A 57671-nucleotide genomic window follows, 5' to 3' on the forward strand; every position below is an offset into this window, starting at 1 on the left:
TTTTTTGCGTTTTCAGGCCAGAAAAAAATGCCTTACATCCTCTCACTATCGCCTGTTTCTACCTTTCCTCTTCTTTTTTGCCGTTTAAAGCTGAAAGATTTTCATAAATCGCATGAAGACTCGACATCATCAGGCCGCCAGGCTATTGTTGGGCATCTGGATGTCTAAACGTATATACGGTTGTAAAGAGGAAAGTCGCACATGCCAATCAGGGTTCCCGACGAATTACCGGCAGTAAATTTCTTGCGTGATGAAAATGTCTTTGTCATGACCTCATCGCGCGCCAGTGTTCAGGAAATCCGTCCGTTGAAAGTCCTGGTGCTCAATCTGATGCCGAAAAAGATTGAGACGGAAAACCAGTTCCTGCGTCTGCTTTCCAACTCGCCCTTACAGATCGATATTCAGCTGCTGCGCATCGACAGCCGCGAATCGCGTAATACGCCAACAGAACACCTCAATAACTTTTACTGCAACTTTGACGATATCCAGCACGATAACTTCGACGGGCTGATCGTCACCGGTGCGCCGCTGGGCCTGGTCGATTTCAACGACGTCGCCTACTGGCCGCAGATCCAGCGCGTGCTGCACTGGGCAAAAGAGCACGTTACCTCGACGCTCTTTGTCTGCTGGGCGGTGCAGGCGGCGCTCAATATTCTCTACGGCATCCCCAAACAGACGCGGCAAAATAAACTGTCGGGCGTCTATGAACATCAGATTTTGCATCCGCACGCGCTGCTGACGCGCGGTTTTGACGACAACTTTCTGGCGCCCCACTCGCGATACGCCGATTTCCCGACGCAGCTCATCACCGATTACACCGATCTGGAGCTGTTCGCCGAATCTGAACAGACCGGCGCCTATCTGATGGCCAGCAAAGACAAGCGTCTGGTCTTCGTCACCGGCCATCCCGAGTATGACGCATTGACCCTGTCAGGCGAATACCATCGGGACTATGAGGCGGGCCTGCAGCCGGAGGTACCGTTCAACTACTTCCCGCAGGACAACCCTGAGCTGCCGCCACGCGCCACCTGGCGCAGTCACGGCAATCTGCTGTTCTCTAACTGGCTGAATTACTATGTCTACCAGATTACGCCATTCGATCTGCGCCGTATGAATCCCACGCTCGAATAATCGTTTTCCTCGTTTGTCCTTACCGTGCCAGCTGCAAAGCTGTCACGGTTTTTTATGCCTCTTTCTTTTCGAAAACACCTCCCTTTAATTAAAAAACTTTAATCTCATTTTAATCAGCTGTTTATATGAGCTACTAAATTAAAATGGAAATAGTTTTTGATTTTGAAAATGGCGAGTATATGCTTGGATCCTGTAGCTCAAAAAATATCCTTTAACCGGATCGCTATGACAGGATCCGATCGGCGACAGGAGCGATCTCGCATGACCGACACGATAATTCATAGCGATCTTACCTTCACACAACCCTTCTTCCATGCGGAACAGCAGCTGCTCACTCCAGAGGCGCAGCAGTTTTTGCTTGAACTGGTCACGCATTTCTCCGCTGAGCGCGAAAGGCTGCTTGCACTCAGGCAGCAGCGGCAGCAGCGTTATGACGCTGGCCAGCTTCCTAACTTCGATATGGAAACTGCTTCCATTCGTGAAAGTACATGGCGTATCGGCGCCATACCTGATGACCTGCTGGACAGGCGAGTGGAAATTACCGGGCCGCCGGAACGCAAAATGGTCATTAACGCCCTGAACGCTAACGTGAAGGTCTATATGGCGGATTTTGAAGACTCGCTGACGCCGCAGTGGGACAAGCTGATGGAGGGGCAGCAAACGTTACGTGAGGCGGTGAACGGGACGCTCAGCTTTACCAGCGAAAGCGGAAAGATCTACCAGCTGCGCGCCGAGCCTGCGGTACTAATGTGCCGCGTACGCGGTCTGCATCTGGATGAAAAGCATGTGCAGTGGCAGGGTAAAGCGATCCCCGGCGGATTATTTGATTTTGCCCTCTACTTTTTCCATAACGTTTCCACTTTGCTCAGTAAAGGCAGCGGACCTTACTTCTATCTGCCGAAAAGCGAAAGCTGGCAGGAAGCTGCATGGTGGCGCGAGATCTTCAGCTTCGCTGAAGATCGCTTCCAGCTTCCGCGCGGCACCATTAAGGTCACGGTCCTGATCGAAACCCTGCCAGCGGTATTCCAGATGGATGAGATCCTGTGGAACCTGCGCGACCATATTGTTGGCCTGAACTGCGGCCGCTGGGATTACATCTTCAGCTATATCAAAACGCTGCGTCAGCATGGCGACCGCATCCTGCCCGATCGACAGTCGATCACCATGGCGCAGCCTTTCCTGGATGCTTATTCGCGACTGCTGGTGAAAACCTGCCATCGCCGCGGTGCGTTCGCGATGGGCGGTATGTCGGCCTTAATCCCGGCCAAAGAGCGCGCGCGCAATGAATGGGTACTGCAGCGCGTGCGCGAAGATAAACAGCGTGAAGCGGATAACGGTCACGACGGCACCTGGATAGCCCATCCCGGACTGGCTGATACGGCAATGGCCGTCTTCGACGCCGCGCTCGGCAAGCGGCAAAACCAGCTCGACGTGCTGCGCGAAAACGATGCGCCTGTCGACGCCGCACAGCTGCTGGCACCCTGCGCAGGCGAACGCACCGAAGCGGGTATGCGCGCGAATATCCGCGTCGCGCTGCGTTATCTGGAGGCCTGGCTGGGCGGCAACGGCTGCGTGCCGATCGACGGTCTGATGGAGGATGCCGCCACGGCGGAAATTGCTCGTACCTCTATCTGGCAGTGGATCCATCATCAGCAAACCCTGAGCGACGGCCAGCCCGTCAGCGCCGAAAGCTTTTTGCGCATGCTGGATGAAGAACGACGCCAGCTCAACGATACGCGTTACGACGATGCGGCGCGGCTGATGGCGCAAATCACCACTGAAGACGAACTGGTTTCATTTCTTACTCTGCCGGGCTATCGCCTGATCCCCTGAAAAAGGAGCCGTTGCCATGACTCGTACCCAACAGATTCAGCAACTTGAACAAGCCTGGCGCGCACCGCGCTGGGAAGGCATCACGCGTCCCTACAGCGCTGAAGAGGTCGTTAAACTGCGCGGCTCGGTTAATCCGGCCTGTACGCTGGCGCAGCGCGGCGCGGAAAAGCTCTGGACGCTGCTCAACGGCGCAGCGCGCAAAGGCTACATTAACAGCCTCGGCGCACTCACCGGCGGCCAGGCGTTGCAGCAGGCGAAAGCGGGCATTGAAGCAATCTACCTTTCCGGCTGGCAGGTGGCGGCGGATGCCAATCTTGCCGGGCAGATGTATCCCGATCAGTCGCTCTATCCCGTGAACTCGGTGCCGGAAGTGGTGCAGCGCATCAACCAGACTTTTCAGCGCGCCGATCAGATCCAGTGGGCGAACGGCGCTGAACCGGGTGATGAGGAGTACATTGACTATTTCCTGCCGATTGTCGCCGATGCCGAAGCGGGATTTGGCGGCGTGCTCAACGCTTTTGAACTGATGAAAGCGATGATTAGCGCGGGCGCCGCAGCGGTACATTTCGAAGATCAGCTGGCGGCGGTGAAAAAGTGCGGTCATATGGGCGGAAAAGTGCTGGTGCCGACGCAGGAAGCGATACAGAAACTGGTGGCGGCACGGCTGGCGGCTGACGTGATGGATGTGCCGACCATCCTGTTAGCGCGCACCGACGCCGATGCGGCCGATCTGATTACTTCCGACTGTGACGAGTATGATCGGCCGTTTATTCGCGGCGATCGCACGGCGGAAGGCTTCTTTCGCACGCACGCGGGCATCGAGCAGGCGATCAGCCGCGGGCTGGCCTATGCGCCCTACGCTGATGTGCTGTGGTGCGAAACCTCGACGCCGGATCTGGCGCTGGCGCAGCGCTTCGCCACGGCCATTCACGCACGCTATCCCGGCAAGCTGCTGGCCTATAACTGCTCGCCCTCATTTAACTGGAAAAAGAACCTCGACGACCGCGCCATCGCCGGATTCCAGCAGGCGCTGAGCGAGATGGGCTATCGCTTCCAGTTCATCACTCTGGCGGGCATTCACAGCATGTGGTTCAACATGTTCGACCTGGCGCACGCCTATGCCCAGGGAGAGGGCATGCGCCACTACGTCGAAAAGGTGCAGCAGCCGGAGTTTGCGGCGCGTGATAAAGGCTACAGCTTCTCATCCCATCAGCAGGAGGTTGGGACGGGCTATTTCGATCGGGTCACCACGCTGATCCAGGGCGGCCATTCGTCAGTGACGGCGCTGACCGGCTCGACCGAACAGCACCAGTTTTAACCCCCGTGTCAGATTGCCTGCCCAACTCGATTGGGCAGGCTTTTATTGGGAGCGGCCTGTGCCACCACGCGAATCCTTAATTGCTCATACCATTCTGCAAGGCTTTGACGCGCAGTATGGTCGCTTTCTTGATATTACCGCTGGAGCGCAGCAGCGCTTTGAACAGGCTGACTGGCAGGCGGTACAGCAGGCGATGAAAACGCGCATCCACCTTTACGATAGCCACGTCGCGCTGGTGTTGGATCAGCTGCGCATCCTCAACGACGCGGCACACTGGGACGATGCGTTCTGGCTACAGGTGAAACAGGACTACGAAGCGCTGCTGCCGGACTATCCGCGCGCGGAAATCGCCGAAAGCTTTTTCAATTCAGTCTACTGCCGTTTGCATGGACATACCCACCTGCAGCCGAAGCGGCTGTTTATCTTCTCGACCCAGCAGCGCGTCGCGCAGCCTGCACGACCGCTGGCGCGACGCTATCAGCCGCAGCGCGGCTGGCAGGCGATGCTGGAGCAGGTGCTGTGCGATACCACGCTGACGCTGCCCTGGCAGGATCGCGCGCGCGACGCCAGCTATATCCTGCGCCATCTGCAACAGCATTTCAGGCTGGATGGCGGCTGGCTGGAGGTGGCCAGCGAGCTCTTTTTCCGTAATAAAACCGCGTGGATCGTAGCGCGTTTGCACCTGCCGCATGCCATTTTTCCCTGTCTGCTACCGGTTCAGCGCACCGCGCAGGGTGAACTGTGGATCGATACCTGCCTGACGGATGCTAACGACGCCAGCATCGTGTTCGGCTTCGCCCGCGCCTACTTTATGGTATACGCGCCGGTGCCCGCTGCGCTGGTGGCGTGGCTCCAGCCGATCCTGCCAGGCAAAACGCTCTCTGAACGCTATATGGCGATTGGCTGCCAGAAGCACGGCAAAACCGAAAGCTATCGCGACTATCTGCATGCGCTGGCGCACAGCGACGCGGCATTCGAAATAGCGCCCGGCGTGCGCGGCATGGTGATGCTGGTCTTTACGCTACCGGGCTTTGATCGCGTCTTCAAAGTGATCCGCGATCGCTTTGCGCCGCAGAAAGAGGTGACGGAGGCGCAGGTGCGCGCCTGTTATCAGCAGGTCAAAGAGCACGACCGCGTCGGACGTATGGCGGACACGCTGGAGTTCGAGCAGTTTGCGCTACCGCTGGCGCGTATCCCGCCTGCGCTGATGGCGGAGTTTCAGGCCAGCATTGCCACGAAGATGCATATCGACGGCGACCGCCTGATTATCCGCCATCTGTGGCTGGAACGGCGTATGCAGCCGCTCAACCTCTATCTGGCGCAGGCGAACAGCGAAGAGCGGCGGCACGCGGTTGAGGAGTATGGCCACGCCATCAAACAGCTGGCGGCGGCCAATATTTTTCCGGGTGATATGCTGTTTAAAAACTTCGGCATGACGCGACACGGACGCGTGGTGTTTTACGACTACGATGAAATCCGGCCCATGGATGAGCTGCACTTCCGCGACGTGCCGCAGGCGCGCTACGACGAAGACGAACTGAGCGCCGAACCCTGGTACAGCGTCGGCCCGGACGATGTCTTTCCTGAAACCTTCCGCTACGCGCTGTGCAGCGAGGCCGCGACCGGCGCGCTGCTGCAACAGCTGCATCCTGAACTCTTCGATGCGGGCTGGTGGCGTGCACAGCAGCAGCGCATCCGCCAGGGGCATGTGGAAGAGGTAATTGCCTGGCGCCAGGCGCAGCGCTTCAGCGTGCGCTACGCTCGCGAACTGGCTTAGCGGCCGCTGTAGGCCATCGTCACCTGACGCGCCTCGCGGATCACCAGCGCGCCCAGCTCGGTAATGCGATCGTCCGTCATACGCGCGATCGGCCCGGATATCGACAGGGCGGCAAAGGGCTCGCCGTGCTCGTCGTAGATGGGCGCGGCGACGCAGCGCAGTCCCAGCGCATGCTCCTCATCGTCAAAGGCGAAACCGCCTTTGCGTACCTGCGCCAGATTGGCCTTCAGGCTCTGCGGCGACATCAGGGTATTGGGCGTGTAGTGGTGCAGTCCTTTCTGATGCAGCAGCGCGGTGACCTGCTCATCGCTCAGGTGCGCCAGAAAAGCCTTGCCCGCGCCTGAGGCGTGCATCGGCAGCTTGCCGCCAATCGGCGCCGACATGCGCATCAGCTGGGTGCACTGCACCTGATCGATAATCACCGCCTGATAATCGCTGAGATCCAGCACGGCCAGATTGACCGTTTCGCCAGAGGTTTCCATCAGCGTGCGCAGTACGGGATGAACCAGCGCCAGTAGATTTCGGCTTTGCAAAAAACTGCTGCCGACCACAAAGGCGTGCGCGCCAATCGTCCACAGGCCGAGATCGCCGGTCTGATGCACGAAGCCTTGCTGCTGCATCGTCGTCAGCAAACGGTGCGTGGTGGAGTTAGGCAATCCAGCCTGCTGCGCCAGTTCGGTCAGCGCTACGCTGCCGTGGGAGTCGGCGATTAGCTCCAGCAGATGCAGGCCGCGTTGCAGAGACTGCACCTGACCGCTGGCCGGCGGCGCGGCGGGGGTGCCGCGCGGTTTTTTGCCGCGTTTAGCGGGAACGGGCGTAACCATTGAGGTATCTCCTTGCGCAAAGTGGAAATCATTTTCAGCTTAATTGCGCAATTTGCAAACCCGCGCGTTCTGGTCCGATCTGTTACGCGCTTTGCCTGAAAATGTCTCACCTGCTGCGGCTTTCTCCCCTGCGTAAGTTATGACAGTATGAGGCGCTGGCGTTTTAGCCAGTAAATTGAGCTAAACGAGGCAAGAGTGAGCAACAGAATCGAAGCGCTGCATCAGCAGCTCGCGCAACGCATCATGGTGCTGGATGGCGGCATGGGCACGATGATCCAGAGCTACAGGCTGGACGAGCAGGATTTTCGCGGCAGCCGTTTCGGCGACTGGCCCTGCGATCTCAAAGGCAACAACGATCTGCTGGTGCTCAGCAAGCCTGACGTGATCCGCGAGATCCACCACGCCTATCTGGAAGCGGGCGCCGATATTCTGGAAACCAATACCTTTAACGCCACCACTATTGCGATGGCGGATTACCAGATGGAAGCGCTCTCGGCGGAGATCAACTTCGAGGCTGCCCGACTGGCGCGCGCCTGCTGCGACGAATGGACGGCGAAAACCCCGCATCGTCCGCGCTACGTCGCTGGCGTGCTCGGCCCGACCAACCGCACCTGCTCGATCTCGCCGGACGTCAACGATCCCGCTTACCGCAACGTTACCTTTAACCAGCTGGTAGAGGCGTATCGCGAATCGACGCGCGCGCTGGTGGAAGGCGGCGCCGATCTCATCATGATCGAAACGGTATTCGACACGCTGAACGCCAAAGCGGCGATTTTCGCGGTGCAGACCGAGATGGAGGCGCTGGGCGTTAACCTGCCGCTGATGATCTCCGGCACCATTACCGACGCCTCTGGCCGTACGCTCTCCGGCCAGACCACGGAAGCTTTCTATAATTCGCTGCGCCACGCCGAACCGCTGTCGTTCGGCCTCAACTGCGCGCTCGGGCCGGACGAGCTGCGTCAGTACGTGGCGGAGATGTCGCGCATCGCCGAATGCTATGTCACCGCGCACCCGAACGCTGGACTCCCCAACGCCTTCGGCGAATACGATCTCGATGCCGACGTCATGGCCGATCAGATCGGCGAATGGGCGCGCGCTGGTTTTCTCAACATTATTGGCGGCTGCTGCGGCACCACGCCGCAGCATATCCGGGCGATGGCGGAGATCGTCGCCGGGGTGGCGCCGCGCAAACTGCCTGAACTGCCGGTCGCCTGTCGTCTTTCCGGGCTTGAGCCGCTTAACATCAGCGGCGACACGCTGTTCGTCAACGTGGGCGAGCGCACCAACGTCACCGGCTCGGCCAAATTCAAGCGTCTGATTAAAGAAGAGAAATACAACGAAGCGCTGGAAGTGGCGCTGCAGCAGGTGCAGAGCGGCGCGCAGGTAATCGACATCAATATGGATGAGGGCATGCTTGACGCCGAAGCGGCGATGGTGCGCTTTCTTAACCTGATCGCCGGCGAGCCCGATATCGCGCGCGTGCCTGTTATGATCGACTCCTCAAAGTGGGAGGTGATTGAAAAGGGGCTGCAGTGCATCCAGGGCAAGGGCATCGTTAACTCGATCTCAATGAAAGAGGGCGAAGAGACCTTTATCCACCATGCGCGGCTGGTGCGCCGCTACGGCGCGGCGATGGTGGTCATGGCCTTCGACGAAGCGGGCCAGGCGGATACGCGCGCGCGCAAAATCGAGATCTGCCGCCGCGCCTACCAGATCCTCACCGAGCAGGTCGGCTTTCCGCCGGAAGATATTATCTTCGACCCGAATATCTTTGCCGTCGCCACCGGCATCGACGAGCACAACAACTACGCAATGGACTTTATTGGCGCCTGCGAAGATATCAAGCGCGAGCTGCCGCATGCGATGATCTCCGGCGGCGTCTCTAACGTGTCGTTCTCTTTTCGCGGCAACGATCCGGTACGCGAAGCCATCCACGCGGTGTTTCTCTATTACGCCATTCGCAACGGCATGGATATGGGCATCGTCAACGCCGGTCAGCTGGCGATTTACGACGATCTCCCCGCCGAGCTGCGCGAGGCGGTAGAGGACGTTATCCTTAACCGCCGCGACGACGGCACCGAGCGTCTGCTGGCGCTGGCGGAGAAGTATCGCGCCAGTAAAGGCGACGGCTCCGAGGACAAGCAGCAGGCGGAATGGCGCAGCTGGGACGTGGTAAAGCGGCTGGAATATTCGCTGGTAAAAGGCATCACCGAATTTATCGAGCAGGACACCGAAGAGGCGCGTCAGGCGTCGGCGCGGCCGATTGAGGTGATTGAAGGTCCGCTGATGGCGGGCATGAACGTGGTGGGCGACCTGTTCGGCGAAGGGAAGATGTTCCTGCCGCAGGTGGTGAAGTCGGCGCGCGTGATGAAGCAGGCGGTGGCTTACCTTGAACCCTATATTCAGGCCAGCAAAGAGGCGGGCCGCAGCAACGGCAAAATCGTGCTGGCGACGGTAAAAGGCGACGTGCACGACATCGGCAAGAATATCGTCGGCGTGGTGCTGCAGTGCAATAACTACGAGATTATCGACCTCGGCGTGATGGTGCCGAGCGACAAAATCCTGAAAACCGCCATCGAACAGAAGGCCGATATTATCGGGCTGTCGGGCCTGATTACGCCGTCGCTGGATGAGATGGTCAACGTCGCCAAAGAGATGGAGCGGCAGGGCTTTACGCTGCCGCTGCTGATTGGCGGCGCGACCACTTCGAAGGCGCACACCGCCGTGAAGATCGAGCAGAACTACAGCGGCCCGACGGTCTATGTGCAGAACGCCTCGCGCACCGTGGGCGTGGTGTCGTCGCTGCTCTCGTCGACGCTGAAAGAGGATTTTGTGGCGCGCACGCGCAAAGAGTACGACACCGTACGCATCCAGCACGCGCGTAAAAAACCGCGCACGCCGCCGGTTTCGCTGCAGGTTGCGCGCGATAACGCGGTCCCCATCGACTGGGAAAGCTATACGCCGCCGGTAGCGCATCGACTCGGCGTCAGCGAGATAGCGGTCGGCATCGACACGCTGCGCCACTACATCGACTGGACGCCATTCTTTATGACCTGGTCGCTGGCGGGCAAGTATCCGCGCATTCTGGAAGATGAGGTGGTAGGCGAAGAGGCGAAGCGTCTGTTTGCCGACGCCAACGCGATGCTGGACCAGTTGAGCGCGCAAAAAGCGCTGACGCCGCGCGGTGTGGTGGGCATTTTCCCGGCTAACCGCGTCGGGGACGATATTGAGGTTTACCGCGACGAGAGCCGCCGCGAGGTGGTTGCCGTCAGTCACCATCTTCGCCAGCAAACGGAGAAAACCGACTTCCCCAACTACTGTCTGGCTGATTATGTCGCGCCGAAAGGGAGCGGCAAAGCGGATTATCTGGGCGCTTTCGCCGTGACCGGCGGCCTTGAAGAGGACGCGCTGGCAGAGGCGTATGACGCGCAGCACGACGACTACAACAAAATCATGGTCAAAGCGGTGGCCGATCGGCTGGCGGAAGCCTTCGCCGAGTATCTGCACGAGCGGGTGCGCAAGGTGATCTGGGGCTTTGCCGCCCATGAGAACCTGAGCAACGAGGAGCTGATCCGCGAAAATTATCAGGGCATTCGTCCCGCGCCGGGTTATCCCGCCTGTCCGGAGCATACTGAGAAAGCGGCTATCTGGCAGCTGCTGGATGTGGAAACCCACACCGGCATGAAGCTCACCGAATCCTTCGCCATGTGGCCGGGCGCGTCGGTTTCAGGCTGGTATTTCAGTCATCCCGACAGCCGCTACTTCGCGGTGGCGCAGATCCAGCGCGATCAGGTCGAGGATTATGCGGCGCGTAAAGGCATGGCGGTGAGCGAGGTTGAGCGCTGGCTGGCGCCGAATTTAGGGTATGACGCGGATTAAAACCACGGGCAGCGTCGAAAGTTGAAAGGCAGGTGGCGCGGGCCGAACGAGCAGGAATGCCTTGAACGACGTTGCGATCGGCATTGACCAATAAAAAAGGCGGCCATCAGGCCTAATGCCAGTCAGTTAAGGCCGCTGTTTTCTCAAAATGGCGGCCTTTTCTTATACGTGTGTGAGCTGTTGGTGCGGGCCCCTGCACCTCCTCTGCTGCCGGGCCGTCCTCGCGCCGCTTCGCGGTGCCTTCGGCTGCAACGTCGTGCCGGGCGGACCGTTCGGGTACGGCCATCCAGGCCTGCCCGAACTGCCTGTCGCATCCCTGCGACCGGCTCCTGGCACAACGTTTCCGCCTCAGCGCTGCGAATAGCCCTCTACAGCAGAGGAGGTGCTGCGGCCTCAGACAGGGTGCCCTTTGTAGCTGTAAAAACGCTGCCGTCCGCTCCCTTATGCCCTTTCCAGCAGCGCACACGGAAGCTGGCCAGCAGGCTGGTGCCGCTCTGGGGCGAGCATTCCGCAGCGCTGAACAGAATGAGTCTGCCAGGAGAGCCCGCAGGGAAGCGGGCGAAAGGTGGGCTGGAACAGGGATGTTCCATCCCACCGGTCCGTCAGGCAGACGAATGACGTGAAGGGACCGCGTCAGCGGCGCGAGGACCGCCAGCCCCAGAGCGGCATCAGAGTGCGTTATCACCCCATGCTTAACTGACAGGCACCAGGCATAAAGGCCGCCTTTTTTCGTCAATTAAAGCGCGCGTCGCGGTCTGACGTCAGGTCATAAAGCTGATACTTGCGTCCCAGCATCTGCCCGCCGTCACGCGTCAGCGGCACCCAGTTCACCTGCGCGCGGCCGCGCGTCGGCGTCACGGTAAAGAGATCCATTGGAATCGACAGATAGAAACCTTTGGTGAAATCGCCTTCGCCATACTGCTCCGACGACACGTTGGTTTTGGTGGCATAGACGCCCACCATCACGCCGCTGTCGAAGCGTTTCGACACGTCGATCGTCACGCCTTTGTCTTTAGCCAGATATTGTCCGACGCTCGCCTTCACCAGCAGATCCTGCATAAACCACGGACGCCAGTATGCCGTTACATGGCCGGTCGGCGCCTTGTAGTTGGTGAACTGCATCATATTGTCCCAGTCGCGCTGGCGCACATAGTTGGCGTCGACGCCAACGGCCCAGTTGCTGTCGATGGGACGGTAGAGCATCTCGCCGCCGACGCCGCCGTACATGGTTTCGAGGTAACCGCCGTACATCTGGCCGTAGAAGCCGTTGCCGAGGTAACCCATGTAGTTGGCCTGCAGATCGTTCACGTAGACGTTGTTCTCGACATAGTCGCGAATATGGGTGCGCACGCGCGGCAGCGTCGAGTCGGCGGGCGCGCCGTTGTAGTTGAACTTGTCGTAGTTATTGGCGAGGTTGCCGAACAGGCTGCCGCCTACCAGCAGATGATCGGTAAACCAGTAGTCCAGGTTGCCCATTACGCCGACCTGGTACATGTAAAAGCTTTCAGGGCCGCCGACCGACTGGTTCAGCACCGGCGACAGGCTGTAGTTAAGCCGCTCTTTACGAATAAAGAAGCCTTGCTCAGTCTCGCCCGCATCCACCGGGTTCTCGCGCGTCTGGCGCAGCGGCTGCTCCTGACCGAGCGGGTAGCCTGCCAGCTCACTGCGCAGGCTGCTGACGTCGGTGCGCGTCGTGACCTGCGGCATATTGAAGCGCGACTCGGTCACCTCGATCGTTTCGATGCCCGCCGGCAGGTTGTTCATAATGATGCGGTTGGCGCGATCGACCCCTTCGCGCGTGTCGCGATATTTGGTCTGCTCGCCGGAGACGAACAGCGTGCTGCCTCGGGTCTGTATGCGCGGCCCGCTCAGCCCGGCGTTGTACTTCAGATCGCTCAGCTGGCTGGCGACCACGGTCGGCTCCAGCATGCTCTCCTGCGGCTGAGGGCGGTACTCGGGCTTCGCGCTGTCGATATGCGTCTGGCGCAGATCGTTGAAGTTGGTGCGCACCGTCACGCCGAACATAAAGGTGTTGCCGCGCTCGTAGCTGGCGTTGATATCGGCCCAGTCGGTGACGCGATAAATCGCGCCGACGTTAACCTTGCTGCGCTGTTCGAGCCTGCCGGCGAAGTCATCCTGATAATCGTTGCCTTCATACTCCAGCTTAAGGCGCAGCGGCTGCCACGGCGTCTGATACTCCACGCCGCCGAACAGCGCCGACGGACCGTGAAACATTTGCGAGCCGTTGATCGAGCCCGCTTCGCCGACGCCGGGGCGCTGGCAGTAGCTGTCGCTGTAGGAGCAGAAGGGGTTTTTCACCGTGCCGCTGTTGCCGAGATAGCCCCAGCCGAGTCCGAGGGTAAAGTCGAATGGTCCCCAGGCTTTGCTCGCCACCAGATATTCGCTGTCGAACAGGCCGGTGCCGCCGAGATCGCGCGAGCCTAAAGCGACCTCCGGCAGCCAGTAACTCTCTTTTAGCAGGCGCAGCTTAAGGTCGAACGCCTTGTCCTTATAGCTCTGGTTGCCGCTGAAGCTCTCTACGGCGCTGTAGCGTCGCGTGCGCACGTCGGTATAGCGCACCGTCGTCTCCAGCCAGGGCAGCAGCTGCAGCGAGGCGGAGTAGTAGCGATACTGATCGTTATCGCGGAAGTTAAGGCTGAACTCGCCCTCGCGCGCCATGCGCGCGGTCGGCACCTGCAACAGGCCAACGCCGCCGAAGTCAGACTGCGACGGCCCCACCGGATCGGGAAAGGTATCGGCCTGCGCCTGGCATGCGGCGGCCACGGAAACAGCCAGCAGGCTGAAAAGAAGTCGTTTATTCATCACTCTGGCACCCGGTGAGTCAGAACAGAAATCATGCGCTGGTTCAAATCGTCATACGCGTCAGGCAGGCTCCAGGAGGAGAAGCCCAGCCAGATAATGCTGCCGGGCGCGACTTCCCTGTGGCGCTGATTCCAGTAGGCTACCGGCACGCGCTGCGTTTCGCCGGAGGGCGCGATCACCGTGGCGTAGCTGTTCTCCGCGCCGGAAAGAGGCTGATGCTGCGCCAGATAGCCGCGCACCGTCTGGCCCGGCTGCCAGCTGACTTTGCCTGCGCCGCGCAGCGCGCCCAGCAGCCATACGCCGTCGGAGCGCGGCGTCAGCCAGAGGTCGTAGCGGCCTTCCAGCCGACGGTTGCCCTCGGGATGGAGGCGGATCTCGTCGGGATCGAGCGAGACGAACTGACGGCCAGCGACCTTGACGGCGCTGAGCTGGCGCAGCACTTCGCCGATGGCGGCGGCGCGATCGCCGCTGCTCTGCGCCTGCCAGGCGCGCAGATCGGCCAGCGTCTGCTGCTGCTGGCGCTGCGCGGCGGCGCTGGCGTTTCGCTCCGCGATAACCGCGCCGCGCCACCAGACGGCGTCCATCAGGGCAGGCTGCGTCGTCAGCTGCGCCAGATCCTGTACGTTTTCGAGCGTGGCGCTGCCCTGCGCGCTATGCACCGTAACCTGACCCGCCGCCCACGCGGCGCTGCTGCCGGCCAGCATCAGGGCGGCCAGCAAAGAGAGTGTTGTTTTCATGATTTCGCCGGCTTCAGAAGGGTAGTGGCAACAGGAAAGTCGTCCGCAGCCAGCATCTGGCGCGCCTGCACCACATCGCCGCTGCTGTTATCGATCCAGAAGGTGTTCTCCCACGCGCGGCCGGTAGCCTCGATGCGCGCCTGCTCGATCCAGACGCGGCAGGAGATGCGGCGACCCGCCAGCGTCAGCACCTCGTCAGCGCCGCGCGTAAAGCGCGAACTCACCGTCGCGGCGCGCGTCTCGCCGTGCTCGGTCCACTGCGCGATGCGCGTCCAGCTGGCGCCGTCGCGCAGATGAAGCGCATCCGCCAGCGGATCCTGCGGCAGATTGCTCACTTCTTGCAGGTTATCCGGCAGGCCGAGCGTTTTCACCAGGCGACCATGCCGGGTCACCAGCATGGCGTTGTCCTGGGTGATCCACTTCTGCTGGCCATTTTCGTTATAGCCCAGCACCACGAAAATCTGCGGGCCTTCATTAATCCGCGCGTAGAGGCTGGCGTAGGGCAAATCGGCGATCTGCTGGCTGGTTTTAATCACGTCATCGGGGCCGGAGACCGCCATCATAACGGTCTGTTCCAGCCCTTTTTGCGTCTGCGTGCAGGCCTGCAGCAGCAGGCAAGCCAGCAACAAAGGAAGTTGGCGCACTGTGTGTCCCTGTAAAAGAAGCCAAAGCAAAAAATAACCACACGGCTGTGTGGTTATGTTTAAAGGTGCTACGTCAACGAGTGGTGCTCGTTGTGGTCGTGGTTGTTGTACCGGTATTCGCGCCGTCACCACCGCCAGAAGCGGCAATGCCGACACCGACTAATGCGCCGAGCGCGCCGATACCGACAGCGGTCGAGGTGCCGGCGGAGATTGCTCCCGCCTGCGCGCCCGCTGCGGCACCCGCTTCTTCCGGAGCGGCAAAAGCCACGGAATGCGCTGCGACGTATAGTACGGCTGCTCCGGCAACCATGATTTTTTTCATACAGCTTGTCCTGCATTGAGTGAATGAAGGATGTACCCGTTTTCGGGCGCGTTCAGTATAGGGCAACAAATTACCAGAGTTCAGCGTGGGAAAAAGCGGTCGGTAAGGGCGTTTTATTTTGGCTAAAAAAGGGGATAAACAGCGATAACCTCCTTTTTATTGGTAAGATTTAACAGAGGTTAGCATTTTTTGCTGGCCAAAAATTAAATGCAAAGCGTTTTACGCTTTTTTATTAATGACTGGACCGGAAAAGAGATTATCAGAATTTGCCTGGCTGCCTGAAAATAAAATTGCTTTAAAAAACATAAGGAAGGCAGAGGCTGGTGGACGGATAAGGACCATTTAAAACGCGAGAGAGACGGAGTTTCTCTCTGCATCTTCAGAAGAATCTCACCTTAATTTAAGAATTATCCCGTCTGAATTGCGCATATTCTCTGCGCGGGGGCGGTTATTTTGTTCGCAGCGGCAAGAAAAAGGCGGCCGCGCGGCCGCCTTTACAGGATTGAGACTTTATTAACGCCAGGATTTATAGCGATTAATTAAGCCATTAGTGGAACTGTCGTGGCTGGTAATATCGGCGCTGTTTTCCAGCTCCGGTAGAATACGGTTAGCCAGCTGCTTGCCTAACTCTACGCCCCACTGGTCGAAAGTGAAGATATTCAGGATCGCGCCCTGGGTAAAGATCTTGTGCTCGTAAAGCGCAATCAGCGCGCCGAGGCTATAGGGCGTGATCTCGCGCAGCAGGATCGAGTTGGTCGGGCGGTTACCTTCAAACACCTTGAACGGCACGATATGCGCGACGGATTCGGCAGACTTGCCGGCATCGGCAAACTCTTTCTCTACCACGTCGCGCGACTTGCCGAACGCCAGCGCTTCGGTCTGGGCGAAGAAGTTAGAGAGCAGCTTCTGGTGATGATCCGCCAGCGCGTTGTGGGTAATGGCCGGCGCGATAAAGTCGCACGGCACCAGCTTGGTGCCCTGATGGATCAGCTGGTAGAACGCGTGCTGGCCGTTGGTGCCAGGCTCGCCCCAGATAATCGGGCCGGTCTGGTAATCCACCGGGTTGCCGTCGCGATCGACGTACTTGCCGTTAGACTCCATATTGCCCTGCTGGAAGTAGGCCGCGAAGCGGTGCATGTACTGATCGTAAGGCAGAATCGCTTCGGTTTCGGCGCCGAAGAAGTTGTTGTACCAGATGCCGATCAGCGCCAGCAGCACCGGCAGGTTCTGCTCGGCTGGCGTGGTGGAGAAGTGCTGGTCCATGGCATGCGCGCCGCTCAGCAGCTGCTCGAAGTTGTCGAAGCCGATAGAGAGGATAATCGACAGGCCGATGGCGGACCAGAGCGAGTAGCGGCCGCCGACCCAGTCCCAGAACTCAAACATATTGGCGGTATCGATGCCGAATTCGCCCACCGCTTTCGCATTGGTGGAGAGCGCGGCGAAGTGTTTCGCCACGTGCTGCTGATCGCCGGCGGTTTTCAGGAACCAGTCGCGCGCGCTGTGGGCGTTGGTCATGGTTTCCTGGGTGGTGAAGGTTTTCGACGCCACCAGGAACAGCGTGGTTTCCGGGCTGAGATCTTTCAGGGTTTCCGCGATATGCGTGCCGTCCACGTTGGAGACGAAGTGCATATTGAGGTGGTTCTTATAGGGGCGCAGCGCCTCTGTCACCATAAACGGACCCAGATCCGACCCGCCGATGCCGATATTCACCACGTCGGTGATCGCTTTGCCGGTATAGCCTTTCCACTCGCCGCCGATAATGCGCTCGGAGAAGTGCTTCATCTTCTCCAGCACCGCGTTCACTTCCGGCATCACATCTTTGCCGTCTACCAGAATCGGCGTATTGCTGCGGTTGCGCAGCGCGACGTGCAGCACGGCGCGATCTTCGGTGCGGTTGATCTTCTCGCCAGAGAACATCGACTTAATTGCGCCGCTCAGGTCGGTCTCTTTCGCCAGCGCCTGCAGCTTGTCCAGCGTCTCCTGGGTAATGCGGTTTTTCGAAAAATCCACCAGCATCTGGTCGTCAAAGGTGGCGGAGAATTTAGCAAAACGATCGGCATCCTGGGCGAACAGCTCGGCGATAGTCACCGATTTCATCTGTTCAAAATGCTGTTGCAGCGCTTTCCAGGCTGCGGTTTGGGTCGGATTGATATTTTTCATGGCAACACTCTTGTTGATTTAAGAACCGTCATTCCATCGTGGGCAACCACACCCGTATAGCGTTTCAGTATGACAAATAGTGTCCGCTGAAAGGAAAAATTTTGTCGGCGTCGTCACCTTTGCGGCGGGCGGCAGCGGATCGCGCGCCGGAAACCGCGCGCCGTTTTAGCCTGTCGCCGCGGGCGATTTTCAGTTCAGGCGGCGCGTATTGTGCCGCTAATGCCGTCGCCGAACCTTGTGCCGAATCAGAATAAACCGGTCTGAAGGAGGCCATTTAGCTCTGCGGGCGCAGCAAATCGCCGACAGACGTAGACAGCAACCTTATGACCCGGTATTTTTATGCGGCTACTTGCGCACCCGTGCGCAAGCCAGAAGAGGCGCGTCGCCCAGGCAGTGTGTTGGAGGAACCGTATCCGGGGATAACACATCAGGGGGAGCGACGCCGAGGTGGTCAACACACGGAGTGTTGCCTGTCGGCTGCAGGGGCTGAATCCCCTGGGTTGTCACCAGAGGCGTCCACAGTCGGTCGCTTCGCAAGGTGAAGTGCTTCTGGGTGACTCGTCTCCTGATCTTGTCTGCCCAATTCTGCTCTTCCCTTGTGCCAAGGCTGATACAATGTCTCCCGTCCCATAAACGCGGGAGAAGATAACCTGACACGAGGTCGTACATGTCTCAAACTCTGATCGTGGCGAAATTTGGCGGCACCAGCGTTGCCGATTTCGATGCTATGAACCGCAGCGCCGATGTGGTGCTGGCCAATGCCAACACGCGTCTGGTGGTGCTCTCCGCCTCGGCGGGCGTGACCAACCTGCTGGTCTCGCTGGCGGAAGGCCAGGAGCAGGCGCAGCGCGCTTACCTGCTGGACGAAATTCGCCGCATCCAGTATGCGATTGTCGAACGCCTGCAAAATCCGGCCGTTATCCGTGATGAAATCGATCGCATGATCGAAAACATCACCATGCTGTCCGACGCCGCCTCGCTGGCGACCTCCAACGCGCTTACCGACGAACTGGTCAGCCACGGCGAGCTGATGTCCACGCTGCTGTTTGTGGAGATTCTGCGCGAGCGTCAGGTCGAGGCGGAGTGGTTCGACGTGCGTAAAGTAATGCGCACCAACGACCGTTTCGGCCGCGCCGAGCCGGAAATCGCGACGCTGGCCGAACAGGCCGCCGCGCTGCTGACGCCGCGTCTGGCGCAGTCGCTGGTGATTACCCAGGGCTTTATCGGCAGCGAGCAAAAGGGCCGCACCACCACGCTGGGACGCGGCGGCAGCGACTATACCGCCGCGCTGCTGGGCGAGGCGCTGAAAGCGGCGCGCGTCGATATCTGGACCGACGTAGCAGGCATCTACACCACCGACCCGCGCGTGGTGCCGTCCGCGAAGCGTATCGACGACATCACCTTCGAAGAGGCGACTGAAATGGCGATCTTCGGCGCCAAGGTGCTGCATCCGGCGACGCTGCTGCCGGCGGTGCGCAGCGACATCCCAGTGTTTGTTGGCTCAAGCAAAGATCCCGCCGCCGGCGGCACGCGCGTGCATCGCGAAACCGCCAACCCGCCGCTGTTCCGCGCGCTGGCGCTGCGTCGTCGCCAGACGCTGCTGACGCTGCACAGCCTCAACATGCTGCACTCGCGCGGTTTCCTCGTCGAAGTGTTCACTATCCTGGCGCGCCATAATATCTCCGTGGATCTGATTACCACCTCGGAAGTGAGCGTGGCGCTGACGCTCGACACCACTGGCTCGACCTCCACCGGCGACAGCCTGTTGACCCAGGCGCTGCTGACGGAGCTGTCGTCGCTCTGCCGCGTCGAAGTGGAAGAGAACCTGGCGCTGGTGGCGATCATCGGCAATAACCTCTCCCGCGCGCGCGGCGTCGGCAAAGAGGTGTTCGGCACGCTTGAGCCGTTTAACCTGCGGCTGATCTGCTACGGCGCCAGCAGCTACAACCTCTGTTTCCTGGTGCCGGGCGAAGATGCGGAAAGCGTGGTGCGCGCGCTGCATAAAAACCTGTTCGAATAACGATCCGCCCGGCCGGATCGGATCCGGCTGGTGCGATCGACCGCTTTTTAGCGCAAAAGCCAGCGTATTTCCGGCACTATCTGGCGGATCGGCAGCAGTCGATCCCCATTTTCCCTTCTGGCCTCACCTTGCGATAACGAAATGTTATGATCCCGCTCCGCTGGCGCACCCGTTCCTGCGTCGCGTTTCTCTGTGGCAAATTCGCGAAAAAACACAACATTCAAAGAAGGAAGTCTGGCTATGCTCGCCAAATTAACTCGCCTGTTCCCGCTGTGGGCCGTGCTGCTCTCGGTGGCCGCCTACTACTCGCCCGGCACTTTTCTCGGCATCGGACCCTGGGTCTCCTGGCTGCTGATGCTGATTATGTTTGGTATGGGCGTTACGCTTAATATCGACGATTTCAAACGCGTGCTGGTGCGTCCGGCGCCGGTGATCGCCGGCACCTTTCTGCACTATCTGGTGATGCCGCTCGCCGCCTGGGCGCTGGCGAAGCTGTTCCAGATGCCGCCGGATCTCGCCGCGGGCATGATCCTGGTGGGCAGCGTGGCCAGCGGCACCGCCTCGAACGTGATGATCTATCTGGCGAAGGGCGACGTCGCGCTGTCGGTGACCATCTCCTCGGTTTCTGCGCTGGTGGGCGTTTTCGCGACGCCGCTGCTGACGCGCTTCTACGTCGATACGCATATTCAGGTGGACGTGGTGGGCATGCTGCTCAGCATCGTGAAGATCGTGGCGATCCCGATTAGCCTGGGGCTGATCGTCCACCACAGTTTTAACGGTCTGGTGCGCCGGATCGAGCCTTACCTGCCGGCTTTCTCTATGGTATGCATTCTGTTGATCATCAGCGCCGTGGTGGCGGGCAGCCAGGGCTTTATCGGATCGGTCGGCCTGATGGTGATTGCCGCCGTGGTGATGCATAACGCCATCGGCCTGCTGGGCGGCTACTGGGGCGGCAAGCTGTTCGGCTTCGACGAGTCGACCTGCCGCACGCTGGCGCTGGAGGTGGGCATGCAAAACTCCGGGCTGGCGGCGACGCTGGGCAAGCTCTACTTCTCGCCGCTGGCCGCGCTGCCGGGCGCGCTCTTTTCGGTCTGGCACAATCTCTCTGGTTCGCTGCTGGCGGGCTACTGGTCAGGCAAACCGGTCGACAAAAAGTAACAGAGCGGGGGCCGGGCGCCCCCGCTTTACTCCTCGTCTCGCTCGTCGTCCGGCTGCTCCAGCAGCGTATAGGCCACGCTGCACAGCAGCGAATTCAGGCGCTTCATATCCCCCAGCAGACCGAGATGCAGCGAGCTGGTTTCAATGCTCTGGACGTTCTTTTGATGCAGTCGCTCGACATGCGCATGCGAAAAGCGGCGAATCAGAATGCGGAAGCGATGCTTGGCGCGACGCAGCCGTTTCGCGCTGGTGACGTCGCGCGAGAGAAATACCGACAGGCTCAGGCGCAGGTTCGCCAGCAGCTGCTCATGCAGCGTCTCTAACTCCTTGATGCCCTCCGCCGAGAAGGCGCGGCGTGGCGTCAACGCCTTATCCGCCACGTCGCCGCTCATGCGTTCGATAATGTCGCCCGCCTGCTCAAGATTCAGCGACATTTCGATAATTTCACCCCAGCGGCGCGAATCCTCTTCCGACAGATCCTCTTTCGGCATGCGCGCCAGATAGAGCTTGATAGCGGTATAAAGCACGTCTACGTCGTCGTCCAGCCGCCGCACCGTGCGCTCTTCGCGCACTTCGCCGTGCACCACTTTATTGAACGCCTCCAGCATCATTTCCAGCACGTCGCCGATGCGCAGCGTCTCGCGCGCGGCATTAACCAGCGCCAGCGTCGGCGTATCCAGCGCGCTGCGGTCGAGATGGCGAGGCTTCATCGCCATATCCGCCTCGGCATCGTCGCTGATAAGGCGGTTGCAGAGCCGCGCCATCGGGTCGGCGAAGGGCACCATAATCAGGCAGCGGATCAGGTTGTAGAAGACGTGGAAGAAGATCACCAGCTCTTCGTCGTTGACCGGCATCTTATCCAGCCAGGGCGCCAGCAGGTTGATAAAGGGCAGCACCGCCAGCGAGCCGAGCAGTTTGAACAGCAGGCTGCCGAGCGCCACCCGCTTGCCGGCGGCATTGGAGCCGCTGGCGTTCAACATCGCCAGCAGGCCGCTGCCGAGGTTGGCGCCGATTACCAGGCAGAGCGCGACTTTAAACGAAATCACGCCTGCGGCGGTCAGCGTGGCGGTAATCAGCACTGCCGCCAGGCTGGAGTAGCTGATAATGGCGAAGACCGCGCCGATGAGCGCATCCAGCAGAATATCGCCGGTCAGGCTGGAGAAGAGAACCTGTACCCCAGCCGCCTGGGTAATCGGCCGGGCGGCGCTGACAATCAGCTGCAGCGCCAGCAAAATCAGCCCCAGCCCGATGCTGGCGCGGCCCATCTGACCGATGCGCGTCTGCTTGCGCGACAGGAAGAAGACCACGCCGAAAAAGATAAACAGCGGCGACAGCCAGGAGAGATCGAAGGTCAGAATACGCGCCATGATGGCGGTGCCGACGTCGGCGCCCAGTACCACCACCAGCGCAGGCGTCAGGCCCATCAGCTTCTGGGCCACAAATGAGGTCGCCAGCAGCGTGGTGGCGTTACTGCTCTGCACCAGCGTGGTGACGCCGATACCGGCCAGGAAAGCCATGGGTTTCTTTTCGATGCTGCGGCTGAGCACGCGACGCAGGTCGGCGCCGAAGACGCGCATAATGCCGGAGCGCACGATATGGGTGCCCCAGACCAGCAGGGCAACGGCGGAGAGAAGATTAAGCAGGGTTAACACGTCATGCCACTCCATAACCGTCAGGCTAAAAAGCAGCAGAGAGCCAGCCTGACGGAAAGAGCAATCTGCAAAACGAACGGCCGGACGGGCGCAATTTTTCCTGAGTTTTAAGCGACCTGCGCGCGCTGCCGACCTTTTAACTGTAGACCAGTTCGCTGATACGGGAAGGGGATCGATGCTGGATTTTTATCCGCCGCGGCGAAGGCGCGCCGGCGGTATCTTGTGATCTATATCACATTACAGCATGATGACGATCCTTTACTAAAAAGCCATTATCGAGGCAAATCATGAACGTTAAACCCACTGGCGGTCAGTACATCGCATTGGCACTGCAATGGGTGCTGAATCTGGGACTGCTGGCGCTGGCGGTTATTCTGGCGGTGTTTCTGGGCAAAGAGACGCTGCACCTTGCTAACGTGCTGCTAAACGTCGGGGAACAGGCCTCCTCTTATCTGCTGATTGAGGGGATCGTGATCTATTTCCTCTACTTCGAATTTATCGCGCTGATCGTTAAATACTTCCAGTCTGGCTACCACTTCCCGCTGCGCTATTTTGTCTATATCGGCATTACGGCGATTATTCGGCTGATTATCGTCGACCATAAAAATCCCTTCGATACGCTCTGCTACTCCGGCGCCATCCTGATTCTGGTGGTGACCCTGTGGCTGGCAAACAGCAATCGCCTGAAGCGCGAATAACGGCCGCCAGGTGTGCCCGCCGCGCCTCTGCGCTACACTGTTGCCCTCAAAATTGACGGGAGTGGTGATATGTCGCAAGAGGCGCTCAGCTTATTACGCGCGCTCAACTGGCTGCCATCTACGCATCCGACGCTGACCGCGCCGCTGCTGGACTGGCTGATGGAGGAGGACTCCATGACGCGCCGTTTCGAGCAGCATTGTCGGCAGGTGACGGTGCGGCCGATGCGCGAAGGCTTTATCAACGCCGATGAACTCACCGATGAAAGGGCGCTTCTGCCGGACGATGCGCGCTTCTGGCTGCGCGAGATCGTGCTGTGCGGCGATGACGAACCCTGGCTTATCGGCCGCACGCTGGTGCCGGAAAGCACGCTCAACGGCCCGGAACAGATGCTGCAACAGCTGGGGACGCGCCCGCTTGGCCGCTATCTTTTCTCCTCTTCGACCTTAAGCCGCGACTTTATCGAACCGGGCAGCGTCGGCGCGCTCTGGGGACGCCGCTCGCGCCTGCGGCTGTCGGGCAAGCCGCTGCTGCTGACCGAACTGTTTTTACCCGCCTCGCCGCTCTATCGCGACCTGGCCTGAGGACGATTAAACGTGGAAAAAAGCGTACAGATGAGTAAGTTTCAGGCCTATAGCCGCCTGATGCGTATTGATAAACCGATCGGCACGCTGCTGCTGCTGTGGCCGACGCTGTGGGCGCTCTGGCTGTCGGATATGGGCGTGCCGCCGCTGTCGGTGCTGGTGGTGTTTGTGCTCGGCGTGTTTGTGATGCGCGCGGCGGGCTGCGTGATTAACGACTTCGCCGACCGCAAGGTCGACGGCTTCGTGAAGCGTACCGCAGGTCGTCCGCTGCCCAGCGGCGCGGTCAGCGAGAAAGAGGCGAAAATCCTGTTTGTGCTGCTGGGCTTGCTGGCGTTCGCGCTGGTGCTCACCATGAACCTGATGACGATTCTGCTTTCGCTCGGCGGGCTGGCGCTGGCCTGGTGCTATCCCTTTATGAAGCGCTATACCCATCTGCCGCAGGTAGTGTTAGGCGCGGCGTTCGGCTGGGCGATTCCCATGGCCTGGGCAGCGGTTAGTGAGTCCTTACCATTGGAGTGCTGGCTGGTGTTCCTGGCAAATATCTGCTGGACCGTCGCCTATGATACGCAGTACGCCATGGTCGATCGCGATGACGATATCAAGATCGGCGTTAAATCGACGGCGATTCTGTTTGGTCGCTACGACAAGCTGATTATCGGCCTGCTGCAGCTCGCAACCCTGGGGCTGCTGGCGCTGGTGGGTCTGCTGATGCAGCTTAACGCCTTCTTTTACTGGTCGCTGCTCGGCGCCGCCGCGCTGTTTCTCTACCAGCAAAAGCTGATCGTTCGCCGCGAGCGCGACGCCTGCTTCCAGGGGTTTCTTAACAACAACTATGTCGGCCTGGTGGTGTTTATCGGCGTAGTGCTGAATACGCCGCCGTTTAGCCAGCTGTTTTAAACGCCGTTTTTTAACGGGCACCCATGCTGAAACAAGCGGTGGGCATGGCCCGAAGAGCAAAGCGTCCCGCGTCAGGGATGACGCGGGCCGAGCTGGCATGGATGCCGCTGTTGCGTCTTTGCGATCGGGCCATGCCCACCGCGCAGGCACCTTCCAGGGAACAAAAAAGGGCGACATCTCTGTCGCCCCTGGTTTTTGCTGCCCGCGGCAGGCTACTCGTGCGCCACCGCGCTTTCGATGGTCAGCCGCACATCGCTGGTCACCAGATCGGCCAGAATATGCCAGGTAGCCTGCGTACGCTCGACGTCGGCGTCGCCGGTGTCGCTGATATAACCCTCATCGCGCAGCGTCAGCACCAGCGTGGTAAACACCGCCTTATCGAAAAACTCCGGCGCATTAATGCCGTGCAGCACCGAAAGACGCTGCGCCAGCATACGGCTCTCTTTCTCCAGCGTGCCGCGGTTGATGGTCGGCTTCGCGCTGAGAATCGAGAAGGTGATGGCGAAACGCTGCAGAGTCTCGCGGATACCAGCGGCCAGCAGCTGCAGCGTGCGATAACGCGCGGCGGTGTGGCGCAGCTGTCCATCCTGCAGAGTAATCAGTCCCTGACGCGCCAGCTCCTGACAGAGGGCGCTCAGCAGCGCCGGCAGCGCGTCGATTTCCCAGCGCAGGAATAGCTCGCTTTTCAGCATCGGGTAAATCAGACGCACCTGGCGCAGCAGCTCGGCTTCGCTCAGGTTCGGGTGCTGCTGAATAATGGCGGCGATCAGCGACGGCATCACCAGCATATGGTGAATATTGTTGCGGTAATAGGTCATCAGCACCGCCTGCTCGCGCGGCAGAATGATGATGTCGCCGATATTGTCCTGTTCGGTTTCAAACTTATTCATGCTCATGGCATGGTTCAGCAGCGCTTCCGCTGAAAGCGGCGGCACGGTCGATTCCGGCGAATAGGGCACATTGCGCAGCAGCTCGGTATAGCACTCAAGCTGCTCGATCAGCTGCTCGCGGGTTAGCGAACGCTGACGTGAGGCGAGCAGCGCGGTCACGCACAGGTTCATGGCGTTGGCGGCGCCCGCTTCGTTGATGCGCACCATCAGACGCGCCGCGATATCGTTCACCGTTGGCGTCAGCCAGCTGGGACGCTGCGGTTCAATCGGATCGATGGCGTCGCGCCACTCCGGCACCTGCTTGTTGAGGTAGTTCACCAGCGGCAGCGGTTCGCCGAAGTTAACGTAGCCCTGACCCAGATTACGCAGCTTACGCAGGCCGCGCACCATCTGCATAAAGCCTTCTTTCTCTTTCGCCGCGCCGCGCAGCTCTTTGGCGTAAGTGCCCACTTCCATCACGTGCTCATAGCCGATGTAGATCGGCACCAGCGTAATCGGACGTTTGCCGCCGCGCAGCATCGCCTGCAGCGTCATCGCCAGCGTGCCGGTTTTCGGATCGAGCAAACGACCGGTACGTGAGCGCCCACCTTCAACAAAATACTCGACCGAGTAGCCGCGGCTGAACAGCTCGCCGAGATATTCGCGGAACACGGTGGCGTAGAGTTTGTTGCCTTTGAAGGTGCGACGAATAAAGAACGCGCCCAGGCGGCGGAAGATCGGGCCGGCTGGCCAGAAGTTCAGGTTGATGCCTGCGGCGATATGCGGCGGCACCAGACCCTGGTGATAAAGCACGTAGGAGAGCAGCAGGTAATCCATGTGGCTGCGGTGGCAGGGCACATAGACGATCTCATGGCCATCTTCCGCCAGCTGGCGCACGCGTTCGCCGCCGTTGACGTTGATGCCCTGATAGAGACGGCTCCACAGCCAGCCCATCACGCGATCGGTGACGCGGATCGCCTCATAGGAGAAGTCGGCAGCGATCTCCTCCATCATTTCGACGGCGTTCTGCTGCGCCTTCTCATGGGAAAGCTTTTTACTGCGCGCCTCTTCTTCCACCGCTTTTTCAATCGCCTTGGACTGCAGCAGCTTGTTGAAGAGATCCTGACGCGCCGGCAGACGCGGGCCGACCGCGGCTAAACGCTGGCGCGCGAAATGAATGCGCGCCACGCGCGCCAGTTTCTGCGCGATCGATTTATCGGTGCCGTGCTGCGTCGCCATCCAGCGCAGCGAAACCGTCGGGGAAAAGCGCACAAAGCTGTCGCGGCCGTGCCAGATAATAGCGAAGAACTTCTCAACCCCGTTAAGCTCGCGCAGGTGCGGCGCATCGTCGCCCTGAACCTCGCGGCCAGGCGCGCGCCCGAACATCACCGATACCGGCAGCATCTGGATATCGAGCTGAGGATTGTTGCGGTGCAGATCGAGATACTCGTGGAAAATCTTCACCGACTCCGTATTCGGCCCGAAATGGGGGAATACGCGCGGGCCGTCGTGGATAAACACGTGGCGCGGCAGCAGCGCGCCGTCGATTTCCAGCGGCGACAGCGGATCGGGCAAATTATGCTTCAGACACTGCTGGCGCAGCGTCAGCAAATCTGCCTTGGAATCGTATGGCAGCACGTACATAATCGGCCGCGTCGGATCGAGTCCATGTTCGGAAACGGGATCGCCCGGAATAGCCTTCGTTTTTACCAGAATGGAAAGTGGTAAATTCAACAATTTATAATAAAGTTTACGCCAACCTGACATAGACAACATGAAGCCTCTTGTTAGCAAAGCGCCGCAAGCATATCAGAAAGTGCTGCGAAGATCTGTGGTGGTGCCAAACGCACCTGGCCCAGACATTGACGTCAAACAACTAAAAGGGTTCCCTCGCAATGGCAAGTAATACCACCGGTTTACTCAGGATAGTGAAAGCGGCAGGCTACTCGTGGCAGGGGCTACGCGCCGCCTGGCAGCATGAAGCCGCGTTTCGTCAGGAAGCCACGGCCGCCATCGTCGCCATCGTCATCGCCTGCTGGCTGGACGTCGACACCGTCGCGCGCATCCTGATGATCGGATCGGTGGTGCTGGTGATCATCGTCGAGATCCTCAACAGCGCCATTGAGGCGGTAGTCGACCGCATCGGCCAGGAGAGGCATCCGCTGGCGGGGCGGGCGAAAGATATGGGCTCCGCCGCCGTCTTGCTCACCATCATACTGGCGCTGTTTGTCTGGATCGCGCTGCTCTGGACCCATTTGCGGTAGCCTTTCCAGAATTGCCCAAATGGCTGTTATTTCCCTGGGTTTTGGTTTTCATTTCGCCAATACCTGTATATACTCACAGCGACTGTATAAACAACCAGGGGGCGGGATGAAAGCATTAACCACCAGGCAGCAACAGGTTTATGACCTGATTCGCGACCATATCAACCAGACGGGCATGCCGCCAACGCGTGCGGAGATCGCCTCGCAGCTGGGGTTCCGTTCCCCCAACGCCGCCGAAGAACACCTCAAAGCGCTGGCGCGTAAAGGCGTTATCGAGATCGTTTCCGGCGCATCACGCGGCATTCGCCTGCTGATGGAAGAGGAAGAGTCCAACGGACTGCCGCTAATCGGCCGCGTCGCCGCCGGCGAGCCGCTGCTGGCGCAGGAACATATTGAAACGCACTACAAAGTCGATCCCGACCTGTTTAAGCCCTCTGCTGACTTCCTGCTGCGCGTCGCCGGTATGTCGATGAAAGATATCGGCATTATGGATGGCGATCTGCTGGCTGTGCATAAAACGCAGGATGTGCGTAACGGTCAGGTCGTCGTGGCGCGCATCGATGACGAAGTCACGGTAAAGCGCTGGAAAAAGCAGGGCACCGTGGTTCATCTGCTGCCGGAAAACAACGACTTCGAGCCGATTATCGTCGACACCCGCACGCAGTCGCTGACCGTTGAAGGTCTGGCGGTAGGCGTGGTGCGCAACGGCGAGTGGCTCTGACCGCTGGCTTTCAGACGCCTGCATCACTTTGTCAGGCGTCTGTACGGTAATCTTTTCATGCGCCTCCTGCGGCTAACGTCGCGCCGGGGCCGCCTCGCTTCTTTTTACGTTTTCAGGCATGGACCGGCTGATGCGTCTCTTCTCTGCTGACGACCGACAACTCTGGCGGCTGGCGCTGCCGATGATCCTCTCCAATATCACCGTACCGCTGCTTGGCCTGGTGGACACCGCCGTTATCGGCCATCTCGACAGTCCGGTTTACCTGGGCGGCGTAGCGATTGGCGCGACCGCGACCAGCTTCGTCTTTATGCTTTTACTCTTTCTGCGCATGAGCACCACCGGCATTACCGCGCAGGCCTTTGGCGCGCGTGATACGCAGGCGCTGGCGCGCGCCCTGACGCAGCCGCTCCTGATGGCGCTGCTTGCGGGCCTGCTGTTTATCCTGCTGCGCGAGCCGCTCAGCGCGCTGACGGGTCGGCTGGCGGGCGGCGATCTGCAGGTGCAGGAGCAGGCCGCGATCTTTATTCATATCCGCTGGCTCAGCGCGCCGGCGACGCTGGCGAACATGGTGATCCTCGGCTGGCTGCTGGGCGTGCAGTATGCCCGCGCGCCGGTCGTGCTGCTGGTGGTGGGCAACGCGGTCAATATTCTGCTCGATCTCTGGCTGGTGCTCGGGCTGAAGTGGGGCGTGGCAGGGGCGGCGAGCGCCACGGCGCTGGCGGAATATGTCACGCTGGCGGTTGGGCTGGCGATGGTGTGGCGCGTACTGAAGCTACGCGGCATCTCGATAGCGATGCTGAAAGAGAGCTGGCGCGGCGATATCAGCCGCCTGCTGCGTCTCAATCGCGACATTATGTTGCGCTCGCTGCTGCTGCAGCTCTGCTTTGCATCGCTGACGCTAATCGGCGCGCGACTGGGGCCGGAGATTGTCGCCGCTAACGCCGTACTGCTGATGTTTATCACCTTTACCGCCTATGCGCTCGACGGCTTCGCTTATGCAGTGGAAGCCGTCTCTGGCGAGGCCTATGGCGCGCGCGACGGAGAACGACTGCTGTCGGTGTGGCGCGCCGCCTGCCGACAGGCGGGCATGGTCGCGCTGGCCTTTGCGCTCATCTATGCGGCGAGCGGCGACGCTATCGTGTCGATGCTGACTTCGCTAGAGTCGCTGCGCCAGCTGGTGGATCGCTATCTCATCTGGCAGATCGTTCTGCCGCTGGCGGGCGTATGGTGCTATCTGCTGGACGGTCTGTTTATCGGCGCGACGCGCGGACGCGAAATGCGCAACAGTATGGCGATGGCCGCGCTTGGCTACTTCCTGACGCTGCTGACTCTTCCCTGGCTAGGCAATCACGGCTTATGGCTGGCGGTCACGATGTTTCTTGCGCTGCGCGGCGTTTCGCTTTGGCTCATCTGGCGGCGTGAATGGCGTTTAAATCGCTGGTTTCAAAGTTAATTTACGCGCACAGCGGCAGCCGTAAAACGCTGCGCCTGACGGATTATTCTGTATTTATCCGCCAGTTGCCGATTCGTCTACTATAATTATCTTACAACAGCGCGACACAGCAGCGCTTTGTATTGTCGTACTGCCAATGTGTGGTGGTATGTAAAACTAAGGATGACGTGGAGGTCTGACATGAATAAAGACGAAGCGAGCGGTAACTGGAAGCAGTTCAAAGGCAAATTCAAAGAAAAATGGGGCAAGCTGACCGACGATGACATGCAGGTTATCGAAGGCAAACGCGATCAGCTTGTCGGCAAAATTCAGGAACGCTACGGTTACGCTAAGGATGAGGCAGAGAAAGAAGTCTCAGACTGGGAAACCCAGAATAAAGATTACCGCTGGTAATCTCCTCACTCAGGATTCACCTGAGCGATCGGCACAGGGAAGTGCCGCTTACCCTCTTTTTCCGCGCTTTTTCCCTTCAGACTCATGATCGTGACTGCAGCTATCCTGATGCGTACAGGCTTCAACTTCCGCACATTGGGTACAGAGCCCATGCGCCTCAATCACGCTATGTCGTAGCGTAAAGCGCGCTTCGCCAGCCAGATCGGCAATGATATTTTCGACGCCCTGCGCCTGCTTTTCCGTTACTGCCGCGCAGCGATCGCATACCAGCATCACCGAAGTATGCGCTGGCGCCTCAAAATGATGGCAAACCACGTAGCTATTGTTTGATTCCACGCGATGGATAAAACCCTGCTCCAGCAAAAAATCGAGCGCGCGATAAACCGTCGGCGGCTTCGCCTGCGGTTCGCTGGCGCGTAGCTGATCCAGCAGGTCGTAAGCGCTAATCGACCCATGCTGCGCCGCCATCAGACGTAACACCTCAGCGCGCTGTGCGGTCAGACGCACTCCGCGTTGCAGGCAGAGCTTTTCCGCCTGAGTCATGATTTTTTCTGGCGTCATTGTCGACATGGTGATTCTCCGCTAAAAACGAGATGTTATCTTATCACAGCAGATGCGCTTGCGCTTAAGTTGCGCGCTTTCAGCGCAATCCCTGTCATGACCTATTAATATCAATGCATTAGGCTGGTATGCGCTTGATGAAGTTGTTCCTGCAATGCTAATCAGTGCCAACATCTTTGACACATAAAACAACAAAATTATAGTTTTGCTTTACAACTCACCAGGTTAAGCACTAATGTTCATGAGGCCTTAAGCAACTGCTGGCCTTAATATCCTTTTTGACTACCCCGCTAAATAATAAAAGCGCCGATTTGTAGCTAAAACATCCAATCCGGCGAATAACAGTGCTGTTACGACTGAATTCACAGCAATGAACCGTTAGCCGAGATTCACAATAGCGCTAACGACAAATTCCGATGATGAATGTTTTCCTGATCAAGGTGATGGCAGACAAATGGCGAACAAAACCACCCGGCGCTCTGCGCTTTTATATCCTGCTGTTTTAAACGCGCTCTTTATCTCTTCTTCCGCTATGGCCGCGGGGACCTGGTATGATGCGCGCAACGACGCGATGGGCGGTACAGGCGTTGCGTCCTCTACGTGGAGCTCTGCCGTGCTGGCGAACCCGGCGCTAATGACGCGCGCACAGCCGGACGATAACGTCGGCATTATTTTTCCTTCTGCCGGCCTGCAGATTACCGATAAAGACAAGATGGTCGATAAAGTCGATGACATCAGCGATACCGTCGATCGCTACCGTGGCGTGATCAACGGCCTGACTTTCCGCGACTATCTCAACGGCTATCCACAGTTAAAAACGGCGTCGCGAGACGTGGCGAACCAGCTGCGCGACCTGCGCGGCAACAAAGCCAACGGCACGGCGGGCGTCGCGCTGGCGGTGACCGTTCCCAATGAAACGCTGCCCTTCGCCTTTATCACTAAGGCGTATGGCACGGTGCACCTGCGCGCCAACGTGGCGCAGAGCGACATCGCCTATCTCGACGGCGTGGCAAACGGCACCGTTATTCCCGTTCCGGGCGACCAGAATAACCTGCGTTCCAGCGCAAACGGACTGGCGGCGCTGGTCACCGACTACGGCATCGCCGTGGCGCACGAGTTCAGCGTGGCGGGACATCCGGTTTCGATCGGCGTCACGCCGAAGATCCAGAAAACCTGGCTCTATAACTACACCGCCAGCATCTACAACTACGATAAAAACGATCTCAACGGCAGCCGCTACCGCAACGATAATACCGGCTTCAACGTTGATGCCGGCTTAGCGACGCCGCTAGGCGACAACTGGACGCTGGGCGTCACCGGACAGAACCTGGTGTCGCGCGATCTGAAAACCAAAGAGACCAACGGCTATCGCGACACCTACCAGATCCGTCCGCTGGTGACCTCGGGCCTGTCGTGGAACGGCGGACCCTTTACCGCGGCGCTGGATGTGGATCTTACCGAAACGAAACGCTTTAAATCGGAAGAGAGCAGCCAGTACGCGGGTGTCGGCGGCGAATACCGCGTGCTGGACTGGCTGGCGCTGCGCGCCGGCTACCGCGCGGATATGAAATCCAATGATGAAAATGTCTTCACCGCCGGCTTCGGCGTGTCGCCGTTCAACAACGCGGTGCATCTGGATCTGGCGGGTTCAGTAGGCGACAACAACACCTGGGGCGCGATGATGCAGCTCGGGTTTAACTTCTAATCGGCAATTTTTAGCCGTCATTATGCCGGGCGATGCAGAGTCGCCCGGCACCTTGTAAATGTGCTATCATTGCGCAGATTATCATCACCCTTAACGGATTTTCTGCGCTTCATGAGCAATTCTTTCTCCTCGCAACGTTTTTCCATCGCGCCGATGCTCGACTGGACCGACCGACACTGTCGCTATTTCCATCGTCAGCTGACCGGCGACGCGCTGCTCTACACCGAAATGGTGACCACCGGCGCCATTATTCACGGCAAGGGCGACTACCTGGCCTACAGCGAGGCGGAACATCCGGTCGCGCTGCAGCTTGGCGGCAGCGATCCGGCGGCGCTGGCGCAGTGCGCGAAGCTGGCGGAAGAGCGTGGCTACGATGAGGTAAACCTCAACGTCGGCTGTCCCTCCGATCGCGTCCAGAACGGACGTTTCGGCGCCTGCCTGATGGCGGAAGCGTCGCTGGTGGCCGAGTGCATCGACGCCATGCGTCAGGTGGTTTCGATTCCGGTAACGGTAAAAACCCGTATCGGCATCGACGAGCAGGACAGCTACGCCTTTTTGACCGATTTTGTTGGCATCGTCGCGCAGCGCGGCGGCTGCGACACCTTTATCATCCATGCGCGTAAAGCCTGGCTTTCCGGCCTGAGCCCGAAAGAGAACCGCGAAATTCCGCCGCTCGACTATCCACGCGTCTATCAGCTAAAGCGTGATTTTCCCCAGCTGACTATCGCCATTAATGGCGGCGTGAAGTCGCTGGAAGAGGCGAAAACGCATCTGCAGCATCTCGATGGCGTGATGATGGGACGCGAGGCCTACCAGAATCCTGGCCTGCTGGCGCAGGTCGATCGCGAGCTGTTCGGCCGTGACGCGCCGGTTGCGGATCCGGTAGCGGTGGTGCGCAGCATGTATCCCTATATAGAGGCGGAACTGGCGAAGGGCACCTACCTCGGCCACGTCACGCGTCATATGCTCGGCCTGTTCCAGGGCATTCCCGGCGCGCGTCAGTGGCGTCGTCATCTGAGTGAAAACGCCCATAAGCCGGGCGCAGACGTACGCGTGCTGGAAGCGGCGCTGGCGCTAGTAGCGGATAAGATCCCGCAGGAAGCCTGATCACCCGCGGCAGCGGTAAAAAAGCCAGCCTGAGCGCTGGTTTTTTTTACGCCAAAAATCGATGAAATTCGCCACTGTTAAGACGGGCTTGATAGATATTTTCTTTTTTATTCAAACAGATAAACTCTGGCACGCTTCTTGTAATAAGGCTGTAGAACTAACAAGAGGAGTAACAACGTGGAAATTCTATTTGTGCTGGGCTTTTTCCTGATGCTTCTGGTCACAGGCGTCTCGCTGTTGGGCGTGCTGGCGGCGCTGGTGGTCGCGACGGCGGTGATGTTTATCGGCGGCCTGTTTGCGCTTGTAATCAAATTGTTGCCATGGCTGGTGCTGGCACTGGTTGCCGCCTGGGTGTATCGCGCCTTTTGCGGCGATAGTCGCGAGCGGGCGCGCCGCAAGCTGCGTCGTAAAATCAGCAAGTTAGAACGCCGTCGCGGCTATTAATTGCGGGTGCGATCACAGACTGACAGATTGCTTATGCCAGTTTCGCAATTAAACATATTTTTTACTTATGTTTTCTGCCAGGATGATCGCCGTTGAGTCGACATGAATTCATCGCCGCTGTCCCTACACCAGCGCGAACGATAAAAAGAAAAGGGGCTTCCTACGGGAAGCCCCGTTTGCGTTCAGGCATCAGGGAATAAGCAGGCTGGATCCCTGGGTGCTGCGGCTTTCCAGCGTACGGTGCGCTCGCTCCGCCTCTCTCAGCGGGAACTTCTGCTGCTCCGGCACCTCAACCTTGATTGCGCCGCTGGCAAGCAGCGAGAAGAGATCGTTGCTTGCCTGCTCCAGCTCTTCGCGGTTGGTGATATAGCCGTAGAGCGAAGGGCGCGTGACGAACAGCGAGCCTTTCTGGTTGAGTATGCTCAAATCCACGCCGGTAACCGGCCCGGAAGCATTACCAAAACTCACCATCAGCCCCTGACGGCGCAGCGAATCCAGCGACGCTTCCCAGGTATCTTTGCCCACCGAGTCATACACCACCGCGACTTTTTTGCCGTCGGTCAGCTGGCTGACGCGTTCAGCGATATTCTCTTCCCGGTAGTTGATGGTCGCCCAGGCGCCCGCCGCTTTCGCCAGCTTCGCCTTTTCCGCCGACCCGACGGTGCCAATGAGATGCGCACCGAGCGCTTTCGCCCACTGGCAGGCGATCAGGCCGACGCCGCCCGCTGCCGCATGGAACAGAAAGGTCTCGTCCGGCTTCACCTGGTAGGTCTGGCGCAGCAGATAGTGCACGGTGAGCCCCTTCAGAAAGCTGGCGGCAGCCTGTTCGAAGCTGATGGCGTCCGGCAGCAGCATCAGGCGATCTTCCGCCACGTTGTGCAGCTCGCTGTAGGCGCCCAGCGTCGCCTGGCAATAGACCACGCGATCGCCCGGCTTAAAGCGCGTGACCGCGCTGCCGACGCGCTTCACCACGCCCGCCGCTTCGGTGCCGAGGCCAGAGGGCAGGGCGGGAACCGGATAAAGGCCGCCGCGCACGTAGGTATCGATATAGTTAATGCCGATGGCGCGGTTCTCTACCTGCACTTCGTGTTCAGCAGGATCGGCAGGATCGACATCTACCCATTGCAATACCTCAGGTCCGCCCTGCGCGGTGAACTGAATACGCTTTGCCATTTTTACTCCTGTGATTGTTCAACATGAGGCGTGAGAGGCGCGCCGCCATAAGGTATACTGGCGCGTCCCCTCAGAAGATCGGTATTGCATTCACTATGGCAGGAAATAAACCCACCAACAAATCGAACGACACGCCCGACCGGCAGCTGGAAGGTATTAAAATGCCGCCGCATTCGATTGAAGCGGAGCAGTCGGTGCTGGGTGGGTTGATGCTGGATAACGAACGCTGGGACAACGTCTCCGAGCGCGTCGTGGCGGAAGATTTCTTCAACCGCTCGCACCGTCTGATCTTTTCCGAGATGCAGCGTCTGCTGGAAGCGGGCCAGCCCATCGACCTGATCACGCTCTCTGAATCGCTGGAAACGCGTGGCGAGCTGGAGATGGCGGGCGGGTTCGCCTATCTGGCGGAGCTGGCGAAAAACACCCCCAGCGCGGCGAACATCGGCGCTTATGCGGATATCGTGCGCGAACGCGCAGTAGTGCGCGAAATGATCTCGGTAGCGAATCAGATCGCCGACGCCGGTTACGATCCCCAGGGACGCAACAGCGACGAACTGCTCGACTTCGCCGAGTCCAACGTCTTTAAAATCGCCGAGTCGCGCGCCAGCAAAGATGAAGGGCCGAAGAACATTCAGGAGGTGCTGGAAGCCACGGTTTCGCGTATCGAATCCCTGGTCTCGACGCCGCACGACGGCGTGACCGGCGTCGATACTGGCTATCAGGACCTGAATAAAAAGACCGCCGGTCTTCAGCCGTCGGATCTGATTATCGTCGCGGCGCGTCCGTCGATGGGTAAAACCACCTTCGCCATGAACCTGTGCGAAAACGCCGCCATGCTGCACGACAAGCCGGTGCTGATCTTCAGTCTGGAGATGCCCAGTGAGCAGATCATGATGCGTATGCTGGCGTCGCTGTCGCGCGTGGATCAGACGCGCATCCGTACCGGCCAGCTTGACGATGAAGACTGGGCGCGTATCTCCGGCACCATGGGCATCCTGCTGGAGAAGAAGAATATGTATATCGACGACTCCTCCGGCCTGACCCCGACCGAGGTGCGGTCGCGCGCGCGACGCGTCTTCCGCGAAAACGGCGGGTTGAGCATGATCATGATCGACTACCTGCAGCTGATGCGCGTGCCGTCGCTCTCCGACAACCGTACGCTGGAGATCGCCGAAATCTCTCGCTCGCTCAAGGCGCTGGCGAAAGAGCTTAACGTCCCGGTAGTGGCGCTGTCGCAGCTCAACCGCTCGCTGGAGCAGCGCGCCGATAAGCGTCCGGTCAACTCCGATCTGCGTGAATCCGGCTCTATCGAGCAGGACGCCGACCTGATTATGTTTATCTACCGCGACGAGGTTTACCATGAAAACAGCGATCTCAAAGGCATCGCCGAGATTATTCTGGGTAAACAGCGTAACGGTCCTATCGGTACGGTGCGCCTGACCTTCAACGGCCAGTGGTCGCGCTTCGACAACTATGCCGGTCCGGCGTACGACGACGAATAACTCTCTCTCCCGGCATGCACGATCTGTGCATGCCGCCTCGCATCATCAGAAAATAGTGTTGGACAACCTCGCCGTTAATCGGGTTATCTGTATCACAGCGCACGTTTACGCACTGGAAGCAGCATGACTCACGTAGATGATTACGACCTGAAAATACTGACTTTATTACAATCTAACGGCCGCCTGACCAACCAGGAGCTGAGCGATTTAGTGGGCCTGTCGGCATCGCAATGTTCGCGCCGCCGCATCAACCTTGAACAGGCGAATTTAATCCTCGGTTATCATGCGCGTCTGTCGCCTGATGCGATCGGTCTGGGCATGGTTGGTCTGATTGAGGTGCGGCTGATTAATCACACCGCCGAGTACGTTGACAGCTTTCACCGCATGGTGGAGCAGGAAGAGGCGATCGTTGACGCCTACAAAACCACTGGCGATGCCGATTATCTGCTGAAAGTCGCCGTGGCGGATCTCGCTTCGCTGAGCGCGCTGATAAGTCAGCTGGTAGCGGGCCATCAAAGCGTGTCGCATGTGAAAACCTCGGTGGTACTGGGTCGCCTGAAAGAGAACGGTCTGATGATGGCGCCTGCGCACAAGATGCGCCAAAAGAGTGCATGATGTGCTTAACTGGTGCAATAGAGCGCCAGATAATGCAAAAAATATGCGTCAGAATTCGAATTTGTGCATGAATTGACGGTTTGTCCGCAAGGCGTGCGCAAAAACAAGCAACAAAAGCGCCTTAGTTATCAACTGGATAATCACTGGCACCTGCCGAAGGCGACCATAAGCCGACGGTATGGTGCGTTTTTTGCATCTTAACGCCACGCTTTTTCCGCTTAGAGTGCAATAAGATTACCTATGGATAACGTCGTAGAACCTACCCGCATTCCTCATTCGCGCATCGAAGATGCGCTGGCGATTCTGCTCGGCACGCTGATGGTCTCTTTCGGCGTCATTATGCTAAAACAGGCGGGCGCGCTAACCGGCAGCACTGCCGGCATCGCCTTCCTGATTAGCTACCTGTCGCCGCTCTCGTTCGGCAGCGCCTTTTTCCTGATCAACCTGCCGTTTTACTGGCTGGCGGTACGCCGCATGGGATGGGAATTCACGCTGAAAACCTTCTGCGCGGTGGGGCTGGTGTCGCTCTTCACTCATCTGCATCCGCTCTTTGTCCACTTTTCCGCGCTCAATCCCTTTTATGCGACACTGTTCGGTAACGTGATCATGGGCATTGGGTTTATAGTGTTGTTTCGTCATAAAGCCAGCCTGGGCGGGATCAATATCCTGGCGCTGTGGCTGCAGGATCGCATTGGGCTGCGCGCCGGCAAACTGCAAATGGCCGTCGATACCTGCGTCGTGCTGGCGTCGCTGTTCGTCGTCAGCGGGCCGATGCTGCTGGCGTCGGTCGCGGGCGCAGTGATCCTTAACCTGATTATCGCCATGAACCATCGTCCCGGACGGTACATGGTTTAATGCTGCATACACCTCTGATTTTTACGACCACACATGGAGATCTGCACCGTGTTTCAAAACGTTGATGCCTACGCCGGCGATCCGATTCTGTCGCTGATGGAAACCTTTAAACAGGATCCGCGCACGAATAAAGTGAATCTCAGCATCGGCCTCTACTACGATGAGCAGGGCATTATTCCTCAGCTGCAGGCAGTCGCCGCCGCAGAAGAACAGCTCAAGGCCGAGCCCCAGCAGGCGTCGCTCTATCTGCCGATGGAAGGCCTCAACGCGTATCGCAACGCCATTGCGCCGCTGCTGTTCGGCGCCGATCACCCTATGCTGAAGGCGGGCCGTATCGCCTCGATTCAGACGCTGGGCGGCTCCGGCGCGCTGAAAGTCGGCGCGGATTTCCTCAAGCGTTACTTCCCGAACTCCGGCGTCTGGGTCAGCGATCCGACCTGGGATAACCACGTGGCGATCTTCAACGGCGCGGGTTTCGAGGTGAAGAGCTATCCGTGGTACGACGCAGAGACCAACGGTGTAAAATTCGACGCCTTCCTCGCCGCGCTGAAAGCGCTGCCGAAGCAGAGCATCGTGCTGCTGCACCCCTGCTGTCATAACCCAACCGGCGCCGACCTCACTGACGCGCAGTGGGATCAAACCGTTGAGATGCTGAAGGCGCAGGAGCTGATTCCGTTCCTCGATATCGCCTATCAGGGCTTCGGCGCGGGAATGGAAGCGGACGCCTATGCTATTCGCGCTATCGCCGCCGCAGGCCTGCCGGCGCTGGTCAGCAACTCCTTCTCGAAAATCTTCTCGCTGTATGGCGAACGCGTCGGCGGCCTCTCTATCGTGTGCGACAGCGCCGAAGAGGCGGGACGCGTGCTGGGCCAGCTAAAAGCCACGGTGCGCCGCAACTACTCCAGTCCGCCGAACTTCGGCGCGCAGGTGGTGGCGCGCGTGCTCAACGACGACGCGCTGAAAGCGAACTGGCTGGCGGAAGTCGAGGCGATGCGCCTGCGTATCATCGCGATGCGTAAAACCCTGGTGGACGTGCTCAGCACGGCGCTGCCCGGCAAAAACTTCGACTACCTGCTGAAGCAGCGCGGCATGTTCAGCTATACCGGCCTGAGCGCGCAGCAGGTCGATCGACTGCGTGAAGAGTTCGGCATCTATCTGGTGGGCAGCGGCCGTATCTGCGTCGCCGGGCTTAACAGCAATAACGTGCAGCAGGTCGCGCAGGCGTTTGCCGCTGTCATGTGATGTAGCTGATTCTGCCATCCGCCTCCCTGGCTTGCTCCAGATACAAACCGTCCGCTCAGGCTGACGGTTTTTTTTCGCCTTCAGGTTTACCTTTCCGCGACTTATTGCACACTTAAACGGTGTAACCAACTCAGGAACAAGGCATGTGGCATCAACAAACGCTCACGCTCGGTGAGAAATCACGCGGTTTTCATCTGGTCACTGACGAAATCGTCGGCCAAATTCCAGCGCTGGCTCAGGTGCAGACCGGCCTGCTGCATCTGCTGCTGCAGCACACCTCAGCGTCGCTGACGCTGAATGAAAACTGCGATCCCACGGTGCGCAGCGATATGGAAAACCATTTTATGCGTCAGGTTCCGGAAGCGGCGCCTTACCAGCACGACTATGAAGGCCGCGACGATATGCCGGCCCATATCAAATCCTCCACGCTGGGCGTATCGCTGCTGCTGCCGGTTCAGCGCGGCAGGCTGATGCTGGGCACCTGGCAGGGCATCTGGTTAGGGGAACACCGCATCCACGGCGGCGCGCGGCGCATTGTCGCCACTTTACAAGGGGAGTCGAAATGAATACGTCAGATCTGCTGACTTACTGCATGAGCAAACCGGACGCGGAGCAGAGCGTCCACAGCGACTGGAAAGCGACGCAAATTAAAAGCGGCGGCGTGCTGTTCGCCATGGTGCATGAGGTTGAGGGGCGTCCGGCGGTGTCGCTGAAAACGACGCCTGCGCTGGCGGACTTGCTGCGTGAGGAGCACAGCGACGTCTTCCCCAGCGAGCATCTTAATAAGACGCACTGGAGCACGCTGCTGCTGGACGGATCGCTGAAAGATTCGCAGATCTACTATCTGGTAGATGCCTCTTATCAGCAGGCTGGCGCGACCCGCGCGGCGGGCGTCTAAAAGAAGCGCGCGGCCAGAAGCCGCGCGCCGGGTGTCGCTTACGCCGCCGCTTCGTCGCGCAGCGTATTGATATCAATAACAAAGCGGTACTTCACGTCACTTTTCAGCATACGCTCGTAGGCTTCGTTAATCTGATTCATCGCAATCAGTTCGATATCGGAAGTAATGCCGTGCTTGCCGCAGAAATCGAGCATCTCCTGTGTTTCGGCGATGCCGCCGATCAGCGAGCCGGCAATGCTGCGGCGTTTCATGATCAGGTTAAATACCTGCGGCGCCGGGTGATCGTGCTCCGGTGCGCCGACCAGCGTCATATTGCCGTCGCGCTTCAGCAGGGCGATAAACGGGTTAAGATCGTGCTGCGCCGCCACGGTATTCAGGATGAAATCGAAGCTGTTGGCGTGCTGCGCCATCTGATCCGCATCTTTCGAGATCACCACTTCATCCGCGCCCAGGCGCTTGCCGTCTTCGATTTTCGACGGCGAGGTGGTGAACAGCACCACATGCGCGCCCATCGCGTGCGCAATTTTCACGCCCATATGGCCCAGGCCGCCCAGGCCGACGATACCGACTTTTTTGCCCGGACCGACGTTCCAGTGGCGCAGCGGCGAATAGGTGGTGATGCCAGCGCACAGCAGCGGCGCGACGCCCGCCAGATCCAGATTTTCCGGCACGCGCAGCACGAAGTTTTCATCGACGACCACCGCCGTTGAGTAACCACCGTAGGTGACGTCGCCGGTTTCGCGATCCTGGCCGTTATAGGTGCCGACGAAGCCGACTTCGCAATACTGCTCCAGCCCTTCCTGACAGCTCGGACAGCTGCGGCAGGAGTCGACCATGCAGCCGACGCCAACCAGATCGCCGACTTTATATTTGCTGGCATGGCCGCCGACAGCGGTCACGCGGCCGACGATTTCATGTCCCGGCACGACCGGAAAAAGGGTGTTTTTCCACTCGTTGCGGGCCTGGTGCAGGTCAGAGTGACAAACGCCACAGAACAACACTTCAATCTGTACATCATGCGCGCGCAGCTCGCGCGGTTTGTAATCGAACGGCGCCAGGGGGGATCTCGCGTCCTGTGCAGCGTAGGCGTGCGTAATATTCATGGTGTCTCCAGCTTCGTTGTGTCGTGAAGAGAGTCTTGATTTCGGCGCGCAGAGCGCCGTGATAAGAGGGCGCAGCCAACAGGGCGCGCCAATGAGGAACGTTAAAAGGATAGTCACAGAAGGCCGGCGCGGCTATGCCTATACATGCCTGAATCTTGCCTGATTCTGTTTTTATCGGAGGGAATATGCAGTAAAAAAAGGCCCGCGTGCGGCGGGCCTGAGAGGACTTAATATGGACTAACGCGGCTGGCGTAGGGCGAATGAGCGCTAGGCGCTCTTTTTCGCCAGCAGCGGCTTCAGGAAGCGCGCGGTATGCGATTTCTCGCACTCCGCTACGGTTTCCGGCGTGCCGGCGACGAGGATTTCACCGCCGCCGCTGCCGCCTTCCGGGCCGAGATCGACAATCCAGTCCGCCGTTTTGATCACGTCAAGGTTATGCTCAATCACCACGATGGTATTGCCCTGGTTGCGCAGCTGATGCAGCACCTCCAGCAGCTGGGCGATATCGGCGAAGTGCAGGCCGGTGGTCGGCTCATCCAGAATATAGAGCGTCTGGCCGGTGCCGCGTTTCGACAGCTCGCGCGCCAGCTTGACGCGCTGCGCCTCGCCGCCGGAAAGGGTCGTCGCCGACTGACCCAGACGAATATAGGAGAGGCCGACATCCATCAGCGTCTGCAGCTTGCGCGCCAGCGCCGGGACGGCGTCAAAGAACTCGCGCGCCTCTTCGATGGTCATCTCCAGCACTTCATGGATGCTCTTGCCTTTGTACTTTATCTCCAGCGTCTCGCGGTTATAGCGCTTGCCTTTGCACTGGTCGCAGGGCACGTAGATATCGGGCAGGAAGTGCATCTCAACCTTCAGCACGCCGTCGCCCTGGCAGGCCTCGCAGCGGCCGCCGCGCACGTTAAAGCTGAAGCGGCCCGGATTGTAGCCGCGCGAACGCGCTTCCGGCACGCCTGCGAACAGCTCGCGCACCGGCGTAAAGATGCCGGTGTAGGTCGCCGGGTTGGAGCGCGGCGTGCGGCCGATTGGGCTCTGGTCGATATCGATCACTTTGTCGAAGTGCTCAAGCCCGTTGATCTCGCGATAGGGTGCCGCTTCGCCGGTGGTCGCGCCGTTCAAATGACGCTGCGCGATGGGAAACAGCGTATCGTTAATCAGCGTCGATTTACCCGAGCCGGAGACGCCGGTGATGCAGGTAAACAGGCCGACCGGCAGCGTCAGCGTCACATCTTTCAGGTTGTTGCCGCGGGCGCCGCTGAGCTTCAGCGTTTTGGTCGGATCGCCTTTCACGCGCTCCTGCGGCACCGCAATCTCGCGCTTGCCACTGAGGAACTGGCCGGTCAGCGACTCTTCCACCGCCATGATTTCGTGCACCGTGCCTTCCGCTACGATCTGGCCGCCGTGCACGCCGGCGCCCGGGCCGATATCGATCACGTGGTCCGCCGCGCGGATGGCGTCTTCATCATGCTCGACCACAATCACGGTATTGCCGAGATCGCGCAGGTGAATCAGGGTGCTGAGCAGGCGCTCGTTGTCGCGCTGATGCAGGCCGATTGACGGCTCATCCAGCACATACATCACGCCCACCAGCCCGGCGCCGATCTGGCTCGCCAGGCGGATACGCTGCGCTTCGCCGCCGGAGAGCGTCTCTGCGGAGCGCGACATCGACAGGTAGTTCAGGCCGACGTTCACCAGGAAGCTCAGACGGTCGCCAATCTCTTTCAGCACCTTCTCCGCGATTTTGGCGCGCTGGCCGCTCAGCTTAAGGTTGCGGAAGAAATCCATCGCATGGCCGATGCTCATATCGGAGATGGTCGGCAGATTGGTGTTCTCCACAAACACGTGACGCGCTTCGCGACGCAGGCGGGTGCCTTCGCAGCTGGCGCAGGCGCGATTGCTGATAAACTTCGCCAGATCCTCGCGCACCGCGGTGGATTCCGTCTCTTTATAGCGGCGCTCCATATTGTGCAGCACGCCTTCAAACGGATGACGACGCACCGAGGTGTCGCCGCGATCGTTGATGTACTTGAACTCAATATTCTCTTTGCCGGAGCCGTAAAGAATGACCTGGCGCGCTTTCTCGCTCAGGGTGTTGAACGGCGCTTCGACGTCAAAGTTGAGATGCTCGGCCAGCGAGCGCAGCATCTGGAAGTAATAGAAGTTACGGCGATCCCAGCCGCGGATCGCGCCGCCGGCCAGCGACAGCTCGCCGTTCTGCACTACTCGGTCAGGATCGAAATATTGCTGCACGCCCAGACCGTCGCAGGTCGGGCAGGCGCCTGCCGGGTTGTTGAACGAAAAGAGACGCGGCTCCAGTTCGCGCATGCTGTAGCCGCAGATCGGGCAGGCGAAGTTGGCGGAGAAGAGCAGCTCTTCCGCGTTCGCGTCGTCCATATCGGCGACGATCGCCGTCCCGCCGGAGAGATCCAGCGCGGTTTCAAGGGACTCGGCGAGACGCGTTGCCAGATCCTCGCGTACCTTGAAGCGATCGATGACGACTTCGATGGTGTGCTTTTTCTGCAGCTCCAGCTTCGGCGGATCGGAGAGATCGCACACTTCGCCGTCGATACGCGCGCGGATGTAGCCCTGCGCCGCAAGGTTTTCCAGCGTTTTGGTGTGTTCGCCCTTGCGATCTTTCACCACCGGCGCCAGCAGCATCAGGCGCCGGCCCTCTTCCTGCGCCAGCACGTTGTCCACCATCTGGCTTACGGTCTGCGCCGCCAGCGGCACATCATGATCCGGGCAGCGCGGTTCGCCTACGCGGGCAAACAGCAGACGCAGATAGTCGTGGATCTCGGTGATCGTGCCGACCGTAGAGCGCGGGTTGTGTGAAGTGGACTTCTGCTCGATAGAGATAGCGGGCGACAGACCTTCGATATGGTCGACATCCGGCTTCTCCATCAGAGAAAGAAACTGACGCGCATAGGCAGAGAGCGACTCTACGTAGCGGCGCTGACCTTCCGCATAGAGCGTATCAAACGCCAGAGAGGACTTGCCGGAGCCTGACAGGCCGGTGACCACTATGAGTTTGTCGCGAGGGATGATCAGGTTGATGTTTTTCAAATTATGGGTGCGGGCACCACGAACTTCGATCTTATCCATTCACCTTTCCCGGATTGAGCAGCACGCCCCGTGTCTTGCGGACACGATTAGCGTAAACAGGGTATTATGGCACAAAAAATAGACTGATTAAATATCCAGTATTTTTGTGTTTTGAGGGTAAAATGAGCGCTTCTGCGAGACGGCTCGAAAGTGGGAACGCTTAGCAGGACGTGGTAGAATTGATCGTTTAGACTCTTAAGTAACAACTCATCGGGAGAGAGCAACATGGCCAGTCGTGGCGTAAATAAAGTGATTCTTGTCGGGAATCTGGGTCAGGATCCGGAAGTGCGCTACATGCCGAATGGTGGCGCGGTTGCCAACATTACGCTGGCCACCTCGGAAAGCTGGCGTGACAAGCAGACCGGTGAAAACAAAGAGATCACCGAGTGGCACCGCGTCGTGCTGTTCGGCAAGCTGGCGGAAGTCGCCGGCGAATATCTGCGTAAAGGTTCGCAGGTCTATATCGAAGGCCAGCTGCGCACCCGCAAATGGCAGGACCAGGGCGGCCAGGATCGCTATACCACGGAAGTGGTGGTCAACGTCGGCGGCACCATGCAGATGCTGGGCGGCCGTCAGCAGGGCGGCGCCAGCGCAGGCGGCGCCCCGATGGGCGGCGGCCAGCAGAGCGGCGGCAACAACAATGGCTGGGGCCAGCCGCAGCAGCCGCAGGGCGGGAACCAGTTCAGCGGCGGCGCGCAGTCGCGTCCGCAGCCTCAGAGCGCCCCGGCGAGCAACAACAACGAACCGCCGATGGATTTCGACGACGATATCCCGTTCTGATTGTTGCGCCATCGCATCACGATCTCAGGCCCCGTTTACGCGGGGCTTTTTTTCGCGTGCTTAACCGTCTGCAAAGGCGCTACGCGTTATATAGTCCTCTGCAAAATGCCTGCGGGGATCCTTTTTACTCGCCTGCCGAGACAGGACTAACCGGCCCATCTGGTTAAAATTTCCGCCGTACTGACGACCTGCGGCACATTTCCCGGCAGAGACAAACCCGCCCACACCTCATTGTGTTGCCCAATCAGCTGCTCCGCGCTGGCGTAAGTGCGATCCGCCGTGGTATGCGCATCGGCAGCGACAATAATGCGATAGCCTAAGCCCGCGCCGACTTTAATCGTGGTATCGACGCAGTAATCGCTCGCGCAACCGCAAATCACGAAACTATCAACGTCGAGCTGGGTCAGCGTGGCGGCCAGTCCGGTTTGCCAGAAGCTGTCGCAGGCGGTTTTCGTCACGTAAAGCGAACCCGCCGGCTGGCGCAGCTCTGGCAGCAGTTCAAAAGCTTCGGTGCCTGGCTGCATCTCGCCTTCGCGGTGAGTGATGAAGATTGCCCTGTCGGCTGCGTCAGTCAGTTGATTGATGCGCGCTATACGTCCGGCGCGATCGAAGCGCGGCGTGGCGAAAACGCCGTTTTGCATATCGACAACGACAATCACTCGCTGGGTCATTTTCTTTCTCCTGGTGAACGCTGCGCTTCAGTGTCAATCAGCCGTAGCGAAAGCACAAAACTCTTTTGCAATTCGCCAGCTATCGCTGGCATGCTGAAAGCCTGTCTGGTTAACGAGGAGATTGAGGTGGAGGGCGTTCCGGCTATTTTTCCCTGCGAAAAAGATCGCGCGCAGTTTCGCCAGTTTGCCGAGCTGCCAGGCGTAGAACTCTATAAGGCGCATATCACCCGCTATGCTTTTGAGCCGCATACGCATGAGGCTTTCGGCATCGGCACTATCGAATCGGGCGCGCAGCGATTTCGCTATCGCGGTGCGCAGTACACGGCGCCGACCCATTCGCTGGTCATGATGAATCCCGATGAGCTGCACACCGGCGAGTCCGCCTGCGACGAGGGCTGGCGTTACCAGATGATCTATATCCAGCCAGATGAAATGGCGCAGCTTACCGGCGACCGCGGCTGGTGGTTCAGCGACGCGCTGCGCACCGACTCGCATCTGGCGCTGCCGCTATCGCAGGCGCTGTCGGCGCTGTGGCTGGCCGACAGCCCGCTGGCGCGGCAAAGCCTGATGGGCGACGTGCTGGCGCAGCTAAGGCCGCTGGCGCGCATGGCGCAAAAAGGCAAAGAAGAGGGGCGTCATCGCTTCGACCAGGTGCGCGATTATCTGCGCGACAATCTGGCCGAGTCGGTAAGGCTGGAAGAGCTGGCTTCGCTGGCGGGACTCTCGCCGTGGCATTTTCTGCGCGCCTTCCGCGCCCACTTTCACGTTACGCCGCATCAGATGCTGATGGCCTATCGGCTATACGAAGCCAAGCTGCTGCTGGCGCGCGGGCTGTCGGCCGCCAGCGTGGCGGCGAGCGTCGGCCTGAGCGATCAGGCGCATCTCACCCGCGCCTTTGCTCAGCGTTACGGCATTACGCCGGTGCGCTATCAAAAACAGGTACGCGGCGCTTAGGGCGAACCGCAATCTGCTACAAGATTTTTCCCTGCTTTTTCCGCCACACTTCCTTACGCACTTTAATAAAGGAAGAGATGATGTTAGCTGGCGTGTTGTTTGCCCTTGCCGCAGGGCTGATGTGGGGACTGATTTTCGTTGGGCCGCTGCTGGTACCGGACTATCCTGGCGCGCTGCAGTCTGCCGGACGCTATGTCGCGTTCGGCCTGATCGCGCTGCCGCTCGCCTGGCTGGATCGCCGTCGCCTGCGTAAGCTGCTGCCGGCTGACTGGCGCGAGGCGCTAAAACTGTCGCTGGTGGGCAACCTTCTTTATTACACCTTTCTCGCCAGTGCGATTCAGCGTACCGGCGCGCCGGTATCCACCATGATTATCGGCACGCTGCCGGTGGTGATGGCGATTACCGCCAACCTTTGTTACGGCCATCTTGAAGGACGCCTGGCCTGGCGTCGGCTGGCGCCTGCGCTGCTGGCGATCGGCGCCGGTCTGGCGTGCGTCAATATCGCCGAACTGCGCGGGCAGGAGGGCGAGTGGGATTTAACCCGCTACCTGAGCGGCATCGCGCTGGCGGTGCTGGCTGTCGCGTGCTGGACCTGGTATCCGCTGCGCAACGCGCGCTGGCTGCGCACCCATTCGCAGCACAAGCCCGCCACCTGGGCGACAGCGCAGGGGATCGTGACGCTGCCGCTGGCGCTGGTGATGTATGCGCTGGTGGGTGCCCAGCTGGCGTGGCAGCAGCCGAGCTTCACGCTGCCGTTTGGCCCGCAGCCGCAGCTGTTTCTGCCGCTGATGCTGATGATTGGCCTGCTCTGCTCCTGGCTCGGCACTCTGTGCTGGAATGCCGCCAGCCAGCGACTGCCGACAGTCTTTATGGGACCGCTTATTGTATTCGAAACGCTGTCCGGCCTGCTGTGGACCTTTCTCTGGCGACAAAGCTGGCCGCCGCTGCTGACGCTGACCGGTATTCTCTGCCTGATCTTCGGCGTGCTGTGGGCGATGCGCATCAAGCCTGAGCCGCTATTGACCTCAATTGAGCATTAATTCCTCCGGTCAGCGCCTTAATTAACAGGCGCTGACCCGCTGATTTCACACCGTTTTAAGAATAATACGCAGAGCGGAGCGGCAAAATTTGCCGCTCTTTTGCTATTAAATCGCTAAGGGAGGAGTGATAAGCGTAATAAAAAGCGATCGCGATCGCATTTTTCCCTCTCTTTAAACAGCGCTTAACCTCTTTCGCAGGCCCTAATTACCTCTTCAGACGGCTCATATTCCATCCCAGACAGGCATTTAGGCCTGGGCAGTGGCGATCAATTCGCCATTTTGCTGCATATTTATTGTCTGCCGGTGCGTTTTTATTGGCATTTGGCCCTGAGAATAGCGTCTGATAAACCACCTTTTTTTCCAGAAAGAAGCGGGCTATTAAGAATAATTCCCAATGAGAAAATTTACGAAACTTTAGCTTTGGCGATCTTTATGCTGAATAATCTTATATGAGTTAGCAGCCGAATAAGAAAAGCGATAAGCATTGATAAACCATTCAGCCAGGAAAATTCCTGGCATTTTTTTACCGCTCCGCTTATTTAAGGTTGATTAAATATTCTCCACTGGATGCAAACTTAGTGCCAGGCTATGTTGAAGTAAAAATGGCTTCTCTGAGAAAAGCTGTTCAGCGCAGCTTAATGGAAGGAGAGAGTTTTAGCACCGTGCATTAACATGCCTGATGTAAAGCAGGAAGCACCAATCTCATCGAAATGAGATTGGGCGAGAGGAGAAGTAGCGAGAAATGCGAGACTTTTGCTGGTGCTTATCAATATTACCGCAAAAAATGAAAATCGATCCGGCTGCAAACCCATCAGGAATGCATGGAGCGAAAATTAAAGCCACGAATGGTATCTTAAAGTGTCATCATCTCTTCTGGTAAGAACAATCTCAGCGCTAAGTCAGTTTAGGGCAGTATTATTGGTTTTATCGATTTTCCGAGCCTGACGGATAGTGATAAACGCTGCGGCTAATATCGAGCAGGCGGCAGCTGCGGCGCGTGCCGATGTCGAACGTGCTCTGCAGGAAGTTGACCGCCTGACGCTTCTCATTGGTAGTAAAGAAGTTCTTCAATACGCTTTGCAGCATCTCCTTATCTGAGTTGAGCGTTTGCAGCTCACGGGTAAGTGTTTGTAGTTTATCTTCTAACTCCTTGATTTTTCTTCCTTCCTCTGAAGAGAGGCCAGAGAACTTCTTCTTCCAGCTATAGAAGGTGGCCTCAGAGATCCCCAGCTCGTCACAAATCTCCCTGACTTTAACCCCTGATTCAGAAGCTTTAATGGCATTTGTGATTTGCTCTTCGCTATATCGTGACTTTCTCATAAATGCTCTTACCTTTCTTATCGATTAATGGATGAGATGTACTGTATTAATATCTGGCACTGTAAATAAACTATTAATGCAGTATTAAAGTGCGCGATTAGAATTGCGTGGGTTAAATTAAGATATTTAGAATAAATATCATCATGGGATAAATCTTATTTTATTCTTATCGGATGGGCGCACCTTCCTGGCCAGGGATTTTTGTTATAGATTCTTCCCATCCCAAATACGAAAAATTTCTACGTACATTTGATATTTAGCATAACGTGCTTGCTAAATTCGCAGGGAAATGGCTTGCGAATGGGTTCTGTTTTCATCGTGAAATCGATTCCAGATTTGCCATTCTGAGCCAAATTTAATCAGAATTATCCTGAAAATATTCACCGAATCGTGTTCTGATTCTCATTTTTCGGACCAGCCTGGTTTGAAATCTTTAAATAACGCCAGGCCCACTGAGCGCTTGTTAATTCGTTACAGGGACGTTGTACCGAAGCGGTTGAAGTAAGTAATGCAAAGGATGAGTCAATGAAATTAAGCGTAATGTCTAATGCCGCCTGGATGATGTCTGAGAAGATCGTCTCGGTTTTTGGCGTCATATTTGTGACCTCCTACGTGGCGAAATCATTCGGGCCAACCGTATTTGGCCAGATGGCGTTTTCTACCTCTTTATTTTCAATGGTCCAGACCGTCGCCATCTTCGGTACCGAAACTATCTTGTTTAAGCGGATCAGTAAAAGCGCGCCAAAAGGGCTGCGCCTGATGAACGTGGCGCGCACGCTGCGCATGATTTTACTGCTGGTCACCGCGGCGCCGGTGCTGGCCTGGGTGTGGTTCACCATGCCGCAAAACTTTCTGGCGTTCACGCTGGCGTCGTTCGTCGCCTCGGTATTCGTGACGCAGGACACCTTCAGCGTTTACAACAACGCGCGCCTCGCCTCCCGGCTCAATACCGTTGCGAACTCGCTCGGCATGCTGCTGAGCTTTACCATCAGCTTCGTTATCGCCTGGCTGCGCCTCAATCCGGCATGGCTGACGCTCTCTATCGTGGCCGTGACGCTGGTGCCTTACGTTATCAAGCGATACAACTTTTACCGCGAAACGCAGGATATTGCTCCGCCGCAGGAGAAACGTAGCGCCTATCTGCGCTATCTGATGTACGCCGGTCTGCCGCTGGCGATCTCCAGCATTTTTATTTCAGTGCAGGTTAAAGCTGCGCAGATGTTTTTAGCCGGCATCGCGTCGGCAAGCGACCTCGGGCTGTTTGCGGCGGCCAACACTATTGCGGCTTCGTGGATTTTTATCCCCGTGGCGCTCATAACTTCATGCTTCACTGAAATCTTCAGGGAACGCGGCGAAGTGGCTATTAAGCTGGCAGCGCGGCTTAACGGCTATGTCATGGGAGTTTCACTGATGATGTTGCTGGTCATCGCGCTGTTCGGCGAGAAAATCATCATCGCTTTATACGGTTCAGAATACACACAGTCAGGAAGTCTCATTACGTTGTTGTCAATGGCGACCTGTTTCTCCGCTATGGGCACCGTAGCCTACCGCTACATGGTGAAAGAGGGTGGTTTCAACTATCTGTTGAAGAAAATCATCTGCCTGATGGTCATCAGCCTGCCGCTTTCATGGTGGCTGATCCAGGGCTACGGCATTATGGGCGCCGCATGGAGCGTCTTCGTGTCGGAACTCTTGTCCCTTACCGTAATGAATTACTTCTTCAAAAACGGCGTCATTCAAAGAATTCAGGTTTCCTCACTCAACTACAAAACCTACAAATGAGGTCAGATATGTTTAAGTTGAAAGATGAACTCAGAAGAAGTGTGCAGTACTTCATTAAGAAGATGCCCTGGGCATACCAGGACCGCATTTACTACTTCCACAAGTTCAAAAAATTGCCCAATTTGCGTCAACCCAAGGTCTTCAACGAAAAGGTGCTGTACCGCAAGTTCGTCTATGGCGACTACCAGATTTACGGCCGCCTTTCGGATAAGTATTCGGTGCGCGACTATATCGCCGAGAAGATTGGCAACGAATACCTGATTCCGCTGGTGCACGAGTCGACCGATCCGGCATCGTTGAACAGTCTGCAATGCTGGAAGGGCACGGTGATCAAGCCGAATCACGCTTCCAACATGGTAGAGATCCTGCTAGAAGAGCCGGACGCGCTGCGCAAGCAGCAGATTATCAACAGCTGCTATAAGTGGCTGAAGACCGACTTCGCCAACGAGGCGCGCGAGATCCACTATCGCTATATCAAGCCGCGTATTCTGGTTGAAAAGTATATCGGCGACGGCAAAACGGCACCGATCGATTACAAGTTCCATATGTTCAACAAGCGCGACGGCCGCTTTGAATATGTGCTGCAGGTGATCTACAACCGCTGCCAGCCGCAGCTGTCGATGAATTTTTACGTTAACAATCTGACCGAAGCGTTCCACAAGATTCGCGATACCGGCCTGGATGTGACGAAAATCGCCGACTCGCTGCAGCACGCGCTCGATCTGAGCAAGAAGCTGGCGAGCGATTTCGACTATGTGCGCGTGGACTGGTATATCCATGAAGGCCGCATCTATTTCGGCGAGCTGACCTTTACGCCGGGCGCAGGACTGGTGACAGGGCTGGATCGCGGACTTAACCAGATGATGGGAGATATGTGGATTCAGGATCGCCGCGGCACGCAGATACCGGGCGTTTCGGTGCAGGACGTCAATATCCCTGCGCTGTTGAAGAAAGTTTGAGTCACACAGCAAAATAAAAAACCCCGCGCTGCGGGGTTTTTTATTGGCTTTAAGCAATGTGCTAGCGCGGCAGGCATGGCCCGCTCGCAAAGTCGCTTAACGCATCCATGCTCGCTCGGCCCGCGCCGTCCCTGGCGCGGGACGCTTTGCTCTTCGGGCCATGCCTGCCGCTTTCAGCTACGTAAACCGCCTGTAATAAAAAACCCCGCGCTGCAGGGTTTTTTATTGAATGAAAATCAAGGCATCGGCCAGTCGGGCGGGGTCTGGCTCATCACCTGAATAAAAGTATCTTTGGTCACCAGCATAAAGTGATGCACGTTTTCCATGCTCAGCGAGATGCCCAGCAGCCCCATCACGAACCAGCAGGTCATCCCGAGACCGACGCCGCCGCACATAAACGCCATCACGTGATGGCTGCTCTGGCGGAACTTAATTTTAAGGGTGCTGGCAAAAAACATCATGATTGCGCTGAGCAGTTCCCAACGCATGACAATCAAGCTGGTGGTTATGGTCGCCATCGACTTAAGCCTCTGAATCTAAGTGATTATCCCTGACGGTTACCGGACATCACTGGCGACGAAAAGCGTGGTCAGGGAAAGGCTTTTCGCCGTCATAAAGGGTGCAATATGTGAGCTGGGTCACATTATATCACTGGATTTGATTTTTTGAACAAAATTTGTACCTGGTATGGTAGAAATTTTTTTATCGAAATGTTGGGCGGAAAATCAGGGCGTTAGGCGAGGAAAGCGGAAAGGTGCGCCCGTTAAGGGCGCCTGAGGCTTAGCGAACCGGGCAGCATTCCCCGGTGGTGCGCTGGGTATAGCTTGCCGCAGATTCGCTGCAGTCGAAGCTCAGCATACGTGGACGCTGAATCGCCTGGCGACGCATAAAGTGGCGATAGGCGGTCGGCGTCTGCGAAAACTGACGGCGGAAGACGCGGGAAAAGGTCTGCTGCGAGTCATAGCCGTACTGCATCGCGATATCAAATACCGGACGCTGCGTCTGGCGCAGCGCTTCCGCCGCCAGCGTCAGGCGACGTTCGCGAATGTAGCCGCCTAGCGTCTGTTTCGTCACGGTGCGGAACATACGCTGCAGGTGCCATTTTGAATAGCCGGACCTGGCCGCCACTTCATCGATCGACAGCGTCTTATCCAGGTTTTGGTCGATCCAGCGCGTCAGGGAGTGAATGATCTCTTCTTGCATCATAATCTCGTCCTTTAGTCCTGAGGGATTCGTTATTTGACGGAGGCGAGTATAATTCCTCAAGTTAACTTGAGGTAAAGAGCCAGATGAAAAAAGATCGCAACTACCCGAAACCGGTTTTAACGCCGGGCGAAGTCGCGCGCCGCAGCGGCGTGGCGGTCTCCGCGCTGCACTTTTATGAGAGCAAAGGGCTAATCTCCAGCACGCGCAACGGCGGCAATCAGCGCCGCTACAGCCGCGACGTGCTGCGGCGCGTCGCCATTATCAAAATCGCCCAGCGCATCGGCATCCCGCTCGCCACCGTCAGCGACAGCCTGATGCATATTCCCGCCAACAAGCGCATGTCGACCCACGAGTGGGACGCCCTGACGCAGCACTGGCGCGAGGAGCTGGATAAGCGCATCGAAACCCTGACGCGCCTGCGCAACGACCTCGACGGCTGCATCGGCTGCGGCTGCCTGTCGATGCGCGACTGTCCGCTGCGCAACCCCGGCGACCGGCTGGCGCAGCAGGGCTCCGGCGCGGTGCTGCTCGATCCCGAACAGGATGATAAAGGCGAGCCGCCGCGCTAAAGAGGATGAGCGCTATACTTGCCTGAGGTTCATAACAGGAATTCACTATGATTACCGTCCACCATCTTGAGCAGTCGCGCTCGCACCGCGTGCTGTGGCTGCTGGAAGAGCTGGAAGTGCCTTACCAAATCAAACGCTATCAGCGCGAGGCGTCGATGCTGGCGCCGGACGCGCTGAAAAAGGTTCATCCGCTCGGCAAGTCGCCGGTGATTACCGACGGTAATCAGGTGGTGGCTGAATCGGGCGCCATCCTTTCTTATCTGGAAGGCAAATATGACAGCGAACAGCGCTTAACCTCTCTCGATGAGCAGGCGCGTCTGCAGGCGAACTACTGGCTGCACTACGCCGAGGGGTCGCTGATGCCGCTGCTGGTGATGAAGCTGGTCTTTGGCCGCCTCGGCAAGGCGCCGGTGCCCTGGCTGCTGCGTCCAGCGGGCGCGGCGCTGGGCAAAGGCATGCAGAAGGCCTGGCTCGATAAGCAGCTGGTGCCGCATCGCCAGATGATTGAGCAACACCTGGCCGCTCAGCCCTGGTTCGCGGGCAAGCGCTTCAGCATTGCCGATATTCAGATGAGTTTTCCTCTGCTGGCGCTGCAGTCGCGCGGCGGCCTGGAGGATATGCCCGCCACGGCGGCGTGGCTGAATACCGTGCAGCAGCGCGCCGCCTGGCAGCGCGCCATTCAGCAGGGCGGCGAGGTGCTGCCGGGCGGCTGAGCACTAAAAAAGCTGCGACATCAAAGAGTAACGTGGCGGCGGCTCCAGCGCCGACGCCGCACAAGCCTTTAGAAACGCCTGTAAGCGCTCTTCTTTATCCTGAATTAAGGCGATGAAGCAGTTGAAAATCTGCTGCCAAACGCCGGATAATCCCTTGCCTTTTATCTGTCCGCATAGCGGAGAGTTATCCGCCGCGAAGTAAACGTTTGCCTGCCGCCTGGCGCGCCATTGCGCCGGGTTGATAACCAGGGATTTTGCAGGCAGCGACGCAGGGCGTTTCACACAACAAAAAATTCTTGAGGCTCAACTATGTCATACGAATCACGCTCGTCCGCTGGCAAGCTGGACGCCTGGTTCTCTGTTTCTGCACGCGGCAGCAGCGTCCGGCAGGAAATTCTGGCGGGACTGACCACCTTCCTGGCGATGGTCTACTCGGTGATTGTGGTGCCCGGCATGCTGGGCAAAGCGGGCTTTTCGCCTACGGCGGTCTTCGTCGCCACCTGTCTGGTCGCCAGCGTCGGCTCTATCGTGATGGGACTGTGGGCCAACCTGCCTATGGCCATCGGCTGCGCCATCTCGCTCACTGCCTTTACCGCCTTTAGCCTGGTGCTCGGCCAGCATATCAGCGTGCCGGTAGCGCTCGGCGCGGTATTCCTGATGGGGCTGCTGTTCACCGTTATCTCCGTGACCGGCATCCGCGCCTGGATCTTGCGCAATCTGCCGATGGGCGTGGCGCACGGCACCGGCGTGGGTATCGGCCTGTTTCTGCTGCTGATCGCCGCCGACGGTATCGGGCTGGTGGTGAAGAATCCCGCGGCCGGCATGCCGGTGGCGCTGGGCCACTTCACCTCGTTTCCGGTGATGATGTCGCTGCTGGGACTGGCGGCGATCGTCGGGCTGGAAAAGCGCCGGGTGCCGGGCGGCATTCTGCTCACCATCATCGCCATCTCGATTCTTGGGCTGATCTTCGATCCGGCGGTGAAGTTTCAGGGACTGTTCGCCTTGCCCAGCCTGCGCGACAGCCAGGGCGAGTCGCTGCTGTTCAGCCTGGATATTATGGGCGCGCTACAGCCGATGGTGCTGCCGAGCGTGCTGGCGCTGGTGATGACGGCGGTGTTCGACGCCACCGGCACCATCCGCGCGGTGGCGGGGCAGGCGAACCTGCTGGATGAGAAGGGCCAGATCATCAACGGCGGACGCGCCCTGACCACCGATTCGGTCAGCAGCCTGTTCGCCGGCCTGGTCGGCGCGTCGCCTGCGGCGGTCTATATCGAATCCGCGGCCGGCACGGCGGCAGGCGGCAAGACCGGCCTGACGGCGATTGTGGTCGGCCTGCTGTTCCTGGCGATTCTGTTTATGTCGCCGCTCGCTTATCTGGTGCCCGCCTACGCCACCGCGCCCGCGCTGATGTATGTCGGCCTGCTGATGCTGAGCAACGTAGCGAAAATCGACTTCGGCGACTTCGTCGATGCGATGTCCGGCCTGGTGACCGCGGTCTTTATCGTGCTGACCTGCAATATCGTCACCGGCATTATGCTCGGTTTCGCCACGCTGGTGGTGGGCCGCCTGTTCGCCGGCGAGTGGCGCAGGCTGAACGTCGGCACCGTGGTGATTGCGGCCGCGCTGGTGATCTTTTACGCCGGCGGCTGGGCGATCTAGCGGTAAAACCGGGCGAGCGCCGTCTCGCCCGGGACTTTCTCCTGATTTTTCGCCGCGCCGCACGCGTGACTTGTCATTCTCTGCGCACTTTGCTTTACACTTTAGCGCTCACAACATTTTTTCTGACTTTACGATTCGCCTAAGGAAAGCATGGAAATCTTCTTCACTATTCTCATTATGACGCTGGTGGTGTCGCTCTCCGGGGTGGCCGCGCGCATCTTGCCGTTCCAGATCCCGCTGCCGCTGGTGCAGATCCTCGCCGGCGCGCTGCTCGCCTGGCCCACGTTCGGCCTGCATGTCGATTTCGATCCGGAACTCTTCCTGGTGCTGTTTATTCCGCCGCTGCTGTTTGCCGACGGCTGGAAGACGCCGATCAGCGAGTTCCTGCACCATGGCCGGGAAATTATCGGCCTGGCGCTGGTGCTGGTGCTGATTACCGTGGTCGGCATCGGCTACCTCATCTACTGGATGGTGCCGGGTATTCCGCTGATCCCCGCCTTCGCGCTGGCGGCGGTGCTGTCGCCGACGGACGCCGTGGCGCTCTCCGGCATCGTCGGCGAGGGACGCATTCCGAAGAAAATCATGTCGATTGTGCAGGGCGAGGCGCTGATGAATGACGCCTCCGGCCTGGTCTCGCTGAAGTTCGCCGTTGCGGTGGCGATGGGCACCATGGTGTTTACCTGGGGCGGCGCCAGCGTCGAGTTCCTCAAAGTCGCGATCGGCGGCCTGATTGCGGGCGTGGCGGTCTGCTGGCTCTATGGTAAATCGCTGCGTCTGCTGAGCCGCTGGAGCGGCGACGATCCGGCGACGCAAACCGTGCTGCTGCTGCTGCTGCCGTTCGCCTCCTACCTGATTGCCGAACATCTCGGCGTCTCCGGCATTCTGGCGGCGGTCGCAGCGGGCATGACCATTACCCGCTCCGGCATTATCCGTCAGGCGCCGCTGGCGATGCGCCTGCGCGCCAACAGCGTCTGGCAGATGCTGGAGTTCGTCTTCAACGGCATGGTGTTCCTGATGCTCGGCCTGCAGCTGCCGGACATTATCGGCACCTCGATTGACGCCGCCAACGCCGATCCCAACGTCGAGCTCTGGATGCTGTTTACCGACATTATCCTGGTCTACGGCGCGCTGATGGTGGTGCGCTTCGGCTGGCTCTGGATTATGCAGCGTCTCAGCAAGCGCGTGCTGAAGAAGAAGCCGATGGAGTTCGCCAACTACTCGCTGCGCGAGCTGCTGATCGCTACCTTTGCCGGCGTGCGCGGCGCCATTACCCTGGCGGGCGTGCTCTCTATCCCGCTGTTCCTGACCTCCGGCGAGCCGTTTCCGGCGCGCTATGAGCTGGTATTTATCGCGACCGGCGTGATCCTGTTTTCGCTGCTGGTGGGCGTGGTGCTGCTGCCGCTGCTGCTGCGCGGCGTGGACGGCATCGATAAAGCCGGACACCGCCGCGAGCTGCAAAACGCCCGTGCGGTGATGGCGAGCGTGGCGATCGAAAGCCTGCATAAAATGGAAGAGCGGCTGGAGAACAGCAGCGAAGTGAATATCGATCCTGA

49 protein-coding genes and 1 riboswitch (1 of these 50 running past the window's edge) are annotated in these 57671 nt (G+C 58.7%); of the genes, 32 read left to right on the top strand and 17 right to left on the bottom strand.

Annotated elements, in window-relative coordinates:
- Positions 1-201: 201 nt before the first annotated feature.
- The 4 genes from metA to aceK all read left to right on the top strand — a co-directional run bounded on the left by metA (position 202) and on the right by aceK (position 6059).
- A complete protein-coding gene (gene metA / locus B3229_RS10085; RefSeq protein WP_048785049.1) occupies positions 202-1131 on the top strand; it encodes a homoserine O-acetyltransferase MetA in 930 nt (309 codons plus the stop codon).
- Positions 1132-1392: 261 nt separating this feature from the next.
- Positions 1393-2964, top strand: a complete 1572-nt coding sequence (gene aceB / locus B3229_RS10090) for a malate synthase A (RefSeq protein ID WP_286870507.1) — start codon at positions 1393-1395, stop codon at positions 2962-2964.
- Positions 2965-2980: 16 nt separating this feature from the next.
- A complete protein-coding gene (aceA, locus tag B3229_RS10095; RefSeq protein ID WP_048785046.1) occupies positions 2981-4282 on the top strand; it encodes an isocitrate lyase in 1302 nt (433 codons plus the stop codon).
- Positions 4283-4340: 58 nt separating this feature from the next.
- Positions 4341-6059 (top strand): bifunctional isocitrate dehydrogenase kinase/phosphatase, encoded by a 1719-nt coding sequence (gene aceK, locus B3229_RS10100; protein WP_286870508.1) that lies wholly within the window; start codon positions 4341-4343, stop codon positions 6057-6059.
- Here the strand turns inward: aceK and iclR are convergent.
- A complete protein-coding gene (iclR, locus tag B3229_RS10105; RefSeq protein WP_048785041.1) occupies positions 6056-6883 on the bottom strand; it encodes a glyoxylate bypass operon transcriptional repressor IclR in 828 nt (275 codons plus the stop codon). The two genes, aceK and iclR, sit on opposite strands and share 4 nt — an antisense overlap.
- Before the next feature lie 195 nt (positions 6884-7078).
- Here iclR and metH point away from each other — a divergent pair, with 195 nt between their 5' ends.
- Entirely contained in the window at positions 7079-10762 is a 3684-nt protein-coding gene (gene metH / locus B3229_RS10110) for a methionine synthase (protein ID WP_286870511.1), read from the top strand.
- Positions 10763-11494: 732 nt separating this feature from the next.
- Here the strand turns inward: metH and B3229_RS10115 are convergent.
- From B3229_RS10115 to pgi, 5 genes are all read right to left on the bottom strand, one after another.
- On the bottom strand, positions 11495-13585 hold the full coding sequence (locus tag B3229_RS10115) for a YjbH domain-containing protein (protein ID WP_286870513.1): 2091 nt from the start codon (positions 13583-13585) through the stop codon (positions 11495-11497).
- Positions 13585-14322, bottom strand: coding sequence for a capsule biosynthesis GfcC D2 domain-containing protein (locus B3229_RS10120; RefSeq protein ID WP_286870515.1), 738 nt, complete (start codon positions 14320-14322; stop codon positions 13585-13587). The genes B3229_RS10115 and B3229_RS10120 overlap by 1 nt, the downstream gene beginning before the upstream one ends.
- Positions 14319-14966, bottom strand: a complete 648-nt coding sequence (locus B3229_RS10125) for a YjbF family lipoprotein (RefSeq protein WP_286870517.1) — start codon at positions 14964-14966, stop codon at positions 14319-14321. Before B3229_RS10125 ends, B3229_RS10120 begins: the two co-directional genes overlap by 4 nt.
- Positions 14967-15039: 73 nt before the next feature.
- A complete protein-coding gene (yjbE, locus tag B3229_RS10130; protein WP_033749135.1) occupies positions 15040-15288 on the bottom strand; it encodes an exopolysaccharide production protein YjbE in 249 nt (82 codons plus the stop codon).
- 513 nt (positions 15289-15801) lie between these two features.
- On the bottom strand, positions 15802-17448 hold the full coding sequence (pgi, locus tag B3229_RS10135; RefSeq protein WP_033749136.1) for a glucose-6-phosphate isomerase: 1647 nt from the start codon (positions 17446-17448) through the stop codon (positions 15802-15804).
- Positions 17449-17812: 364 nt separating this feature from the next.
- Positions 17813-18005: riboswitch (Lysine riboswitch) on the top strand.
- Between the two features lie 110 nt (positions 18006-18115).
- On the opposite strand from pgi, the gene lysC reads away from it, so the two are divergent.
- Both lysC and panS read left to right on the top strand, forming a co-directional pair.
- On the top strand, positions 18116-19468 hold the full coding sequence (lysC, locus tag B3229_RS10140) for a lysine-sensitive aspartokinase 3 (RefSeq protein WP_033749137.1): 1353 nt from the start codon (positions 18116-18118) through the stop codon (positions 19466-19468).
- A gap of 240 nt (positions 19469-19708) precedes the next feature.
- Positions 19709-20626: a ketopantoate/pantoate/pantothenate transporter PanS gene (panS, locus tag B3229_RS10145; RefSeq protein ID WP_033749138.1), complete on the top strand. Its 918-nt coding sequence runs from the start codon at positions 19709-19711 to the stop codon at positions 20624-20626.
- A 26-nt stretch (positions 20627-20652) separates the two neighbouring features.
- On the opposite strand, the gene B3229_RS10150 is transcribed toward panS, so the two are convergent.
- The gene (locus tag B3229_RS10150; RefSeq protein WP_286870524.1) at positions 20653-22278 is read right to left on the bottom strand and encodes a Na/Pi cotransporter family protein; all 1626 of its coding nucleotides are present in this window, start codon (positions 22276-22278) and stop codon (positions 20653-20655) included.
- A 287-nt stretch (positions 22279-22565) separates the two neighbouring features.
- Here B3229_RS10150 and psiE point away from each other — a divergent pair, with 287 nt between their 5' ends.
- The 3 genes from psiE (at position 22566) to ubiA (ending at position 24455) form a co-directional block, all read left to right on the top strand.
- The gene (gene psiE / locus B3229_RS10155) at positions 22566-22976 is read left to right on the top strand and encodes a phosphate-starvation-inducible protein PsiE (RefSeq protein WP_033749140.1); all 411 of its coding nucleotides are present in this window, start codon (positions 22566-22568) and stop codon (positions 22974-22976) included.
- 69 nt (positions 22977-23045) lie between these two features.
- Positions 23046-23558: a chorismate lyase gene (gene ubiC / locus B3229_RS10160; protein ID WP_033749141.1), complete on the top strand. Its 513-nt coding sequence runs from the start codon at positions 23046-23048 to the stop codon at positions 23556-23558.
- Positions 23559-23588: 30 nt separating this feature from the next.
- Positions 23589-24455, top strand: coding sequence for a 4-hydroxybenzoate octaprenyltransferase (ubiA, locus tag B3229_RS10165; RefSeq protein WP_179944787.1), 867 nt, complete (start codon positions 23589-23591; stop codon positions 24453-24455).
- Between the two features lie 212 nt (positions 24456-24667).
- Here ubiA and plsB read toward each other — a convergent pair whose 3' ends face one another.
- Positions 24668-27091 carry a glycerol-3-phosphate 1-O-acyltransferase PlsB gene (gene plsB, locus B3229_RS10170; RefSeq protein WP_048781414.1) on the bottom strand — a complete coding sequence of 808 codons (2424 nt, stop codon included), beginning with the start codon at positions 27089-27091 and terminating at the stop codon, positions 24668-24670.
- A gap of 128 nt (positions 27092-27219) precedes the next feature.
- Between plsB and B3229_RS10175 the strand changes: the two genes are divergently transcribed.
- The 4 genes from B3229_RS10175 to B3229_RS10190 all read left to right on the top strand — a co-directional run bounded on the left by B3229_RS10175 (position 27220) and on the right by B3229_RS10190 (position 30155).
- Positions 27220-27588 carry a diacylglycerol kinase gene (locus tag B3229_RS10175; RefSeq protein ID WP_286870527.1) on the top strand — a complete coding sequence of 123 codons (369 nt, stop codon included), beginning with the start codon at positions 27220-27222 and terminating at the stop codon, positions 27586-27588.
- Positions 27589-27694: 106 nt separating this feature from the next.
- The gene (lexA, locus tag B3229_RS10180) at positions 27695-28309 is read left to right on the top strand and encodes a transcriptional repressor LexA (RefSeq protein ID WP_033749144.1); all 615 of its coding nucleotides are present in this window, start codon (positions 27695-27697) and stop codon (positions 28307-28309) included.
- Positions 28310-28439: 130 nt separating this feature from the next.
- Positions 28440-29762 (top strand): MATE family efflux transporter DinF, encoded by a 1323-nt coding sequence (dinF, locus tag B3229_RS10185; RefSeq protein WP_286870530.1) that lies wholly within the window; start codon positions 28440-28442, stop codon positions 29760-29762.
- 180 nt (positions 29763-29942) lie between these two features.
- Positions 29943-30155 carry a CsbD family protein gene (locus B3229_RS10190; protein ID WP_033749146.1) on the top strand — a complete coding sequence of 71 codons (213 nt, stop codon included), beginning with the start codon at positions 29943-29945 and terminating at the stop codon, positions 30153-30155.
- A 48-nt stretch (positions 30156-30203) separates the two neighbouring features.
- Here the strand turns inward: B3229_RS10190 and zur are convergent, their stop codons facing one another.
- Complete coding sequence (gene zur, locus B3229_RS10195) at positions 30204-30725, bottom strand: zinc uptake transcriptional repressor Zur (protein ID WP_048781408.1); 522 nt, start codon at positions 30723-30725, stop codon at positions 30204-30206.
- A gap of 445 nt (positions 30726-31170) precedes the next feature.
- Here zur and B3229_RS10200 point away from each other — a divergent pair, with 445 nt between their 5' ends.
- From B3229_RS10200 to pspG, 3 genes are all read left to right on the top strand, one after another.
- Complete coding sequence (locus tag B3229_RS10200; protein ID WP_286870533.1) at positions 31171-32421, top strand: conjugal transfer protein TraF; 1251 nt, start codon at positions 31171-31173, stop codon at positions 32419-32421.
- A 111-nt stretch (positions 32422-32532) separates the two neighbouring features.
- On the top strand, positions 32533-33528 hold the full coding sequence (dusA, locus tag B3229_RS10205; protein ID WP_286870536.1) for a tRNA dihydrouridine(20/20a) synthase DusA: 996 nt from the start codon (positions 32533-32535) through the stop codon (positions 33526-33528).
- 177 nt (positions 33529-33705) lie between these two features.
- Positions 33706-33972: an envelope stress response protein PspG gene (gene pspG, locus B3229_RS10210; protein WP_048781404.1), complete on the top strand. Its 267-nt coding sequence runs from the start codon at positions 33706-33708 to the stop codon at positions 33970-33972.
- A gap of 189 nt (positions 33973-34161) precedes the next feature.
- Here the strand turns inward: pspG and B3229_RS10215 are convergent, their stop codons facing one another.
- Positions 34162-35145 (bottom strand): quinone oxidoreductase, encoded by a 984-nt coding sequence (locus B3229_RS10215; RefSeq protein ID WP_286870538.1) that lies wholly within the window; start codon positions 35143-35145, stop codon positions 34162-34164.
- A gap of 95 nt (positions 35146-35240) precedes the next feature.
- On the opposite strand from B3229_RS10215, the gene dnaB reads away from it, so the two are divergent.
- The 6 genes from dnaB (at position 35241) to B3229_RS10245 (ending at position 40257) form a co-directional block, all read left to right on the top strand.
- Positions 35241-36647, top strand: coding sequence for a replicative DNA helicase (gene dnaB, locus B3229_RS10220; protein WP_033793192.1), 1407 nt, complete (start codon positions 35241-35243; stop codon positions 36645-36647).
- A gap of 123 nt (positions 36648-36770) precedes the next feature.
- On the top strand, positions 36771-37262 hold the full coding sequence (locus tag B3229_RS10225; protein WP_033749153.1) for an Lrp/AsnC family transcriptional regulator: 492 nt from the start codon (positions 36771-36773) through the stop codon (positions 37260-37262).
- A 240-nt stretch (positions 37263-37502) separates the two neighbouring features.
- Positions 37503-38117, top strand: a complete 615-nt coding sequence (locus B3229_RS10230; protein WP_048781400.1) for a YitT family protein — start codon at positions 37503-37505, stop codon at positions 38115-38117.
- A gap of 48 nt (positions 38118-38165) precedes the next feature.
- The gene (locus B3229_RS10235) at positions 38166-39359 is read left to right on the top strand and encodes an aromatic amino acid transaminase (RefSeq protein ID WP_286870543.1); all 1194 of its coding nucleotides are present in this window, start codon (positions 38166-38168) and stop codon (positions 39357-39359) included.
- Positions 39360-39502: 143 nt separating this feature from the next.
- A complete protein-coding gene (locus B3229_RS10240) occupies positions 39503-39925 on the top strand; it encodes a secondary thiamine-phosphate synthase enzyme YjbQ (protein ID WP_033749156.1) in 423 nt (140 codons plus the stop codon).
- The gene (locus B3229_RS10245; protein WP_033749157.1) at positions 39922-40257 is read left to right on the top strand and encodes an MmcQ/YjbR family DNA-binding protein; all 336 of its coding nucleotides are present in this window, start codon (positions 39922-39924) and stop codon (positions 40255-40257) included. The genes B3229_RS10240 and B3229_RS10245 overlap by 4 nt, the downstream gene beginning before the upstream one ends.
- Positions 40258-40295: 38 nt before the next feature.
- On the opposite strand, the gene B3229_RS10250 is transcribed toward B3229_RS10245, so the two are convergent.
- Positions 40296-41360: an NAD(P)-dependent alcohol dehydrogenase gene (locus tag B3229_RS10250; RefSeq protein WP_048781398.1), complete on the bottom strand. Its 1065-nt coding sequence runs from the start codon at positions 41358-41360 to the stop codon at positions 40296-40298.
- A gap of 267 nt (positions 41361-41627) precedes the next feature.
- Positions 41628-44465 carry an excinuclease ABC subunit UvrA gene (gene uvrA / locus B3229_RS10255; RefSeq protein WP_048781397.1) on the bottom strand — a complete coding sequence of 946 codons (2838 nt, stop codon included), beginning with the start codon at positions 44463-44465 and terminating at the stop codon, positions 41628-41630.
- A 225-nt stretch (positions 44466-44690) separates the two neighbouring features.
- Between uvrA and ssb1 the strand changes: the two genes are divergently transcribed.
- Entirely contained in the window at positions 44691-45245 is a 555-nt protein-coding gene (gene ssb1, locus B3229_RS10260) for a single-stranded DNA-binding protein SSB1 (RefSeq protein WP_033749160.1), read from the top strand.
- Positions 45246-45391: 146 nt separating this feature from the next.
- Here the strand turns inward: ssb1 and B3229_RS10265 are convergent, their stop codons facing one another.
- Complete coding sequence (locus tag B3229_RS10265) at positions 45392-45916, bottom strand: isochorismatase family protein (protein ID WP_286870548.1); 525 nt, start codon at positions 45914-45916, stop codon at positions 45392-45394.
- 126 nt (positions 45917-46042) lie between these two features.
- On the opposite strand from B3229_RS10265, the gene B3229_RS10270 reads away from it, so the two are divergent.
- Positions 46043-46870 carry an AraC family transcriptional regulator gene (locus B3229_RS10270; RefSeq protein WP_286870816.1) on the top strand — a complete coding sequence of 276 codons (828 nt, stop codon included), beginning with the start codon at positions 46043-46045 and terminating at the stop codon, positions 46868-46870.
- 80 nt (positions 46871-46950) lie between these two features.
- Positions 46951-47910, top strand: a complete 960-nt coding sequence (locus tag B3229_RS10275; protein ID WP_286870818.1) for a DMT family transporter — start codon at positions 46951-46953, stop codon at positions 47908-47910.
- A gap of 924 nt (positions 47911-48834) precedes the next feature.
- Here B3229_RS10275 and B3229_RS10280 read toward each other — a convergent pair.
- Positions 48835-49230, bottom strand: coding sequence for a transposase (locus B3229_RS10280; protein WP_048781395.1), 396 nt, complete (start codon positions 49228-49230; stop codon positions 48835-48837).
- Positions 49231-49755: 525 nt separating this feature from the next.
- Here B3229_RS10280 and B3229_RS10285 point away from each other — a divergent pair.
- Together B3229_RS10285 and B3229_RS10290 are read left to right on the top strand one after the other, a co-directional pair.
- Entirely contained in the window at positions 49756-51012 is a 1257-nt protein-coding gene (locus B3229_RS10285; RefSeq protein WP_033749163.1) for a polysaccharide biosynthesis C-terminal domain-containing protein, read from the top strand.
- 8 nt (positions 51013-51020) lie between these two features.
- A complete protein-coding gene (locus B3229_RS10290) occupies positions 51021-51971 on the top strand; it encodes an ATP-grasp fold amidoligase family protein (RefSeq protein ID WP_033749165.1) in 951 nt (316 codons plus the stop codon).
- Positions 51972-52207: 236 nt separating this feature from the next.
- On the opposite strand, the gene B3229_RS10295 is transcribed toward B3229_RS10290, so the two are convergent.
- Both B3229_RS10295 and soxS read right to left on the bottom strand, forming a co-directional pair.
- Complete coding sequence (locus tag B3229_RS10295; RefSeq protein ID WP_033749166.1) at positions 52208-52489, bottom strand: YjcB family protein; 282 nt, start codon at positions 52487-52489, stop codon at positions 52208-52210.
- A 262-nt stretch (positions 52490-52751) separates the two neighbouring features.
- Complete coding sequence (soxS, locus tag B3229_RS10300) at positions 52752-53177, bottom strand: superoxide response transcriptional regulator SoxS (RefSeq protein WP_048781487.1); 426 nt, start codon at positions 53175-53177, stop codon at positions 52752-52754.
- An 83-nt stretch (positions 53178-53260) separates the two neighbouring features.
- On the opposite strand from soxS, the gene soxR reads away from it, so the two are divergent.
- Together soxR and B3229_RS10310 are read left to right on the top strand one after the other, a co-directional pair.
- Positions 53261-53746, top strand: coding sequence for a redox-sensitive transcriptional activator SoxR (soxR, locus tag B3229_RS10305; protein ID WP_033749168.1), 486 nt, complete (start codon positions 53261-53263; stop codon positions 53744-53746).
- Positions 53747-53793: 47 nt separating this feature from the next.
- Entirely contained in the window at positions 53794-54459 is a 666-nt protein-coding gene (locus B3229_RS10310) for a glutathione S-transferase family protein (protein WP_286870552.1), read from the top strand.
- Positions 54460-54462: 3 nt separating this feature from the next.
- Here B3229_RS10310 and B3229_RS10315 read toward each other — a convergent pair whose 3' ends face one another.
- Positions 54463-54741 carry a hypothetical protein gene (locus B3229_RS10315; protein WP_286870554.1) on the bottom strand — a complete coding sequence of 93 codons (279 nt, stop codon included), beginning with the start codon at positions 54739-54741 and terminating at the stop codon, positions 54463-54465.
- 27 nt (positions 54742-54768) lie between these two features.
- Here B3229_RS10315 and B3229_RS10320 point away from each other — a divergent pair, with 27 nt between their 5' ends.
- Both B3229_RS10320 and B3229_RS10325 read left to right on the top strand, forming a co-directional pair.
- On the top strand, positions 54769-56118 hold the full coding sequence (locus tag B3229_RS10320) for an NCS2 family permease (protein WP_048781489.1): 1350 nt from the start codon (positions 54769-54771) through the stop codon (positions 56116-56118).
- A gap of 150 nt (positions 56119-56268) precedes the next feature.
- Positions 56269-57671, top strand: the 5' portion of a protein-coding gene (locus tag B3229_RS10325) for a Na+/H+ antiporter (RefSeq protein WP_286870557.1). The gene runs 247 nt beyond the window's last position; the window shows 1403 of its 1650 coding nt (coding positions 1-1403); it begins with the start codon at positions 56269-56271; the stop codon falls past the right edge of the window.

The sequence above is a fragment of the Pantoea sp. UBA5035 genome (genome assembly GCF_002415245.1).
GTDB classification, from domain to species: Bacteria; Pseudomonadota; Gammaproteobacteria; order Enterobacterales; family Enterobacteriaceae; genus Pantoea; species Pantoea septica.

Coding starts and splice junctions, on each gene's coding strand:
- B3229_RS10215 (WP_286870538.1), bottom strand. CDS start 35,145: ATGGCAAAGCGTATTCAGTTCACCGCGCAGGGCGGACCTGAGGTATTG.
- ubiA (WP_179944787.1), top strand. CDS start 23,589: ATGAGTAAGTTTCAGGCCTATAGCCGCCTGATGCGTATTGATAAACCG.
- soxR (WP_033749168.1), top strand. CDS start 53,261: ATGAAAAAAGATCGCAACTACCCGAAACCGGTTTTAACGCCGGGCGAA.
- B3229_RS10290 (WP_033749165.1), top strand. CDS start 51,021: ATGTTTAAGTTGAAAGATGAACTCAGAAGAAGTGTGCAGTACTTCATT.
- metA (WP_048785049.1), top strand. CDS start 202: ATGCCAATCAGGGTTCCCGACGAATTACCGGCAGTAAATTTCTTGCGT.
- B3229_RS10285 (WP_033749163.1), top strand. CDS start 49,756: ATGAAATTAAGCGTAATGTCTAATGCCGCCTGGATGATGTCTGAGAAG.
- panS (WP_033749138.1), top strand. CDS start 19,709: ATGCTCGCCAAATTAACTCGCCTGTTCCCGCTGTGGGCCGTGCTGCTC.
- B3229_RS10245 (WP_033749157.1), top strand. CDS start 39,922: ATGAATACGTCAGATCTGCTGACTTACTGCATGAGCAAACCGGACGCG.
- B3229_RS10275 (WP_286870818.1), top strand. CDS start 46,951: ATGTTAGCTGGCGTGTTGTTTGCCCTTGCCGCAGGGCTGATGTGGGGA.
- B3229_RS10320 (WP_048781489.1), top strand. CDS start 54,769: ATGTCATACGAATCACGCTCGTCCGCTGGCAAGCTGGACGCCTGGTTC.
- lysC (WP_033749137.1), top strand. CDS start 18,116: ATGTCTCAAACTCTGATCGTGGCGAAATTTGGCGGCACCAGCGTTGCC.
- yjbE (WP_033749135.1), bottom strand. CDS start 15,288: ATGAAAAAAATCATGGTTGCCGGAGCAGCCGTACTATACGTCGCAGCG.
- ssb1 (WP_033749160.1), top strand. CDS start 44,691: ATGGCCAGTCGTGGCGTAAATAAAGTGATTCTTGTCGGGAATCTGGGT.
- zur (WP_048781408.1), bottom strand. CDS start 30,725: ATGTCGACAATGACGCCAGAAAAAATCATGACTCAGGCGGAAAAGCTC.
- B3229_RS10230 (WP_048781400.1), top strand. CDS start 37,503: ATGGATAACGTCGTAGAACCTACCCGCATTCCTCATTCGCGCATCGAA.
- B3229_RS10200 (WP_286870533.1), top strand. CDS start 31,171: ATGGCGAACAAAACCACCCGGCGCTCTGCGCTTTTATATCCTGCTGTT.
- B3229_RS10295 (WP_033749166.1), bottom strand. CDS start 52,489: ATGGCGACCATAACCACCAGCTTGATTGTCATGCGTTGGGAACTGCTC.
- B3229_RS10240 (WP_033749156.1), top strand. CDS start 39,503: ATGTGGCATCAACAAACGCTCACGCTCGGTGAGAAATCACGCGGTTTT.
- lexA (WP_033749144.1), top strand. CDS start 27,695: ATGAAAGCATTAACCACCAGGCAGCAACAGGTTTATGACCTGATTCGC.
- B3229_RS10250 (WP_048781398.1), bottom strand. CDS start 41,360: ATGAATATTACGCACGCCTACGCTGCACAGGACGCGAGATCCCCCCTG.
- iclR (WP_048785041.1), bottom strand. CDS start 6,883: ATGGTTACGCCCGTTCCCGCTAAACGCGGCAAAAAACCGCGCGGCACC.
- soxS (WP_048781487.1), bottom strand. CDS start 53,177: ATGATGCAAGAAGAGATCATTCACTCCCTGACGCGCTGGATCGACCAA.
- B3229_RS10120 (WP_286870515.1), bottom strand. CDS start 14,322: ATGAAAACAACACTCTCTTTGCTGGCCGCCCTGATGCTGGCCGGCAGC.
- B3229_RS10280 (WP_048781395.1), bottom strand. CDS start 49,230: ATGAGAAAGTCACGATATAGCGAAGAGCAAATCACAAATGCCATTAAA.
- aceA (WP_048785046.1), top strand. CDS start 2,981: ATGACTCGTACCCAACAGATTCAGCAACTTGAACAAGCCTGGCGCGCA.
- B3229_RS10265 (WP_286870548.1), bottom strand. CDS start 45,916: ATGACCCAGCGAGTGATTGTCGTTGTCGATATGCAAAACGGCGTTTTC.
- B3229_RS10175 (WP_286870527.1), top strand. CDS start 27,220: ATGGCAAGTAATACCACCGGTTTACTCAGGATAGTGAAAGCGGCAGGC.
- dnaB (WP_033793192.1), top strand. CDS start 35,241: ATGGCAGGAAATAAACCCACCAACAAATCGAACGACACGCCCGACCGG.
- B3229_RS10310 (WP_286870552.1), top strand. CDS start 53,794: ATGATTACCGTCCACCATCTTGAGCAGTCGCGCTCGCACCGCGTGCTG.
- uvrA (WP_048781397.1), bottom strand. CDS start 44,465: ATGGATAAGATCGAAGTTCGTGGTGCCCGCACCCATAATTTGAAAAAC.
- B3229_RS10190 (WP_033749146.1), top strand. CDS start 29,943: ATGAATAAAGACGAAGCGAGCGGTAACTGGAAGCAGTTCAAAGGCAAA.
- B3229_RS10115 (WP_286870513.1), bottom strand. CDS start 13,585: ATGAATAAACGACTTCTTTTCAGCCTGCTGGCTGTTTCCGTGGCCGCC.
- dinF (WP_286870530.1), top strand. CDS start 28,440: ATGCGTCTCTTCTCTGCTGACGACCGACAACTCTGGCGGCTGGCGCTG.
- plsB (WP_048781414.1), bottom strand. CDS start 27,091: ATGTCAGGTTGGCGTAAACTTTATTATAAATTGTTGAATTTACCACTT.
- dusA (WP_286870536.1), top strand. CDS start 32,533: ATGAGCAATTCTTTCTCCTCGCAACGTTTTTCCATCGCGCCGATGCTC.
- ubiC (WP_033749141.1), top strand. CDS start 23,046: ATGTCGCAAGAGGCGCTCAGCTTATTACGCGCGCTCAACTGGCTGCCA.
- B3229_RS10225 (WP_033749153.1), top strand. CDS start 36,771: ATGACTCACGTAGATGATTACGACCTGAAAATACTGACTTTATTACAA.
- psiE (WP_033749140.1), top strand. CDS start 22,566: ATGAACGTTAAACCCACTGGCGGTCAGTACATCGCATTGGCACTGCAA.
- aceB (WP_286870507.1), top strand. CDS start 1,393: ATGACCGACACGATAATTCATAGCGATCTTACCTTCACACAACCCTTC.
- pgi (WP_033749136.1), bottom strand. CDS start 17,448: ATGAAAAATATCAATCCGACCCAAACCGCAGCCTGGAAAGCGCTGCAA.